54 protein-coding genes and 1 other RNA gene (2 of these 55 only partly in view) are annotated in these 54,865 nt (G+C 67.4%); 34 read left to right on the forward strand and 21 right to left on the reverse strand.

The features are described 5' to 3' along the window. On the forward strand, positions 1-1,151 hold the 3' portion of the coding sequence (locus tag N5K27_RS00260) for an AMP-binding protein (protein ID WP_279813582.1). It extends 487 nt beyond the left edge of the window; the window shows 1,151 of its 1,638 coding nt (coding positions 488-1,638); its start codon lies beyond the left edge, outside the window; it ends in the stop codon at positions 1,149-1,151. Positions 1,152-1,184: 33 nt separating this feature from the next. Here the strand turns inward: N5K27_RS00260 and N5K27_RS00265 are convergent, their stop codons facing one another. After that, the gene (locus N5K27_RS00265) at positions 1,185-3,044 is read right to left on the reverse strand and encodes a hypothetical protein (RefSeq protein WP_279813584.1); all 1,860 of its coding nucleotides are present in this window, start codon (positions 3,042-3,044) and stop codon (positions 1,185-1,187) included. A 72-nt stretch (positions 3,045-3,116) separates the two neighbouring features. Here N5K27_RS00265 and ubiA point away from each other — a divergent pair, with 72 nt between their 5' ends. The 5 genes from ubiA to edd all read left to right on the forward strand — a co-directional run bounded on the left by ubiA (position 3,117) and on the right by edd (position 8,755). Continuing rightward, the gene (gene ubiA, locus N5K27_RS00270) at positions 3,117-4,001 is read left to right on the forward strand and encodes a 4-hydroxybenzoate octaprenyltransferase (protein ID WP_279813587.1); all 885 of its coding nucleotides are present in this window, start codon (positions 3,117-3,119) and stop codon (positions 3,999-4,001) included. A gap of 59 nt (positions 4,002-4,060) precedes the next feature. Then, positions 4,061-4,759 carry a YggS family pyridoxal phosphate-dependent enzyme gene (locus N5K27_RS00275; RefSeq protein WP_279813590.1) on the forward strand — a complete coding sequence of 233 codons (699 nt, stop codon included), beginning with the start codon at positions 4,061-4,063 and terminating at the stop codon, positions 4,757-4,759. Between the two features lie 34 nt (positions 4,760-4,793). After that, positions 4,794-5,624 (forward strand): pyrroline-5-carboxylate reductase, encoded by an 831-nt coding sequence (proC, locus tag N5K27_RS00280; RefSeq protein ID WP_279813593.1) that lies wholly within the window; start codon positions 4,794-4,796, stop codon positions 5,622-5,624. Continuing rightward, a complete protein-coding gene (locus tag N5K27_RS00285; RefSeq protein ID WP_087838218.1) occupies positions 5,608-6,837 on the forward strand; it encodes an MFS transporter in 1,230 nt (409 codons plus the stop codon). Before proC ends, N5K27_RS00285 begins: the two co-directional genes overlap by 17 nt. 97 nt (positions 6,838-6,934) lie before the next feature. Next, positions 6,935-8,755 (forward strand): phosphogluconate dehydratase, encoded by a 1,821-nt coding sequence (gene edd, locus N5K27_RS00290; protein WP_279813597.1) that lies wholly within the window; start codon positions 6,935-6,937, stop codon positions 8,753-8,755. Between the two features lie 16 nt (positions 8,756-8,771). Here edd and N5K27_RS00295 read toward each other — a convergent pair whose 3' ends face one another. Both N5K27_RS00295 and N5K27_RS00300 read right to left on the reverse strand, forming a co-directional pair. Beyond that, positions 8,772-10,061 carry an NCS2 family permease gene (locus N5K27_RS00295; protein ID WP_279813599.1) on the reverse strand — a complete coding sequence of 430 codons (1,290 nt, stop codon included), beginning with the start codon at positions 10,059-10,061 and terminating at the stop codon, positions 8,772-8,774. A 229-nt stretch (positions 10,062-10,290) separates the two neighbouring features. Beyond that, positions 10,291-10,629, reverse strand: coding sequence for a BON domain-containing protein (locus N5K27_RS00300; RefSeq protein ID WP_165963278.1), 339 nt, complete (start codon positions 10,627-10,629; stop codon positions 10,291-10,293). 245 nt (positions 10,630-10,874) lie between these two features. On the opposite strand from N5K27_RS00300, the gene rlmJ reads away from it, so the two are divergent. The 3 genes from rlmJ to N5K27_RS00315 all read left to right on the forward strand — a co-directional run bounded on the left by rlmJ (position 10,875) and on the right by N5K27_RS00315 (position 13,906). Further along, positions 10,875-11,732 (forward strand): 23S rRNA (adenine(2030)-N(6))-methyltransferase RlmJ, encoded by an 858-nt coding sequence (gene rlmJ / locus N5K27_RS00305; protein WP_279813604.1) that lies wholly within the window; start codon positions 10,875-10,877, stop codon positions 11,730-11,732. A gap of 197 nt (positions 11,733-11,929) precedes the next feature. Next, on the forward strand, positions 11,930-12,877 hold the full coding sequence (locus N5K27_RS00310) for a fumarylacetoacetate hydrolase family protein (RefSeq protein WP_279813607.1): 948 nt from the start codon (positions 11,930-11,932) through the stop codon (positions 12,875-12,877). A 60-nt stretch (positions 12,878-12,937) separates the two neighbouring features. Further along, positions 12,938-13,906, forward strand: a complete 969-nt coding sequence (locus N5K27_RS00315) for a tripartite tricarboxylate transporter substrate binding protein (RefSeq protein WP_279813610.1) — start codon at positions 12,938-12,940, stop codon at positions 13,904-13,906. A gap of 21 nt (positions 13,907-13,927) precedes the next feature. Here the strand turns inward: N5K27_RS00315 and N5K27_RS00320 are convergent, their stop codons facing one another. From N5K27_RS00320 to N5K27_RS00330, 3 genes are all read right to left on the reverse strand, one after another. After that, on the reverse strand, positions 13,928-14,593 hold the full coding sequence (locus N5K27_RS00320) for a GntR family transcriptional regulator (protein WP_087838225.1): 666 nt from the start codon (positions 14,591-14,593) through the stop codon (positions 13,928-13,930). 124 nt (positions 14,594-14,717) lie between these two features. Then, complete coding sequence (locus N5K27_RS00325) at positions 14,718-15,713, reverse strand: tripartite tricarboxylate transporter substrate binding protein (protein ID WP_279813615.1); 996 nt, start codon at positions 15,711-15,713, stop codon at positions 14,718-14,720. Positions 15,714-15,779: 66 nt separating this feature from the next. Continuing rightward, positions 15,780-16,229 carry a carboxymuconolactone decarboxylase gene (locus tag N5K27_RS00330; RefSeq protein WP_087838227.1) on the reverse strand — a complete coding sequence of 150 codons (450 nt, stop codon included), beginning with the start codon at positions 16,227-16,229 and terminating at the stop codon, positions 15,780-15,782. 88 nt (positions 16,230-16,317) lie between these two features. On the opposite strand from N5K27_RS00330, the gene N5K27_RS00335 reads away from it, so the two are divergent. After that, a complete protein-coding gene (locus tag N5K27_RS00335; protein ID WP_279813619.1) occupies positions 16,318-17,001 on the forward strand; it encodes a GntR family transcriptional regulator in 684 nt (227 codons plus the stop codon). A gap of 43 nt (positions 17,002-17,044) precedes the next feature. Next, positions 17,045-17,584: a shikimate kinase gene (locus tag N5K27_RS00340; RefSeq protein ID WP_279813622.1), complete on the forward strand. Its 540-nt coding sequence runs from the start codon at positions 17,045-17,047 to the stop codon at positions 17,582-17,584. A gap of 55 nt (positions 17,585-17,639) precedes the next feature. Here N5K27_RS00340 and ahpF read toward each other — a convergent pair whose 3' ends face one another. From ahpF to N5K27_RS00355, 3 genes are all read right to left on the reverse strand, one after another. Beyond that, a complete protein-coding gene (gene ahpF / locus N5K27_RS00345; protein WP_087838230.1) occupies positions 17,640-19,229 on the reverse strand; it encodes an alkyl hydroperoxide reductase subunit F in 1,590 nt (529 codons plus the stop codon). A 155-nt stretch (positions 19,230-19,384) separates the two neighbouring features. Beyond that, on the reverse strand, positions 19,385-19,948 hold the full coding sequence (gene ahpC, locus N5K27_RS00350) for an alkyl hydroperoxide reductase subunit C (RefSeq protein ID WP_087838231.1): 564 nt from the start codon (positions 19,946-19,948) through the stop codon (positions 19,385-19,387). 243 nt (positions 19,949-20,191) lie between these two features. Continuing rightward, the gene (locus N5K27_RS00355) at positions 20,192-20,887 is read right to left on the reverse strand and encodes a glutathione S-transferase family protein (protein WP_087838232.1); all 696 of its coding nucleotides are present in this window, start codon (positions 20,885-20,887) and stop codon (positions 20,192-20,194) included. Between the two features lie 105 nt (positions 20,888-20,992). On the opposite strand from N5K27_RS00355, the gene N5K27_RS00360 reads away from it, so the two are divergent. Both N5K27_RS00360 and N5K27_RS00365 read left to right on the forward strand, forming a co-directional pair. Further along, on the forward strand, positions 20,993-21,238 hold the full coding sequence (locus N5K27_RS00360) for a hypothetical protein (protein WP_132980378.1): 246 nt from the start codon (positions 20,993-20,995) through the stop codon (positions 21,236-21,238). A 79-nt stretch (positions 21,239-21,317) separates the two neighbouring features. After that, positions 21,318-21,857 (forward strand): DUF4142 domain-containing protein, encoded by a 540-nt coding sequence (locus N5K27_RS00365; RefSeq protein WP_087838234.1) that lies wholly within the window; start codon positions 21,318-21,320, stop codon positions 21,855-21,857. A 34-nt stretch (positions 21,858-21,891) separates the two neighbouring features. Here N5K27_RS00365 and ogt read toward each other — a convergent pair whose 3' ends face one another. Genes ogt through N5K27_RS00380 form a run of 3 tightly spaced genes read right to left on the reverse strand, consistent with a single transcriptional unit; the run spans position 21,892 to position 23,707 of the window. Next, complete coding sequence (gene ogt / locus N5K27_RS00370) at positions 21,892-22,446, reverse strand: methylated-DNA--[protein]-cysteine S-methyltransferase (protein ID WP_176400689.1); 555 nt, start codon at positions 22,444-22,446, stop codon at positions 21,892-21,894. Beyond that, a complete protein-coding gene (locus N5K27_RS00375) occupies positions 22,443-22,820 on the reverse strand; it encodes a DUF488 family protein (RefSeq protein ID WP_087838235.1) in 378 nt (125 codons plus the stop codon). The genes ogt and N5K27_RS00375 overlap by 4 nt, the downstream gene beginning before the upstream one ends. A gap of 11 nt (positions 22,821-22,831) precedes the next feature. Next, entirely contained in the window at positions 22,832-23,707 is an 876-nt protein-coding gene (locus tag N5K27_RS00380) for a pirin family protein (RefSeq protein WP_279813633.1), read from the reverse strand. Between the two features lie 182 nt (positions 23,708-23,889). Between N5K27_RS00380 and N5K27_RS00385 the strand changes: the two genes are divergently transcribed. Further along, on the forward strand, positions 23,890-25,662 hold the full coding sequence (locus tag N5K27_RS00385) for an alpha/beta hydrolase (RefSeq protein ID WP_087838236.1): 1,773 nt from the start codon (positions 23,890-23,892) through the stop codon (positions 25,660-25,662). 66 nt (positions 25,663-25,728) lie between these two features. On the opposite strand, the gene N5K27_RS00390 is transcribed toward N5K27_RS00385, so the two are convergent. Together N5K27_RS00390 and N5K27_RS00395 are read right to left on the reverse strand one after the other, a co-directional pair. Continuing rightward, positions 25,729-26,076 (reverse strand): Rap1a/Tai family immunity protein, encoded by a 348-nt coding sequence (locus tag N5K27_RS00390; protein ID WP_087838237.1) that lies wholly within the window; start codon positions 26,074-26,076, stop codon positions 25,729-25,731. A gap of 68 nt (positions 26,077-26,144) precedes the next feature. Then, the gene (locus N5K27_RS00395; RefSeq protein ID WP_087838238.1) at positions 26,145-26,468 is read right to left on the reverse strand and encodes a hypothetical protein; all 324 of its coding nucleotides are present in this window, start codon (positions 26,466-26,468) and stop codon (positions 26,145-26,147) included. A gap of 125 nt (positions 26,469-26,593) precedes the next feature. Here N5K27_RS00395 and N5K27_RS00400 point away from each other — a divergent pair, with 125 nt between their 5' ends. Further along, entirely contained in the window at positions 26,594-27,013 is a 420-nt protein-coding gene (locus N5K27_RS00400; protein WP_087838239.1) for a GNAT family acetyltransferase, read from the forward strand. Between the two features lie 358 nt (positions 27,014-27,371). After that, positions 27,372-29,609 carry a phospholipase C, phosphocholine-specific gene (locus N5K27_RS00405; protein ID WP_279813642.1) on the forward strand — a complete coding sequence of 746 codons (2,238 nt, stop codon included), beginning with the start codon at positions 27,372-27,374 and terminating at the stop codon, positions 29,607-29,609. Between the two features lie 77 nt (positions 29,610-29,686). Here the strand turns inward: N5K27_RS00405 and ssrA are convergent. The 5 genes from ssrA to N5K27_RS00430 form a co-directional block, all read right to left on the reverse strand. Then, positions 29,687-30,109: a transfer-messenger RNA gene (gene ssrA, locus N5K27_RS00410) on the reverse strand. Positions 30,110-30,177: 68 nt separating this feature from the next. Further along, a complete protein-coding gene (gene gph, locus N5K27_RS00415; protein ID WP_087836635.1) occupies positions 30,178-30,843 on the reverse strand; it encodes a phosphoglycolate phosphatase in 666 nt (221 codons plus the stop codon). Next, on the reverse strand, positions 30,840-31,565 hold the full coding sequence (gene ubiG, locus N5K27_RS00420) for a bifunctional 2-polyprenyl-6-hydroxyphenol methylase/3-demethylubiquinol 3-O-methyltransferase UbiG (protein ID WP_087836636.1): 726 nt from the start codon (positions 31,563-31,565) through the stop codon (positions 30,840-30,842). Before ubiG ends, gph begins: the two co-directional genes overlap by 4 nt. 102 nt (positions 31,566-31,667) lie before the next feature. Then, entirely contained in the window at positions 31,668-32,309 is a 642-nt protein-coding gene (gene ompA, locus N5K27_RS00425) for an outer membrane protein OmpA (RefSeq protein WP_087836637.1), read from the reverse strand. Between the two features lie 98 nt (positions 32,310-32,407). Next, positions 32,408-33,760, reverse strand: coding sequence for a TRZ/ATZ family hydrolase (locus N5K27_RS00430; protein WP_279813652.1), 1,353 nt, complete (start codon positions 33,758-33,760; stop codon positions 32,408-32,410). Positions 33,761-33,912: 152 nt separating this feature from the next. On the opposite strand from N5K27_RS00430, the gene gyrA reads away from it, so the two are divergent. The 5 genes from gyrA to aroA are packed head-to-tail and all read left to right on the forward strand — an operon-like array spanning position 33,913 to position 41,037. Then, complete coding sequence (gene gyrA / locus N5K27_RS00435; RefSeq protein ID WP_087836639.1) at positions 33,913-36,546, forward strand: DNA gyrase subunit A; 2,634 nt, start codon at positions 33,913-33,915, stop codon at positions 36,544-36,546. A 10-nt stretch (positions 36,547-36,556) separates the two neighbouring features. After that, positions 36,557-37,687, forward strand: a complete 1,131-nt coding sequence (gene serC / locus N5K27_RS00440) for a 3-phosphoserine/phosphohydroxythreonine transaminase (protein WP_087836640.1) — start codon at positions 36,557-36,559, stop codon at positions 37,685-37,687. After that, the gene (gene pheA, locus N5K27_RS00445) at positions 37,680-38,762 is read left to right on the forward strand and encodes a prephenate dehydratase (RefSeq protein ID WP_087836641.1); all 1,083 of its coding nucleotides are present in this window, start codon (positions 37,680-37,682) and stop codon (positions 38,760-38,762) included. Before serC ends, pheA begins: the two co-directional genes overlap by 8 nt. A gap of 14 nt (positions 38,763-38,776) precedes the next feature. Next, the gene (locus tag N5K27_RS00450; RefSeq protein WP_279813661.1) at positions 38,777-39,703 is read left to right on the forward strand and encodes a prephenate dehydrogenase/arogenate dehydrogenase family protein; all 927 of its coding nucleotides are present in this window, start codon (positions 38,777-38,779) and stop codon (positions 39,701-39,703) included. Positions 39,704-39,708: 5 nt separating this feature from the next. Next, positions 39,709-41,037 carry a 3-phosphoshikimate 1-carboxyvinyltransferase gene (gene aroA, locus N5K27_RS00455; protein WP_087836652.1) on the forward strand — a complete coding sequence of 443 codons (1,329 nt, stop codon included), beginning with the start codon at positions 39,709-39,711 and terminating at the stop codon, positions 41,035-41,037. On the opposite strand, the gene N5K27_RS00460 is transcribed toward aroA, so the two are convergent. Beyond that, positions 41,013-41,228 (reverse strand): DUF2061 domain-containing protein, encoded by a 216-nt coding sequence (locus N5K27_RS00460; RefSeq protein ID WP_087836643.1) that lies wholly within the window; start codon positions 41,226-41,228, stop codon positions 41,013-41,015. The genes aroA and N5K27_RS00460 overlap by 25 nt on opposite strands. A 102-nt stretch (positions 41,229-41,330) precedes the next feature. Between N5K27_RS00460 and cmk the strand changes: the two genes are divergently transcribed. From cmk to cysM, 9 genes are all read left to right on the forward strand, one after another. Then, positions 41,331-42,011, forward strand: a complete 681-nt coding sequence (gene cmk / locus N5K27_RS00465) for a (d)CMP kinase (RefSeq protein ID WP_279813665.1) — start codon at positions 41,331-41,333, stop codon at positions 42,009-42,011. Positions 42,012-42,148: 137 nt separating this feature from the next. Beyond that, positions 42,149-43,855 (forward strand): 30S ribosomal protein S1, encoded by a 1,707-nt coding sequence (rpsA, locus tag N5K27_RS00470; protein ID WP_087836645.1) that lies wholly within the window; start codon positions 42,149-42,151, stop codon positions 43,853-43,855. A 179-nt stretch (positions 43,856-44,034) separates the two neighbouring features. Continuing rightward, positions 44,035-44,337, forward strand: coding sequence for an integration host factor subunit beta (locus N5K27_RS00475; RefSeq protein ID WP_087778781.1), 303 nt, complete (start codon positions 44,035-44,037; stop codon positions 44,335-44,337). Positions 44,338-44,506: 169 nt separating this feature from the next. Continuing rightward, positions 44,507-44,830, forward strand: a complete 324-nt coding sequence (locus tag N5K27_RS00480) for a LapA family protein (protein ID WP_087836646.1) — start codon at positions 44,507-44,509, stop codon at positions 44,828-44,830. A 9-nt stretch (positions 44,831-44,839) separates the two neighbouring features. Next, positions 44,840-46,117: a lipopolysaccharide assembly protein LapB gene (gene lapB / locus N5K27_RS00485; RefSeq protein ID WP_087836647.1), complete on the forward strand. Its 1,278-nt coding sequence runs from the start codon at positions 44,840-44,842 to the stop codon at positions 46,115-46,117. 243 nt (positions 46,118-46,360) lie between these two features. Further along, a complete protein-coding gene (gene rfaE1 / locus N5K27_RS00490) occupies positions 46,361-47,308 on the forward strand; it encodes a D-glycero-beta-D-manno-heptose-7-phosphate kinase (RefSeq protein ID WP_087836653.1) in 948 nt (315 codons plus the stop codon). 15 nt (positions 47,309-47,323) lie between these two features. Next, complete coding sequence (rfaD, locus tag N5K27_RS00495; RefSeq protein ID WP_087836649.1) at positions 47,324-48,313, forward strand: ADP-glyceromanno-heptose 6-epimerase; 990 nt, start codon at positions 47,324-47,326, stop codon at positions 48,311-48,313. Between the two features lie 152 nt (positions 48,314-48,465). Next, positions 48,466-48,867, forward strand: coding sequence for a helix-hairpin-helix domain-containing protein (locus N5K27_RS00500; RefSeq protein ID WP_087836650.1), 402 nt, complete (start codon positions 48,466-48,468; stop codon positions 48,865-48,867). A 29-nt stretch (positions 48,868-48,896) separates the two neighbouring features. Then, complete coding sequence (gene cysM, locus N5K27_RS00505) at positions 48,897-49,802, forward strand: cysteine synthase CysM (protein ID WP_087836651.1); 906 nt, start codon at positions 48,897-48,899, stop codon at positions 49,800-49,802. Here the strand turns inward: cysM and mltB are convergent. Continuing rightward, on the reverse strand, positions 49,775-51,004 hold the full coding sequence (gene mltB, locus N5K27_RS00510; protein ID WP_279813674.1) for a lytic murein transglycosylase B: 1,230 nt from the start codon (positions 51,002-51,004) through the stop codon (positions 49,775-49,777). The genes cysM and mltB overlap by 28 nt on opposite strands. 86 nt (positions 51,005-51,090) lie before the next feature. Here mltB and N5K27_RS00515 point away from each other — a divergent pair, with 86 nt between their 5' ends. The 4 genes from N5K27_RS00515 to N5K27_RS00530 form a co-directional block, all read left to right on the forward strand. After that, on the forward strand, positions 51,091-52,011 hold the full coding sequence (locus N5K27_RS00515; protein ID WP_087841048.1) for a histone deacetylase family protein: 921 nt from the start codon (positions 51,091-51,093) through the stop codon (positions 52,009-52,011). 164 nt (positions 52,012-52,175) lie between these two features. Beyond that, the gene (locus N5K27_RS00520; protein WP_087840980.1) at positions 52,176-52,925 is read left to right on the forward strand and encodes an electron transfer flavoprotein subunit beta/FixA family protein; all 750 of its coding nucleotides are present in this window, start codon (positions 52,176-52,178) and stop codon (positions 52,923-52,925) included. Positions 52,926-52,927: 2 nt separating this feature from the next. Beyond that, on the forward strand, positions 52,928-53,857 hold the full coding sequence (locus N5K27_RS00525) for an FAD-binding protein (RefSeq protein WP_087840981.1): 930 nt from the start codon (positions 52,928-52,930) through the stop codon (positions 53,855-53,857). Positions 53,858-53,964: 107 nt separating this feature from the next. Then, positions 53,965-54,865 carry the 5' portion of an acyl-CoA dehydrogenase gene (locus N5K27_RS00530; RefSeq protein ID WP_087840982.1) on the forward strand. Its footprint extends 896 nt past the window's final position, so the window shows 901 of its 1,797 coding nt (coding positions 1-901); its start codon is at positions 53,965-53,967; its stop codon lies off the right edge, out of view.

Consider the following 54,865-nt stretch of genomic DNA (forward strand, 5'->3'; position numbering starts at 1 on the left):
CCACCCATTGCCCCACGCTGGCTCAGGCCCGCTACTTCAACGACGACGGCCCCGAATCGCTGGAAACCCTGGCGCGCGCCAAGCCCGCATCCTTTCCGGCGTGCGATACGGCAGGCGACGACGTCTGCCTGATCGCCTTCACCAGCGGCACCACGGGCAGTCCCAAGGGCTGCATCCATTTCCACCGCGACGTGCTGGCGATGTGCGACCTGTTCCCGCGCTCGATATTGCAGGCCACGCCCGACGACATCTTCTGCGGCACGCCGCCCCTGGCGTTCACCTTCGGCCTGGGCGGCATGCTGTGCTTCCCGCTGCGCGCCGGCGCCTCCACCGTGCTGTCCGAGAAGCTGACCCCGGCCTCGCTGCTGGAAACCATCCAGGCCACCCGCGCCACCGTCGTCTTTACCGCGCCCACCTTCTACCGCCAGATGGCGGCCCTGGCCCCGGGCTACGACATCTCCAGCCTGCGCCATTGCGTCTCGGCCGGCGAGGCCCTGCCCGACGCCACGCGCCAGAGCTGGAAGCAGGCGACCGGCGTGGAGATGACCGATGGGATCGGCAGCACCGAGATGATCCACATCTTCATCTCCAGCGCCGGCCAGGACGTGCGCCGCGGCGCCATCGGCAAGGTGGTGCCCGGCTACCAGGCCTGCATCGTCGACGAATCCATGCAGCCGTTGCCGCCCCGCACCGTCGGCCGCCTGGCCGTGCGCGGCCCCACCGGCTGCAAATACCTGGCCGACGACCGCCAGGCCAACGCCGTGCGCCAGGGTTGGAACCTGACCGGCGATTCCTTCATGATGGACGAGGACGGCTACCTGTACTACCAGGCCCGCACCGACGACATGATCATCTCGGCCGGCTACAACATCGCCGGCCCCGAGGTCGAAAGCGCCTTGCTCCAGCACGAGGCCGTGGCCGAATGCGGCGTGATCGGCGCCCCCGACGAGGAACGCGGCCAGGTCGTCACCGCCTTCGTCGTGCTGCGACCCGGGTTCGCGCCTGGAGACGATCTGGCCAAGGCCCTGCAGGAGCACGTCAAGCGCACCATCGCTCCCTACAAGTACCCGCGCGTCATCCGCTTCGTCGACGCCTTGCCCCGTACCGAAACGGGCAAGCTCAAGCGCTTCGCGCTGCGCGGGCTGAACTAGCGGTGTCCGGGGCCCGGCAGGGCCCCGCCGCTGTTATTGGCAGGTGGTCACGTTCGTGACCTCGACCACGGCTTCCCGCACGTCGCAGGCCAGCTTGCGCGGCAGGTCGCCGGTTTCGGTGCAATTGCCCATGCCGTTGTAGGCCCAGATCGACCCGGTCATTCCCGTGCCGGGACGGTCGGCGGGGCAGCGGGCTTCGAAATGCACCGTGATGCAGTTGGCGACCTTGGGCTGCACGGCGGGCCGGATGCCGATGACCGAGGGTAGCCCCCCCTTGGCGGGGCATTGGGCCGCCTGCAGGCGTATGGCGCGCCGCTCGGCGGCGAGATGATCCAGCAGCGCCTGGGTCCGGCGTTCCTGTTCCTGGCGGGCGAGTTCCGCCTTCCTGCGGGTTTCTTCCTCGCGCTGTTTTTCCTTGGCCAGCCTGGCCTGTTCCGCGGCGCGGGCTTCCTCGGCCTTGCGCTGTTCTTCCTGCTTGCGCTGGGCTTCCTGCGCGCTCGCTGATGCCGCCGGTGCCGCGGCCGCGGTTCGTTGCGGCGGGGAAGAGGCCGTGGATGTCGGCGCGGACGCCGCGCGGGTCTGCGCAGCCGCGGCGTTGGCCGCCATGATCCGGTCGGCATGCGCGGCGGCTTCGCGGTCGCGCTGCTGTTTCTGCTGTTCGATCTGCCGCAGCTTCTGGTTCAGGTCGCGTTCGAAGTCGCGGGACTGCTGCGCCATGCGCATGTTGCTCTGGTTGGCCTGCTGGAAGCCGCTGGCCAGGCCGCTCAGGATGGCGTTCGTCGTGGCCTGGGATTCCGCCGCCCGCTCGGCGGCGCGGCGCTGGGCATATATGCGGTCCCGTTCGCGCTCGACTTGCTGGCGCTCGCGGTTTTCCATCGCCGCGGCCAGGCGCTCGCGGGTCACGGGAAGATAGATATGGTTCCCTGTCGACGGCGAGTCATCGTCCGGTCCCTGCGCCCGGTGCATGATCCGGATGGAGTCGCCGCGGTTGATGTAGATGTTGAGGTAGTCGCCGTTGTAGCTGAAGATGTTTTCAGTTCCCGTGAATTGGTGGACCAGGCGGTCATCCGCCGACAGCGTCAATTGCTTGCTTGCGAAGGATCCCGTGGGCTGGTTCGGCATGCTCAGTACGCGGAATGCCTTGGGATCCGTCCTGGAAGGGGCCTGAAAGACTTCTCGGCCGGGGTTCGATCCGTCGGGTTGGCTGTACTGGAAAACCAGATTGCCCGCGTCGTCCTTGTCGATTTTCAACACGACGATGCGGCTGACGAAGGTCTGCCCCACGCTTTGCTCCCAGATGCCGAACGGCGAGGCGGCGCGCAGTTGCTGATAGGGGGACGCGGGATCCATGCTGACGGGGATCGTGCTGCCGTCGGGCAGGGTGTAGACGTCGCGGCGCAGCGGCTTGGGCGTCATGCGGAACGAGGAACCCGATGCGCGATAGGAAAAGTGTGCGGCAGCCTCGGCCAGGGACAGTTGCAGATCGTTCAGCGAGCCGTTCAGGACCTTCATGCGTCCGCTTTCGTCGAAGCGGACGGTCGCCTGGTCGTCGCTGAGCATGCCGGAGTTCTCGATCAGCATGTGGTAGGTGTCCGGCTGGGCCGTGGGGCGCACGAGTAGCCGGATCGCGCTGGAGTCCCGCAGGTTGTTGGCCGTGTAGAGCCTGATGGCGAGCGCGCCCTGGGCCGGGTCCGCCATCACCTGCAGCCAGTCGCCATCGTCGTTGACGTACAGATGGCCGATATAGGGCTGTAGAAAACCCCACTGAATCTGCTGGAAGGCAGCTTGAGCCGCTGCCAGGGATTGGGATGACCGGGCGGTGTCGGCGGGCTCCACCGCGGCGCAGCCGGCGAGCGCCGCGCACAGCGCGGAGGCGAGCAGGACTTTTCTCATGCGCGCATTCTAGGCAATTCAGGGCGGGCGCGCATCATCCGATCCAGTGAGAGGCGCTGGTACCATAACGGCATGGACCCTACGTTTCCCGACTCCCTTTCCCATCGCCTCGGCCTGTACATGCGCCTTGTGCGCCTGGACAAGCCGATCGGCATCCTGCTGCTGGTCTGGCCCACGCTGTGGGCCCTGTGGGCCGCCAGCAACGGAGAGCCGTCGTTGTACCTGGTATTCGCCTTCGTGATAGGCACGGTGCTGATGCGCTCGGCCGGCTGCGGCATCAACGATTATTTCGACCGCGACGTCGATCTGCACGTCGAGCGCACGCGCGACCGGGTGCTGACGTCGGGCCTGATCTCGGGCCGCGAGGCGCTGGGCGTGACGCTGGTGCTGACGCTGCTGGCGCTGCTGCTGATCCTGCCCATGAACCACCTGGTCTGGGTCCTGTCCGTGGTGGCCGTGTTCCTGTCCGTCACCTATCCCAAGTTCAAGCGTTTCTTCGCCATCCCCCAGGCCTACCTGGGCATCGCCTTCGGCTTCGGCATTCCCATGGCCTACGCGGCCGTGCTCGAGACCGTGCCGCTGGAAGGCTGGATCATGCTGGCCGCCAACATCTTCTGGGCGATCGCCTACGACACCGAATACGCCATGGTGGACCGGCCCGACGATCTCAAGCTCGGCCTGCGCACCTCCGCCGTCACTTTCGGCAAGTGGGACGTGGCCGCCGTGGGCGTATGCTATGCGGCGACCCTGGCGCTGCTGGGCGTGGTCGGCGCCATGCTGGACTACGGATGGGCCTACGCGGCGGGCCTGGGGGGCGCCGCCGCCATCGCCGTTCGCCACCTGTGGTGGATCCGCCATCGCGACCGCGCGGCGTGCTTCCGCGCCTTCCTGCACAACACCTGGTTCGGTTTCTCGGTGTTCGCCGGCATCTTCGTGCAGACCACGCTGCTGGGCTAGGGCGAGGCGGATCGGCGGGGTGGGCCGCCCTATATAATCGTCGCTTTTCCCCCGAAGCCATGTCGCCCATCGCCGACAACCTGCGCGCCGTCCGCCGGCGCATCGACCATGCCGCCCAGGCCTGCGGCCGCGCGCCGGGCGAGGTGGCGCTGCTGGCGGTGTCCAAGACCTTTCCCGCCCAGGCGGTGCGCGAGGCCCACGGGGCCGGGCAGCGGGCCTTCGGCGAAAGCTACGTCCAGGAGGCCGTCGACAAGCTGGCCGCGCTGGAAGATCTGCGGGCCGGCACCGAATGGCATTTCATCGGCCCCCTGCAAAGCAACAAGGCGCGCCAGGTCGCCGCCCATTTCGATTGGATCCACAGCATCGATCGCCTCAAGATCGCCCAGCGGCTGTCCGACCTGCGGCCGCCCGGCATGGCCGACCTCCAGCTGTGCATGCAGGTCAACATCGACGACCAACCCACCAAGAGCGGCGTGGCGCCCGCCGAGGCACTCGGGCTGGCGCGGGAAATCGCCGCGCTGCCGCGCGTGCGCCTGCGCGGCCTGATGTGCATTCCCGCTCCCCAGCAGGACCCCGTCCGCCAGCAGGCCGTCTTCGCCAGCCTGGCGGCGCTCATGCGCGACCTGAACAGGGAAGGCTTCGCGCTCGATACCCTGTCCATGGGCATGTCGGACGACCTGGAGGCCGCGGTGGCGGCCGGGGCGTCCATCGTCCGGGTGGGCACCGCCATCTTCGGCGCCCGGGATTATTCGTCCTGACCGCGCGACCGCAATCCCATTCAAGGAAACCTTAATGACCCAAGCGCTTTCCATCGCATTCATCGGCGGCGGCAACATGGCCGCCGCGCTGATCTCCGGCCTGGCCGGCAAGTTCTGCCCCATGGGGAACATCCACGTCGTGGATCCGAACGAGTCCACCCGGCAGGCCTGGGCGGCGCGCGGCGCCTCGGTCGCGGCCGGGCCGGACGAGGCCTTGTCCCGCTGCGACATCTGGGTGTATGCGGTCAAGCCGCAGGTGATGAAAGAGGTTGCCGCGGCGAGCCGGCCCTGGCTCAAGGACAGCCTGGTGATCAGCATCGCCGCCGGCATCCGGGCCGCCGACCTGGCGCGCTGGCTGGGATCCGACACGCAGCCGTGGCCGCGCGTCGTGCGCTGCATGCCCAATACGCCCGCGCTGATCGGGCAGGGCGTGACCGGCCTGGCCGCGCTCGATGGCGTGGGCGAAGCCGACCGGGCGCAGGCCCAGGCCGTGCTGGAAGCCGTAGGCAGCACCGTCTGGGTCTCGCGCGAGGCCGACCTGGACGGCGTGACCGCGTTGTCGGGCAGCGGGCCGGCCTATGTGTTCCTGTTCATCGAGGCCCTGATCGAAGGCGGCAAGGCCGTGGGGCTGGACGACGAGCAGTCGCGCGCGCTGGCGCTGGCCACGCTGTCCGGCGCCGCCAGCCTGGCGGCCGCGTCCTCCGAACCGCCGTCGGTGCTGCGCGAGCGCGTGACCTCCAAGGGCGGCACCACGGCCGCGGCCCTGGACGTCCTGGCCCAGGCGAATTTCCGCCAGGCCGTGGTCCGAGCCATGCAGGCCGCCGCCCATCGCGCGCAAGAGATGGGTGATGAGTTCGGACGATAATCCCGCCGGCATCCGGTCGGTCGCGCGCCATCCTCCCTTCATCCTGTTCTGGTTCAGCCGGGTCATGTCGACCCTGTCGTTCCAGATGCTGTCGGTGGCCGTGGGCTGGCAGGTCTACGAGATCACCGGCAGCGCCTTTGACCTGGGCCTGGTCGGGCTGGCGCAGTTCCTGCCCATGGTGGTGCTGACCTTCGTCGTGGGACAGGTGGCCGACCGCTACGACCGGCGGGTCATCGCCAGCGTCTGCATGGTGGTGGAGTCGATCGCGGCGGGCCTGCTGGCTTTCGGTACATGGGAAGGCTGGCTCACGCGCGACGCCATCCTGGGGCTGGTTGCGCTGGGCGGCGCCGCCCGCGCCTTCGAGTCGCCCACCATGGCCGCGCTGGTGCAGGGCGTGGTGCCGCGCAGCCTCATCCCCCAGGCAGCGGCCTGGTCCACCTCCGCCACCCAGACCGCGCAGATCCTCGGCCCCGCGATGGGCGGGCTGCTGTACGGGTTCGGGTCCATGGTGGCCTACGTGGTGGCCTGCGTGTTCTTCTTCGTCGGTGGCGGACTGGTGGCGATGATCCGGGCGGAACGCACCGCATCCACCCGCGAGCCGGTCACGCTCAAGTCCGTTTTCTCGGGCATTGCCTTCATCCGCAGCCGTCCGGTCATCCTGGGGACGCTGTCGCTGGACTTGTTCGCGGTGCTGCTGGGCGGCGCGACCGCGCTGCTGCCCATCTACGCGCGCGACATCCTGCATACCGGCCCGTGGGGGCTGGGCTTGCTGCGCACGGCGCCCGCCCTGGGGGCGCTGGCCATGTCGGTCTTCCTGGCCCACCACCCCATCCATCGCAACGTCGGCCGCATCCTGTTCTCGTCGCTGGCCGTATTCGGCCTGGCCACGGTCGTGTTCGGCCTGTCTTCGCACCTGGCCGTTTCCATGGCGGCGCTGTTCGTGCTCGGGGCCTCGGACGTGGTCAGCGTCGTGATCCGCTTCACGCTGGTCCAGCTGCAGACGCCGCCGGAAATGCTGGGCCGCGTCAGCGCGGTGAACTCCCTGTTCGTCGGTACCTCCAATCAACTGGGCGAATTCGAGTCGGGCGTGACGGCCGCGCTGTTCGGCGTCGTGCCGGCGGTGCTGATCGGCGGCGCGGGCACGATCGCGGTGGCCCTGCTGTGGATGGTATTGTTTCCCCAGTTGCGCCGCTTGAAGTCGCTGGAAGGCTAGCCCGCCAGCCAGCTGGCGGGCCCGATACTTGCGTACGCGCCCACCGCCGGCGCCGCGGCGTCCGCCGCGCGCGCGAGCATCCCGGAGGTCGATCGCCATGTCCTTGCATCCCGTCCTACAGGAAGTCACCGACCGCATCATCGCGCGAGGCGGGGACCGCCGCGCGCAGTGGCTGGAGGAAACCCGCGCGCGGGCCGGCACGAAGGTCGAGCGCAGCCACCTGTCGTGTACCAACCTGGCGCACGGCTTCGCGGCCATGCCCGACCGGGCGAAGCTGATGCTCAAGGTGCAGGAGCAGCCCAACGTGGCCATTGTGTCGGCCTACAACGACATGCTGTCGGCTCACCAGCCCCTGGCCGATTTCCCCGCCTGGATCAAGGAGGCCGCGCTGGCGGCCGGCGCCACGGCGCAGTTCGCCGGCGGCGTGCCGGCCATGTGCGACGGCGTCACCCAGGGGCAGGCGGGCATGGAGCTGTCGCTGTTCTCGCGCGACGTCATCGCGATGGCCACGGCCGTGGCCCTGTCGCACCAGATGTTCGACGCGGCGGTCTACCTGGGCGTATGCGACAAGATCGTCCCCGGCCTGGTCATCGGCGCGTTGTCCTTCGGCCATCTGCCTGCCGTGTTCGTCCCCGGCGGACCCATGACCACCGGCGTGGGCAACGACGAGAAGGCCAGGATCCGCCAGCTGTATGCCGAAGGCAAGGTCGGCCGCGCGGAATTGCTGGAAGCCGAGAGTCAGGCCTATCACGGGCCGGGCACCTGTACCTTCTACGGCACCGCCAATTCGAACCAGATGCTGATGGAGTTCATGGGCCTGCACCTGCCCGGAACGTCCTTCGTCAATCCCCATACCCCGCTGCGCGAGGCCCTGACCCGCGAGGCGGCCAGGCAGGCTGTATCGCTCTGGCACGGCGGCGGGCGGTATACGCCGCTGTGCGACGTCCTGGACGAGAAGGCCTTCGTCAACGGCATCGTCGGCCTGATGGCCACCGGAGGGTCGACCAACCATACCTTGCACCTGGTGGCCATGGCGCGGGCAGCCGGCATAGAACTGAACTGGGACGATTTCCACGCCTTGTCCGAGGTGGTGCCGCTGCTGGCTCGCGTCTATCCGAACGGCAAGGCCGACGTGAACGGTTTCCAGGCCGCGGGCGGCCTGCAGTTCGTCATCCGCCAGTTACGCAGGGGAGGGCTGCTGCACGAGGACGTCACCACCATCGTGGGCAAGGGGCTCGAAGCCTATTGCCGCGAGCCCTATCTTAAGGACGGCCGGCTGGCCTGGCGGGACGGCGCCGAGACCCCGGGGGACGACTCCATCGTGCGTCCGCTGGACCGTCCGTTCTCGCCCGACGGCGGGCTGCGCGTGCTGGAAGGCAACCTGGGCCGCTCCATCATCAAGATCTCGGCGGTGGCGCCCGAACATCAGGTGGTGGAGGCGCCCGCCATCGTGTTCGACGACCAGGACGACGTACTGGCCGCTTTCCAGCGGGGCGAGCTGGAGCGCGATTTCGTCGCGGTCGTGCGCTGGCAGGGGCCGGCCGCCAACGGCATGCCCGAACTGCACAAGCTCACGCCCACGCTGTCGGTGTTGCAGGGGAGGGGATTCCACGTCGCGCTGGTGACCGACGGCCGCATGTCGGGGGCCTCGGGTAAGGTGCCCGCAGCCATTCACGTCACGCCCGAGGCCTTGAAGGGGGGCCTCATCGGCCGGGTGCGAACCGGGGATCGGGTGCGGCTGGACGCGCGGCGCGGCGTGCTGGAGGTGCTGGCCGACCTGGGCGCCCGTCCGGCCCAGGCCGTGCCCGACCTGCGGCCGCATCGCCGCGGCGTCGGGCGCGATCTGTTCGGCCACATGCGCCGGGCGGTCAGCGCGGCCGAGGAGGGGGCCTGCACCTTGTTCGTCGACGAGGATTAGACCCCTCGCTCCTGGTTCAGGCCGCGAAGAAGGCGAAGCGGACCAGGAACAGGATGGCGATCAGCCAGGCCGCGGGATGGATTTCGCGGATGCGGCCCGTGCATGCCTTGAGCACGACGTAGCTGATGAAGCCGAACGCCAGGCCGGTGGCGATCGAGTACGTGAAGGGCATGGCCAGCGCGGTCAGCGCGGCGGGGATGGCTTCGGTGATGTCGTCCCACTTGACGTCGATCAGCTCCCGCATCATCAGGCCGGCCACGTACAGCAGCGCGGGCGCGGTGGCGTATGCGGGCACCGAGCCCGCCAGCGGCGAGATGAACAGCGCGGCCAGGAACAGCGCGCCGACCACCAGCGCCGTCAGGCCGGTACGGCCCCCGGCCTGGACCCCCGAGGCGCTTTCGACGTAGGCCGTGGTGCTGCTGGTGCCCAGCAGCGAGCCGGCGGTGATGGCGGTGCTGTCGGCCAGCAGGGCGCGGCCGATGCGGTTCTTGCCCTCGGCCAGCAGGCCGGCGCGCTTGGCCACGCCCATCAGCGTGCCGGTGGCGTCGAACACCTCGACCAGCACGAACACCAGCACCACGTGCACGAAGCCCATGTGCAGCGCGCCCAGGATGTCCAGTTGCAGGAAGGTGGGCGCCAGGCTGGGCGGCGTGGAGAAGACGCCGTGGAATTCGTTGATGCCCAGCACCATGCTGAGCACGGTGATGATCAGGATGCCCAGCAGGATGGCGCCGCGGACCTTCAGCGCATCCAGGACGGCGATGATGAAGAAGCCGAGTATCGCCAGCAGCGGGGCGGGTTTGTGCAGGTCGCCCATGGTGATCAGCGTGGCGGGACTGGCGACCACGATGCCCGAGCTGCTGAGCGCGATGATGGCCAGGAACAGGCCGATACCGGCAGCGATCGCGCTGCGCAGGGATGGCGCGATGCCGGCGATCAGCCAGCTGCGCACGCCCGTGACCGTCAGCACGATGAAGATGACGCCCGAGATGAAGACCGCGCCCAGTGCCTGTTGCCAGGTGAAGCCCAGGGTGGCCACGACGGTGAACGCGAAGAACGCGTTCAGTCCCATGCCGGGCGCCATGCCGATGGGGTAGTTGGCGACGAAGGCCATCATCAGGGAGCCGATCGCCGCCGCGATGCAGGTGGCGGCGAAGACGGCGCCCTTGTCCATGCCCGTGGTGGACAGGATCTGCGGGTTGACGAAGATGATGTAGGACATGGTCAGGAACGTGGTGATTCCCGCCAGCAGCTCGGTGCGAGCATTGGTGCCGTGTTCGTGGAGTTTGAATAGGCGCTCTAGCATGGTGGCTTCCAGGTACGTGGACGAAGTGGGAAGCCATGCGCAGCGCCTGGTGCGGCGCGTCGCCATTGCTTGGCGCGTGCCGGTCTCGGCCCCGTCGACGGCCTGCCCCCCAGGCGCATATTAGGGGCGGTTCATCAAAATGAAAAGCCAGGTCTGGCGGGACTTCTGGCGGGATGCCGGGGCATCCCGCCCGAGGGCGGCGGCCGGCGGCGCGCCGCCCGCGGCGGGGTCAGCGCTCGCCTTGTTTCTTGAGCTGGATGTCGTTCCTGACGTCCTGGACGCCGTCTATGCCGCGTGCCACTCTCACGGCGGAATCGATCTGAGCGGAGTCGTCGGCCGAACCGGACAACTGCACCACGCCATTGACCGTCTTGACCTTGATGCTCAGCGATTGCGTGGCTTGTTCCTTGAGCAGCGCGGCCTTGACCTTGGTGGTGATCACCGTGTCGCTGGCGAACTTGCCCGCCGACTCCTTGGTGGCCTGGCCGTCGCCCTGGGCCATGGCCAGGGGCGCGGCGGCCGAGAAGGCTGCAATCATGGCGGCGATCATCAGGTTGCGTGTCCTCATCGATCTCTCCTTGAAAGCGGCCGTTCCGGCAAGGCGGATGTGGCCGGTGCTTTCAACATACGGGGCCGGTCCGCCGGGTGTCAAAGCAGCCTGTGTGCATTTGTAAGCCGTGGCGCCGGCATGGCCCGCCTCACGCGGGCGGTCCGTGCAAGCCGTCACGATTGCAAGGGATGCGTGGCACATGTAACGCGGTCGAGCGGCCACGCCGCCGGGGCGCCTACAATGAGCGCTCTTCTGGAAATCCCATGTTCAGCTATCGCCATGCCTTCCACGCCGGCAACCATGCCGACGTGCTCAAACACCTCGTGCTCGTGCAATTGCTGCGCTATTTCGCGCAGAAGGACGCGCCGTACTGGTACGTCGACACCCACGCGGGCGCCGGGATCTATGCGCTGGAAGGGGACTGGGCGGGCAAGAACGCCGAGTTCGAGACCGGCATCGCGCGCCTGTGGACGCGCGACGACCTGCCCGGCATCGTGGCCGAATACGTGGACGAGGTCGCCGCCTTCAACGAGGACGACCTGCTGCGCCATTATCCCGGGTCGCCCTTCATCGCCGCCCAGGCGCTGCGCGAGCGGGACCGCCTGCGCCTGTTCGAGCTGCACCCCACCGAGATCGACGTCCTGCGGCGCAACTGCCGGCAACTGGGCCGGGAGATCGAGCGCCACACCATGATCTACGCCGCTGACGGCTTCGAGGGCGTGAAGGCCTTGTTGCCGCCCCCCACCCGCCGCGGCATCGTGCTGATCGACCCGTCGTACGAGGACAAGCGCGACTACGCCCGTGTCCTCCAGTGCCTGGAAGAGGGCTTGAAGCGTTTCGCCACCGGCTGTTTCGCGATCTGGTATCCGCAGGTGCAGCGGCTCGAATCGCAGCAACTGGCCGGAAGGCTGGCGCGCGTGCCGGGCCGGTCCTGGCTGCATGTCAGCCTGACCGTGCGCAAGCCTTCGGGCGACGGGCTGGGGCTGTACGGCAGCGGCATGTTCATCGTCAACCCGCCGTGGGTGCTGGAGTCGGCCCTGAAGGAAATCATGCCCTGGCTGACCGGCGTCCTGGCCCAGGACGCCGGCGCCACGTTCACGCTGGAAAGCCGCGAAGGCTAGGGGCCGCCCCCTTCAAAAGTCCACCCCTCAAAAGAAAGGCGCCGCGGGCAGATACTCCCCGTCCGCCGGTCACGCCGGGCCCTCTCGATTCGAGAGGGCCCGGTTTTTTTATGCATGAATTCAATTGAATTCAGTTGAATTTAATTGAATTCAGGCATAGCATCGCCCCTTCGATACGATGATTGAGGCCCCGCCGCATGAGACTTGCCACTTTTACCGTTCCCGCCGAATCTTCCGCTGCCCGCGTCGGCGTGCTGTGCAAGGACCGCATGCTCGACCTGGCGCGCTGCGCGGCCGCCGTGGAGCCGGGGGAGACCGCTTTCCCGTATTCCATGCGGGCGCTGCTGGAGGAGGGCGACGCCGGACTGGCGCGCGCGCGCCGGTTGCTGGATGCGGCGTCGAGCGACGCCGCGCTGCGCGAGCGCCATGCCTATGCGCTTGACGATGTCCGGCTGCTGCCGCCCGTGCCCGATGCCGAGAAGTTCCTGTGCGTGGGCAAGAACTACCGCACCCATCTCGAAGAACTCAAGCGCACCGATCTGATCAAGGAATTGCCGGAGGAGCCGACGGGCTTCATCAAGCTCAACGCCTGCCTGGTCGGCCAGGACGCCGAGGTGAAGCGGCCGGTGGACGTGGCGCACCTGGACTACGAGCCCGAACTGGTGTTCGTGATCGGCAAGCCCGCCTATCGCGCGCGCCGCGAGGACGCCTTCGGCTACGTGGCCGGGATCACCATCCTGAACGACCTGACCTGCCGCGATACCCAGAAGCGCGAAGTCGCATCGGGGTCGCGGTTCTGGACCGCCAAGAACGCCCCGGGTTTCGGTCCGCTGGGGCCGTACATCATCACCATGGACGAAGTGCGCGACGCCTACGACATCTGGGTGACTTGCCGCGTCAACGGCGAAGAGCGCATGCGCGTCAATACTTCCGACCAGATCTGGAAGCTGCCGGACATCGTCGAGCATTTCTCCAGACTGCTGCCGCTCAAGCCCGGCGACATGTTCTCCACCGGCGCGCCCGGTGGCGTGGCGGTGGGCAAGCCCAATGCCGACGAATTGTTCCTGAAGCCGGGGGACGTCGTGGAATGTGCGTTCGAGGAGCCCGCCATGGCCCTGCGCACCCGCATCGTGGCGGCGCGTTGAACCTCGCCGGGAAGATCAAGAACGACGCCCGGCGGTTGTTTTCATTGGAGGAGGTGGATCATGAAATGTGCTATCGATACGGCACGCCGCGCGGCAGCCTGCGCGGCGGCCTTGCTTGCGTGGGCCGTGGTGCTGCCCACGCAGGCCCAGGCGCAAGCCTTTCCGTCGCGGCCGGTCACCATCGTGGTGCCGTTCCCGCCCGGAGGCGGGGCGGATACGTTGGCACGCATACTGGGCGCCCATCTGACCAAGGTCTGGAAGACCCAGGTAATCGTGGACAACCGGCCCGGCGCCAGCGGGCATATCGGTGCCAATTTCGTGGCGCGGGCGCCAGCGGACGGCTACACGCTCATGATGAGTTCGACCGCCTCGCTCGACAAGAAGAACGTCGGGCAGTTCGCGCCCATCTCGCTGGTGTCGGCGTCCGCCTATGTGGTGGTGGTCAATCCCCGCCTGGGCATCAACAGTATCAAGGAACTGGTGGCCAGGGCCAAGGCCGAGCCCGGCAAGCTGAACTTCGGCTCGTCGGGCGTGGGCGCGGCCTCGCACCTGTCCGTTGAGCTGTTCAAGGAAGTGGCGGGCATCGAGATGATGCACGTGCCCTACAAGGGCACGGGCCAGGCCGTGACCGATCTCCTGGGCGGGACGCTGAGCCTGATGTTCGCGCCGGCGCAGACGGTGATGGGCTATGTCGATACGGGCCGCCTGAAAGCGCTTGCCGTGACGAGCGCCGAACGCTCGAAGGCCTTGCCCGGCCTGCCCACGGTGGCCGAGGCGGGAGTGCCTGGCTATGCGGCGGTGGGCTGGTTCGGCCTGCTCGCGCCGGCTGGCACGCCCGCCGCGGTAATCGACAAGCTCAACAAGGACGTGAACGCCGCGCTGCGCGAGCCCGAGATCGTCAAGCAGATGATGGAGCACGGCGCCGAGCCTTCCCTGACGACGCCGGCCGAGTTCGGGACCTTCATCCGTGCGGAACTGGAGCAGTGGACCCGCCTGATCGACAAGCTGGGCATCGTCGTGGGCGGATGAGCGGGCCCAGGTGGGCAGGCCCTAGTCGGACTGCCGATTGAGCAGATAGCTGACGCGGGCACGCTGTCCGCCGGTCAGGTGGCGCACCATGGCGGCGCGTGCGCCCTCGACGTCGTGCGCGGCGATGCATTCGACCAGTTCGGCATGTTCGGCGTACGCGTCCTGCAGGCGCTTGGGGTTGGTGGCCGTGGCTGGTCCCAGCAGGATCATGGGCGTCTGCAGGGCGCGCAGCGTGCTGATCACATAGCGGTTGTGCGCCGTGCGGTACAGCGCGTTATGGAAGCGCCGGTTGTGGCGTTCGCGCTCGATGGGGTCGTTCAGGACGGAGCGCTCGAACTCGAGCATCTCGCGCAAGACGTCGATCTCGGCGTCGGTGGCGTTCTTGGCCGCCATGCCGACCGCCGCCGGCTCGATCACGAAGCGCAGCGCATAGAGCTCGTTCACCATCTGATGATCGAGTTCGGCGATGACGCGGCCAAGATAGGGCTGGTGCACGATCAGGCCATCGGTCTCGAGCCACGCGATGGCTTCGCGGACCGGCGTGCGGCTGATGGCCAGCCGGTCGGCCAGGGCGTTCACGCTGACGCGGTCGCCCGGCTTGAGGACGCCGGTCTCGATGGCTTCCTGCAATTGCCGATAGGCGGCCTGGCCTAGCGATTCAGGCTTTTTTTCTGGGGTGTGTGGCATGGATCTACCGCTCGACGAGGAGGTACGGGCTGGGCGGTCGTAATGGTGCCACGTTTCGTGCTTGCGGTGGTTCGAGGGGCCGTTCCCGGGGGCAGGCCCCTTGCGGGGCCTGCATGCGCCAGCGTCAGTCCGCCCGGATGTTGTTGCTCCGGATGATGTTGCCCCACAGCGCGATCTCGCTCGCCACGTAGGTGGCGAAGTCGCGGCTGCCGCGGAACTCCACCTGGACACCGGTCTTGCGCATGACCTCGGCCACCGCCGGATCTTCCAGCGCGCGGCGATTGGCGTCCTCGAGCTTCTGCACGACGGCCGCGGGCGTACCCGCGGGCGCGAACACGCCGGCCCAGGTGGCCGACACCACCGAGGGGTAGCCCTTCTCGGCGAAGGTCGGCACGTCGGGCAGGGCGAAGTGGCGCGCGGGCGCGGCCACCGCCAGCGCGCGCGTCTTGCCCGCGCGCAGGTTGGGCAGCGACACCGCCACCGTGTCGAACATCATGGTGATGTTGCCGGCCAGCAGGTCGAGCGAGGCCGGGGCGCCGCCCCGGTAGGGGACGTGCACGAGATCGACCTTCGCGGCCTGCTTGAACAGTTCTCCCGCCAGGTGCAGCGAGGTGCCGTTGCCGGCGGAACCGTAGGTCAGCTTGCCTGGCTCGCGCTTGGCCTGGGCGACCAGGTCCTCGACCGACCGTATGCTGGAGGCGGCGTTGACCGCCAGCACGTTGGGCACCGAGCCCCAGTGGGCCACGGGAACGAAGTCCTTGACCGCGTCATAGGGCAGCTTGGCGTAGAGCGAGGGATTGACGCCGTGCGTGGCCGAGGTGCCGACCAGCAGCACATAGCCGGTGGGGGCCGCCCGCGCAACCTGCTCGGCGCCGATGTTGCCGCCGGCGCCGGGCTTGTTCTCGATCACGATGGGCTGGCCGAGTTCGCGGCTGAGCGCCGCGCCCATGGCGCGGGCCATCTGGTCGATGGCGCCGCCGGGCGCGAACGGGACGATGAGCTGGACCGGCCGGGACGGGTAGTCCTGCGCGGCGGCGGTCAGCGGATGGCCGGCGAAGGCGCAAGCGAGGGCCAGCGCGAGCATGCCGGCCCGCCGCCCGGAACGGAGGGGCGAAGTCATGGTGTGTCTCCTGAGATCGTTCTAGGTCGTTGTAGTCGAGCCGGGCCGCAGCACCCGGCGAGGGGGTCAGCCCTGGGATTCCTTTTTGGCTTCGTGTTCGGCGATGTTGGCCAGCAGTTCGGCGCCGCGGTTGGCGGCCGAGAGCCCGCGGAACAGGAAGCACAGGCTGACGACGGCCTGCATTTCCTCCCAGGTCGCGCCGGCGCGGCGCGCGGCGATGCCATGCAGGACGGCGGCGTCGCTCAGGTCCATCAGCAGCATGCCGAACAGCATCAGCTGCGCCGTCTTCACGTCGAAGCACTTGGGATACATCGCGTGCTCGCGCATTTTTTCCTGCAGGTCCACCAGCTTGGGATCGAGCGCGCCGGTAACGGCCAGGCGAGCCTCGATACGCGGCGGGACGAAGCCGATCAGTTCCTGGTAGATGGCGGCGCGCTCATCCAGCGTTTGTGCGGTGTCGGCGTAGGACCCGATACGGGCGTCGACGGCGGCGCGATCGATGCGTTTGGGAAGCATGGGAAAATTCTCCTGGTTGTCGATTTTCGTTTATATTTATTTAAATCGATTTTATAGTCAATATCGATTTTATGGCTGACGCCGGTCCATGAGCACATCCCTGACCTCCCAATTGACCCAGTCGCTGCGCGACGAATTGTTGAACGGCACCTTCCGGCCGGGACAGCAACTGCGCTTGAACCAGCTCAGCCAACAATTCAACGTCAGCCTCAGCCCGCTGCGCGAGGCGCTGTCCCGGCTGGCGGCCGAGGGGCTGGTCATCGCGCAGGACCAGCGCGGCTACCAGGCTGCGCCCGTGTCCGTGCGCAACCACCAGGAGATCACCGAACTGCGCACCATGCTGGAGCCGCACGCGCTGCGGATTTCCATGCAGCAGGGCGGCGAGGACTGGGAGGTCGCGGTGCTGGCGGCCCATCACCGCCTGCAACAGGTCGAGAAGCGGGCCGCTTCCGACCCCGGCGCGCTCGCCGAATGGGAGATCCGCCATCGCGAGTTCCACCTGATGCTGATCGGCGGCGGCCAGATGCCCGTGCTGGCCCAGTTCTGCGAGAAGCTGCTGGCGTTCTCCGACCGCTACCGCCGCATCTTCCTGCGCGAGCGCCCGCTGGACCGCGACATTCCCGACGAACACGAGGCCATCCTGCGCGCCACCCTGGACCGCGACGAGGCGCGCGCCAGCGAACTGCTGGCCCAGCACATCGGCCGCACGGCGGCCAATATCGCCATCCTGCTCGAACAGTGGGAGTCCGGCGCCGGGGATGCCGCCGCCTAGGTTTGAGCGGGGTTGTGCCGATGCCATAATGCCTGGCATGGAAATGGTTTTCATCTATGGACCCGTCGCATCCGGCAAGTTGACCGTTGCACGGGAACTCGGTCGCCTGACCGGTTTTTCCGTCTTCCACAATCACCTGATTGTCGATGCCGTGGCGTCCGTGTTCCCCTTCGGTACCGAACAGTTTGTCAGGCTGCGGGAACGCATGTGGCTTGACATGATGCACGAGGCCGCGGTGGCCGCGCGCTCCCTTGTCTTTACGTTCGCGCCGGAGCCGTCGGTTGCCGAGGGCTTTGCCCTGCGTGCGCGGGACGTCGTGGAAGCCGCCGGTGGCAGGACACGGTTTGTCCGATTGAGCGTTCCCGCGGCCGAGCAGGAAAAACGTCTGGTCGCGCCGAGTCGTGCCGAGTTCGGGAAGCTGCGGTCGCTCGATCTTCTGCGGGAGTTGCGCGAGCAGTTTGCAGCGTCCGAGCGGGCCATGCCGGAGCCGCAAGTAGCCATCGATACCTGCGCGCTGGCTCCCGCGGACGCGGCTCGCGCGATCGTCAAGGCACTGGCTTTGCCCTTGGCATCCACCAAATAAGAAAGGCCCGCGGGGCGAACCCCGCGGGCCTTGGACCGCCAACCCAGCAACGGAATCAGGCGGGCACTGCAGCCGTTTCCGGCGCATCGGCTTCCACCGACGAGCGGATCAGGTGATCGAAGGCGCTGAGCGCGGCCTTCGCGCCTTCGCCCGCGGCGATGATGATCTGCTTGTACGGCACGGTCGTCACGTCGCCCGCGGCGAACACGCCGGGCACCGAGGTCTGGCCCCTGGCATCGACCTCGATTTCCCCGTGCTTGCTCAGCGCCACGGTGCCCTTGAGCCATTCGGTATTGGGCACCAGCCCGATCTGCACGAAGACACCCTCGAGTTCGATGTGGTGCTCTTCGCCCGATTGCCGGTCCTTGTACGTCAGGCCGTTCACCTTCTTGCCGTCACCGGTGATCTCGGTGGTCTGCGCCTGGGTGATGACCGTGACGTTGGACAGGCTGTTGAGCTTGCGCTGCAGCACGGCATCGGCACGCAGCTCGGGGGCGAATTCCAGCAGGGTCACGTGCTCGACCAGGCCGGCCAGGTCGATCGCCGCTTCCACGCCCGAGTTGCCGCCGCCGATCACGGAGACGCGCTTGCCCTTGAACAGCGGGCCGTCGCAGTGCGGGCAGTACGCCACGCCGTGGTTGCGGTACTCGCGTTCGCCCGGCACGTTCACCTCGCGCCAGCGCGCGCCGGTGGACAGGATGACCGTGCGGCCCTTGAGCACGCCGCCGTTGGCCAGCCTGACCTCGATCATCTTGGCGCCCGGCACCAGGGCCTCGGCGCGCTGCACGTTCATGATCTCGACGTCGTAGGCCTTGACGTGTTCTTCCAGCGCGGTGGCGAACTTGGGCCCTTCGGTCTCCTTGACGGAGATGAAGTTCTCGATCGCCAGCGTGTCCAGGACCTGGCCGCCGAAGCGCTCGGCCACGACGCCGGTGCGGATGCCCTTGCGCGCCGCGTAGACGGCAGCAGCCGCGCCCGCGGGGCCGCCGCCGACGATCAGCACGTCGTACGGCTCGCGCGCGCTGAGCTTCTCGGCGTCGCGCTGGCCGGCGTTGCTGTCGAGCTTGGCAAGGAATTCCTCTACGCTCATGCGGCCCTGGCCGAACACTTCGCCGTTCAGGTAGACCGTGGGCACGGCCATGACCTGGCGCTTCTCGACTTCGTCCTCGAACAGCGCGCCGTCGATCGTGACCTGGCGGATGCGCGGGTTCAGCAGCGACATCACGTTCAGGGCCTGGACGACCTCGGGGCAGTTCTGGCAGGACAGCGACACATAGGTCTCGAACGAGAAGTCGCCGTCCAGGTTCTTGATCTGCTCGATCACGTCGGCATCGAGCTTGATCGGGTGGCCGCCGACCTGGAGCAGGGCCAGGACCAGCGACGTGAATTCATGGCCCAGGGGAATGGCGGCAAAGCGGATGCCGATGTCCTCGCCGGGGCGATTGATGGTGAAGGAAGGCTTGCGCTCGTCGTCGTCGCGTCGCTCGATCAGCGTGATGCGTTCCGACAGGCCGGCGATTTCCTTCAGGAGTTCAGCGAGCTCGCGAGACTTGTCGCCGTCGTCGAGGGACGCGACGATCTCGATCGGCTGCGTGATTTTTTCCAGGTAGGCCTGCAACTGGGTCTTGAGATTGGCGTCCAACATATTCGCTCCCTTCGCTCCGTATCTTGTGTTCTCGGATGGCGCCCGGCTCGCTTGTGGCGTGCCGGGCGGTACTGCCTTTCTACTGCTTGACTGCTACGTTCCGTGCCGGATGGCGGCCCCGCGGCGCGGCGCCGCCATCGAACGGCGGGCGGGACTTAGATCTTGCCGACCAGGTCCAGCGAAGGAGCCAGCGTCTTCTCGCCTTCCTTCCACTTGGCGGGGCAGACTTCGCCCGGGTGGTTGGCCACGTAGATGGCGGCCTTGACCTTGCGCAGCAGTTCCTTGGCGTCGCGGCCGATGCCTTCGGCGGTCACTTCCACGGCCTGGATCACGCCTTGCGGGTCGATGATGAAGGTACCGCGGTCGGCCAGGCCCTGGCCTTCACGCAGGACTTCGAAGTTCTGGGTGACTTCCCAGGTGGGGTCGCCGATCATCGCGTACTTGATCTTGCCGATGGCGGGCGAGGTGTCGTGCCAGGCCTTGTGCGAGAAATGGGTGTCGGTCGAGACCGAGTACACCTCGACGCCCAGCTTCTGGAATTCGGCGTAGTTGTCGGCCAGGTCTTCCAGCTCGGTCGGGCACACGAAGGTGAAGTCGGCCGGATAGAACACCACCACGGCCCACTTGCCCTTCAGGGTCTGGTCGGTGACTTCAATGAACTTGCCTTCCTTGAAGGCGGTCGCTTTGAACGGCTTGACCTGAGTATTGACTAGAGACATTGCGGTTTCCTCTCTTGCTGGGTTGAAAAGACGTATATGAATGGTATACGTCACTGGATAATTGATCAAATTGATTGATTCAATATAGCTGATCGTAAAATGCTATCGATCATCGTAGGCGACGGATGCTTCAGGAACGTGTCAGGGCAAGGCGCGGGCACCGTCCTGCGCCGCGCCGGATGGCAAAGGATATGAGGGCGAACCGCCCGTGTACAAGCGATGTTGCAGTTGGACGTGCCGGGCTCAGGACCGCAGGGAAGGCATGCGGCGTGCCGCCGGACCGGCGGCCTCGAGCATGCGTTCCAGCCATTGCGCGACGACGTCGCCTTCCGCAAGAACGGGAAAGTCGCTGACGCAGCGCGCCCACTGGAAGCCGCCGAAGACGATGTGGTCGGCATAGGCGGGAGCCTCGCCGCACAGGAAGGGCTGGGTCTTGAGCACCAGCCGCAGCGGCGTCAGGCTGGCCCGGAATTCCTCGACGCGGGTGTCGCGGTCGGCGCAGACGGCGGCCACGGGCATGCCCATGCGCTGCTCGCGGCTGCTGTGGAAGTAGGGCACGTCGTTTTCGTGCAGCGTGGCGGGGATGTCGACCAGCACCAGCCGCGTGAGCCCGGGCAGTTGCACGGAATCGGCCCAACTGTTGACGAACCTGGCGATGGCCTGGGCCTGCGGCCCGCCGAACAGCGACGGGGCGTCGGGATAGGTCGCTTCAAGGTACAGCGCGATCTGCCAGGAGTCGGGCACGACCCGGTCGCCGTCGACCAGCACCGGCACGCGGCCCTGCCCCGAGAACGCGAGCTTGTCCTTTTCGGTGAAGCGCCACGGCACGGTTTCCACCTCCAGGCCCTTGTGCGCCAGCGCCAGCCGCGCGCGCCAGCAATAGGGGCTGAAGCGGAAGTCGGGATTGGCGCCGGCAAGGTCGTACAGGAGTCTGGCCATGGGTGCGGGTCTCGGGTGAAGGCGGGGACCGACAACTATACCGCCGTGTGCGAGGAACGGGGCTTGCTGGCAGGAGCGGCCAACCGCACATCGAGTGAGCACATCATGGAATCGAAGAAAGAGGACGAGAAACTGCGCCCGTCGAACGAGCAGGGCGTGGGGCAGCTCGCGTCGCTGCCCGAAAGCACCGGTGCCGAGGACGGTGCGCCGCCATCCAGGCGGGCCGAGCACAAGCCGGCCACCAGCTACGACGGGTCGCCGCAGCCGGACCCGCGGCAGGACCGGCCCGGCCTGAGCGCGCCGCAGGACGATACCCCCGCCGTTCTGGAGAAGCGGGAAGGGCCCAAATAGGGAACCGCGATCCGATGGCCGGGCTGCCCGGGTATGCGGATTGCTGAGCCTCCAGGGTCTTCATCACAGGAGAATTGCCATGCATCGATTGCAGACCGCCGTATTGGCCGTTGCCCTGGCGTTCGGCGCCGGCTCGGCCGCCGCCGCCGATCTTGCCCGCAAGGACGCGCGCTTTCTACAAGATGCCGCGGAAAGCGGACAACTGGAGATCGGCGCCAGCCAGATCGCCGAGCGCAACGGCTCCCACCCCGATGTGAAGAGTTTCGCCAAGATGATGGTGGACGACCACACGAAGGTGGACGGCGAGCTGAAGACGCTCGCTTCCAGCAAGGGCGTGCAGCTGCCGGCCGAGCCTACCCGCAAGGTGCGTTCGGCGCTGAGCGACCTGCAGAAGAAGAGCGGCCCTGACTTCGACAAGGAGTACGCCGACGACATCGCGGTGGACGCGCACGAGGACGCGGTCAAGCTGTTCGAAAAGGCCGCCAAGGACGCCGAGGACGCGGATGTGAAGGCGTTCGCCGCCAAGACGCTGCCCAACCTTCAGCAGCATCTGGCCAAGGGCAAGGAACTGCAAAGCCTGATCAAGTCCACGCACGACAACGCCAAGATGAAACGGTAGACATCGTCCGGGCGGCGCCCCGGGTAAAGGGGCGTCAGAACAGGCCCGGCTGGCGGCGGCTCTCGCGCGGCGCCAGCCGGACCCCTTCGTGTTCCAGCAGCCAGACCTTGCGGTGCAACCCGCCGCCGTAACCGGTAAGGCTGGCGTTGGCGCCGATGACGCGGTGGCAGGGGACGACGATGCTGACCGGGTTGGCGCCGTTGGCCAGCCCCACCGCACGTACCGCCTTGGGCCGCCCGATGCGGCAGGCGAGTTCGGAGTAGCTGATGGTTTGTCCGACCGGGATGCGCCGGAGTTCGCGCCAGACGTCGCGCTGGAAGTCCGTTCCGGCGGTGGCCACCTCGAGGTCGTCGATGGCCGGCAATTCGCCCGCCATGTAGGCCTCCAGGCGCCGGCTGGCCTCGCTGGGGGTGTCTCTGTCGCGCAGCGCGTAACCCTGCTTGCCGTAGTGATGGCCGAGCAGTTCATGCATGCGCGGCTGGTAGTCTTCCCAATCGACCGCCCGCAGGCGGCCGTCGCCATCGGTCAGGATGAGCATCTGCCCCACGGGAGTGGGACGGTACTCCACGAACAGCGTCAGCATGGTCATGAGGAATGGCGGGCCGCGCGCAGCAGCGCGTCGCGCAGCACGAGCGCATGGTTGTGGTCCGGGTCCTTCGCGCCGTACAGCAAGGTGATCGGGCGGCCACCGGCATCGCGCAGCAGCGCGGACAATTCCTGCCGCTGCGCATCGCCGCCGAGCTCGGACGCATAGCGCTGGTGGAACTCGGCCCACCGGTCGGGACGATGGCCGAACCAGCGGCGCAGTTCGGGACTGGGCGCGAGGTCCTTGGGCCAGGCGTCGTAGACCAGGTCCTCGCGGCGGACGCCGCGGGGCCACAACCGGTCCACCAGGACACGGTAGCGGCCCGGCGCGACGTCCGCGTGGTCGTAGACCCGGTGCAATTCGATGTCGGGTTTCATCTCGGTGTTTCTCAAGCCAGGCGGCCGTCGCGAAAGTCGCTCAGCGCCTGGAAGATTTCCTGCTGGTCATTCATGACGAACGGTCCGTACTGCGCGATGGGCTCGCGCAGCGGGTGTCCCGCGATCAACAGCGCGCGTGCCGGTCCGCCATGCGCGGCCAGGACGACGCCGTCGGCCTCGGGCGTGTTGGCCAGGATGGCCATGCGGCCGGACTCGATCCGGGTGGCGCCGATGGCGACACTGCCTCGATACACGTAGACGAAGGCATTGTGGCCGGGAGGCAGGGGCTGCCGGAATTGCGTGTCTGCCGGCAGGTGCACGTCAAGGTAATACGGGTCGGTGGCGGGACGGGACACGGCGCCTTCGACACCGTGGCTGCGGCCCGCGATGACGGTTGCCTCGACGCCCGAGGCGGTTCTGGCGCGGGGCAGGTCCGCGGCCTGGAAATCGCGATACCAGGGCGTCGACATCTTGTCGCGCGCGGGCAGGTTCAGCCAGAGCTGGAAACCTTCCATCACGCCTTCTTCCTGCTGCGGGAGCTCGGAGTGGATCACCCCCCGGCCCGCGGTCATCCATTGCACGCCGCCGTTCTCCAGCAGGCCCTCGTGCCCGGCGCTGTCCCGGTGGCGCATGCGGCCCGCGATCATGTAGGTGATGGTCTCGAAGCCGCGGTGCGGATGGTCGGGGAAGCCCGCGATGTAGTCCTCGGGATTGTCGGTGCCGAACGCGTCCAGCATCAGGAACGGATCCAGGCGGCGTTGCAGGTGCTGGTCGATGACCCGGGTGAGCTTGACGCCGGCGCCGTCCGACGTGGCGCGCCCGGCCACGATGCGTTCGACGTCGCGGGGGTGGCCGACCGTTTCGGAAGCGGCGAGGGGGGTGGGCATGATGGACTCCTTCATAGCCATCCAGCATAGATCCAAGTTGGCGAGGGGGGCAAAACACTCGCGCTTGCTCTTGAAAAGGCGTCCCCCGATAATAGGGTTAAATGAAACAAATTGATAAATAAGCAACCGGGGGTATCGAATTGGGACGACTTTGTGAATTCTCGAATTTGCGGGCACGCGCCATGGCCGCCGGGTTGGCGGCGGCAGTGCTGGCCGCGCTGGGTGCCTGCGGCGGCGACGGGGCGGTTCCGCCCCCGGTCGATCCCTTGCAACCGTACCGCGACCAGGTCGTCAACTGGCAGGCCTGCGATCCCGAAACCCTGGGTGGCGAATCCCCCGCCTATATCACCCTGAGGGACCGCTTGAGCTGCGCGACCATACGCGTGCCGCTCGACTACTCGAATCCCACGAAGGGCGATGCCGTCGTGGCCGTGTCCCGCGTGGCGGCGGGCGAGCCCACGCAGCGGCTGGGCGCCATCCTGGTCAATCCGGGCGGCCCCGGCGGCGACGGCCTGGGCTGGTCGCTGAACCTGGCCGCGCTGTGGGGCAACGCCAGCGCGTCCACGACCACGGGACAACAGCTTCGCACGATCGTCCAGCGCTACGACATGATCGGCTTTTCGCCGCGCGGCGTAGGGGCCAGCAGCCGCATGTACTGCGGCACGAGCGGCATGCTCAGGCCGGAGCATCATAGTTCGGACCGCAGCGAGGCCAACGTCGCGGCCATGCTGTTCAATGCCAATGCGCTGGGCGATGCCTGCCTGCGCAATCCGCTGGTCAAGTACATCAATACCGACGCCACGGTCCGCGACATGGACCTGATCCGCGAACTGCTGGGCGACGCCAAGTTCAACTACGTCGGCATTTCCTACGGCACCTGGCTGGGTGCCTGGTATGCGTCGCTGTTCCCCGAGCGGGTCGGGCGCATGGTGCTGGACAGTTCCATGGACGTCACCGGCAACATCGACGTCAACGTCGTGATGCAGCCCATGGCCATGCAGCGGGTGCTGGACGAATTCATCGCGCCCTTCGCGGCCCGCCATCCCGACCGCTTCGGGATAGGCACCAACGCAGCCGAGATCGCGAACGTCTATCGCACCCTGCCCGAACCCATGCGGGTGGCGTTCGGCCAGCAGGCAAGCCTGCACGCGATCCTCAGCAAGACCCATCGCGTGGCCAAGGGCGCGCAGCTCATCGCTGCCGCGCGCGGCATGAACCAGATCCTGACCGACAACCCGGACGACATCCGTAACTTCACGGTGCTGGACGCGAAATTGATGGATTACGAGTTCGTGCCGGATTCCTTCGGCGACGATGCCGAGGTCCGGGGGCTGGCCCAGGCCATGCTGCAGCCGTATCTTCTGGCCTACGAACCGACGGCCTCGCCCGTGGAGCTCAGTACCTTCAACTCCGTGTTCAACACCGTGGTGTGCAACGACACGGTGGCCACGAGCACCGATCCGCAATACTGGGTGAAGCTGGGCAACGAGATGGCGGCCCGCTATCCCTACGAGGGCGGCTCGGTCACGCGCAGCCTGTGCGCGACCTGGGGCGGGCCTTCGGTCGCCAAGCCGCCGCTGTCGCGCGCCGGCTCGTCGGCTCCCATCCTGATGCTGCAAAGCGAGTTCGACGCCCAGACCGCGACAGAAGGCGCCCGGCGTTCTTTCGACCAACTGCCGCAGGCGCACCTGGTCCTGGTTACCGGCGCCTACTCGCATGGCGTGGTGCCGGAAAGCAATGCCTGCGTCGACGCGACGATCGGCACCTATTTCGCCAACGGCGTGGTGCCGGGGCGCAGCAGCACCTGCGCGGAGCCGCCGCTGCCCTACGAGGGAACGGCGGATGCCACCCGCATGGCCAAGACCAGTGCCGGCGAGACCGACGCGGCCGCCCAGGCGCGCGAGGCCCTGCGGCAGAGCCTGGACGCGATTGCCCACTCAGGCGCGCGGTTCTAGGCGGCCAGGCAGGGGCATTCCACCGCCCGGCTTCAGGCCGGGCGTTTTTTTTCGTCCCCGCGGTGCCTATTGCTTGCAGGGATAGGCGTCGCCCAGCGCGTTCACCAATATCACCACGGCGGGCAGGCCGTGATCCTGCGGCCGGCTGGCCAGCCGCTGCCGGAAGAGCTCGACCGTGCGTCCGGTGGACACATTGCCGGGCGCGCAGAACGGCAGCGGCGTCCTGGTGGCCATGGACTGGACGCGCATGCCGTCGATCGCGCCCATCACGAATGCCGAACAGCCCAGCGAGGCGTCTCCACTGGCGCCCGCGGCGCATTGTTCGTTCCAGAACGCGCCTGTCCAGGGTTCGGCGGCATGGGCCGGCCGGATCGCCAGCGCGGCGAACAATATCAGGGGGGCGGCGATTTTCATGGCAGTCATCGGTCGGGCGCAGGCTTCGCGAAGCCGGGCGCGGTTGAGTCGGGAAGGGGGAATGGTTCCTATTTGGCGCAGTTTGCCCGAGCTCGGTCGACATCGATCTTCCGCGCCTCCATGACCCGCACGAGTTGCAAGGTGGCGGTCAGGCAGGCATTGGCGGCGGGCGCGACGGTGCGCGGTCCGGCGTTCGGCCCGCCTGGCAACGAGGGCAGGGACGGTACCGCGGGAGCCGCACGCCCCGCCGACTGCGCACGCGCCTCGCAATAGGCGGCCTTCAGGTCGGCATCGCTCATGGCTTTCAATTCGTCGTCGGTGCGCGGCATGCACGAGGCCATGGCATTGTGCGCGGCCAGCGCGCAGGCGGCGAGGAGGGCGAGTCTCAGCATGGCGGTCCTGTATGGAGGGGGTACGCGATCCTGGACGGTCCGGCACGAGCGCGGACTGCCGTGGCAATGGCCATAGTATAAAAGTCATCCGCCCACCAACCGTACTCTTGCAAGTGCCGGAAAACATGCTTATTCGTTCGTACCGACCCGCCGACGAAGCGGCCATTATCGCCCTGTGGCAGGCCTGTGGGCTGACGCGGCCCTGGAATGATCCCAGAAAGGACATCGAGCGCAAGCTGACCGCGCAGCCCGAGTTGTTCCTCGTCGGGGAGTCCGACGGGGCGCCCATCGCGTCGGCCATGGTGGGTTTCGACGGACACCGCGGCTGGGTGTATTACCTCGCGGTGCATCCCGGCCACCAGCGATGCGGCCACGGCCGTCGCTTGATGGCGCATGCGGAACAGCTCCTGATCGAACGCGGGTGCCCGAAGATCAACCTGTTGGTGCGCACGGCCAACGGCCAGGTCATCGATTTCTACCGGGCACTGGGGTACGCGCAGGACGACGCGGTGAGCCTGGGCAAGCGGCTGATCCCCGATATCTGAGTCGGCGTTGCCTGGCGCGGCGGTCCGCGCGCTCGCATTTCGTTGCGAATCCGGCGTCCGATTTTCACCCCGTTGTCACCTGGGCTTTCTAGGCTTGCACCGCCGCACATTTCTCGTGCCTGGCCTGTCGCATCCCTTTTACTCTGCCCACCCATGCCCATACCGATCTTTGCGCGAGCCTTCGCCGTGGCGCTTGCCGTCGCCACATTCCTGACCGCCTGTGGCAGCGATGACGATTCATCGCCGCCTTCCTCCGGCCCGGGGACAGAGCAGCCGCCCACCACGCCATCGAAACCCGACCTGCGCTGCGCGCCGTAACGGCTGCACGACGTTTCCCACGACCCACGCACGGACATCCATGACTTCCCGCCGCCGATTTCTGCAAGCCACTTCGGGCGCCGGCCTCGCCGCCGGCGTACTCGCCACCTTTCCGCCCAGCATCCGCAAGGCGCTGGCCATCCCCGCCAACAACAAGACCGGCACCATCCGGGACGTCGAGCACGTCGTGATCCTGATGCAGGAGAATCGGTCGTTCGATCATTACTTCGGCACGCTCAAGGGCGTGCGCGGCTTCGGCGATCGCTTCACCATTCCCATGATCAACGGCCGCAAGGTCTGGCAGCAGGAGCGCAGCAACGGCGCGCTGCTCACGCCTTATCACCTGGACGGGACGGCCAACAACGCGCAGCGCGTCAGCGGCACCCCGCACGACTGGGGCGACAGCCAGCTTGCCTGGGACAACGGCCGCATGAGCCAATGGGCGCGCCACAAGACCAATACGTCCATGGGCTATTTCAAGGAACAGGAAATCCCCTTCCAGTTTGCCCTGACCAATGCATTCACCCTCTGTGACGCCTATCATTGCTCGATGCACACGGGCACCGACGCCAACCGGTCGTTCCATCTCACCGGCACCAACGGGCCCACCGCGCAGAACGTGGCTTACGTCACGAACGAGTGGGACGCCATTCCCGGCACGCCGGGCTCGGACGCGATCGGCTATACCTGGAAGACCTATGCCGAACGCCTGGAGGATGCCGGCATCAGCTGGATCTGCTACCAGAACATGCCCGACGAGTGGGGCGACAACATGCTGGGCGCCTTCCGCCAGTTCCGTGCCGCCAACCTGGCGTCGGGCTTCCCCGTGTCGAGCGGCGGCGCGCCCAATGCCCCGTATTCCAACACGGGCCAGGGCCTGCCCTACCACGCCTACGATCCCGCCACGGACAATGCCCGCAACCCGTTGTACAAGGGCATCGCCAATACCCTGCCGGGCACCACGCCGGATTCCTACCTGGACGCCTTCCGCCGCGACATCCGCGAAGGCCGCCTGCCGCAGGTTTCCTGGATCAATGCGCCGTCCATCTATTGCGAACACCCCGGGCCGTCCAGTCCCGTGCAGGGCGCCTGGTTCCTCCAGGAGGTGCTGGATGCGCTGACCGCGGTGCCGGAGGTCTGGAGCAAGACGGTGCTGCTGGTCAACTTCGACGAGAACGACGGCTACTTCGACCACGTGCCGTCGCCGTCGCCGCCGTCGCGCAATGCCGACCTCTCCCTGGCGGGCAAGACCACGCTGCCGGAGGCGAGCCTGGCCTCCGAGTACTACACGCAGGCCGCGCCGGCCGGCAGCACCCGCCAGCCCGCTCCGGACGGCCGCGTCTTCGGCCCCGGGCCGCGCGTGCCGATGTACGTGATCTCGCCGTGGAGCCGTGGCGGCTGGGTCAATTCGCAAGTGTTCGACCACACTTCGGTGCTGCGCTTCCTGGAAGCGCGCTTCGGCGTGGAAGAGCCCCACATCAGCCCGTTCCGCCGCGCGGTCTGCGGCGACCTGACCAGCGCCTTCAACTTCGCCACGCCCAACGACGAAGCATTGCCTACGCTGGGCGGCCGCAACACGCGCGCGGCCGCGGACCAGCTGCGTTCCAGCCAGCAGGCGCTGCCCGCCATGCCCTTGCCCGCCGACCTGCAGATGCCGATCCAGGCGAGCGGCACGCGCCCGTCGCGGGCCTTGCCGTACGAGCTGCATACCAGCGCGCGCTGCGGACCGGACGGCCAGGTGAAGCTGCTGTTCTCGAATACCGGCAAGCAGGGAGCGGTGTTCCACGTCTATGACCGCCATCACCTGGACCGGATCCCGCGCCGGTATACGGTGGAAGCGGGCAAGACGCTGGACGACACCTGGAACGCGGGACTGGACAATCTGGGCCGCTACGACCTGTGGGTACTGGGCCCCAACGGCTACCATCGTCACTTCATCGGCGACACCGCGCGTATCGCTGATACCGGCGTGCAGCCCGAAATCCGCGTCTGCTACGACATCGCCAACGGGAACGTCTACACGGAACTGATGAACGGCGGCACCCAGGCCTGCACCTTCACGGTCGCGGCCAGGGCCTACCGCGAGGATGGCCCCTGGACCGTTACGGTGGCGCCCGGCGCCCAGGAGTCCCTGCACTGGGAGTTGGCCGGCAGCGGTCGCTGGTATGACTTCGAAGTCAGCTGCAGCGCCGACGCGGCCTTCCGCAGGCGCTTTGCCGGCCGCGTCGAAACGGGCGAGCATGCGGTGAGCGACCCGGCGATGGGCGAGCAGGACTGAGCCGTCCACGGACGAAAAAAATCCCCAGGACGGCCGAGGCTTTCCTGGGGATTCTGGCGCCAGATGCTGGCGGTATATGGTGGAGCCGGCGGGAATTGAACCCGCGTCCGGAAGCCCTCTACAGACAGTTCTACATGTGTAGTCGATTTATTTGGATTTAACCGTGTGCTTAGCCAACCGACAGGCCGGCACACAGCGATTCACGTAGTTTAAGCATGAACCGTGTGACCCCAGTCCATACCGATTCCTTGAGAATGACACTGCTGCGGTTCAGGATCAGGCTGCTTCGGGGGTTTATGGCCCTAGACAGGGATCCTTAGGAAAGTTGCCCTTCCTCCGCCCGACCCAAGGACAGATCGGTGCAGCGGCTCACCGCTTAAGCGGCGAGAGCGAAACGCTCGTCGTTGGCGTTTATTTGCGTTCCAGTGGTTTAACGAGCTTACTGGTGCTCGACATGCCCTGTGCTGCTTCGCGACCCCCGTCGAAACCGGTACGGCCCCTTGAGGAGGATTGTATCCCATATGGAGCCATGGGGCGGGTTTTCAAGAGGCGGCTCCGGCCGGGGGGATCATGTCGGCAGCAGGCGCCGTATCGCCGGCAGCAAGTCCGGGACCGAGGCGACGACCGCGTCCGCGCCCCAGGCCTCGACAGGCACGCCATCGCCGCAATAGCCGTAGGCGGTGGCGATGGTCTTCATGCCCGCGGCCTTGCCGGCAACGATGTCGCGCTGGTCGTCGCCCACGTACAGGCAATGCCGCGGCGCGACGCCGACTTCCCGCGCGGCGTGCAGCAGCGGTTCAGGATGCGGTTTCGAGTAGGCGGTGGTGTCGCCGCAGACCACGACGGCGCTGTGCTGCTCGAGCGCCAGGTGGCGCACCAGCGGCGTGGTGAAGCGGGTGACCTTGTTGGTGACGATGCCCCATGCCCAGCCCTCCTGGACGAGGCTGGACAGCAATGTTTCCACCCCGGGGAAGAGGGAGGTATGCACGGCGATGTTGGCGGCGTAGTCGTCCAGGAACTGCTGCTTGCACGCTTCGTAGCCGGGCGACTCGGGGGTCAGCCCGAGCGCCACGCGCAGCAATCCCCGCGCGCCGTGCGAGGCCATGGGACGCAGTTGCTCGTAGGGCAGGGCGGGCAGGCCCCGGCGCAGGCGCTGCTGATTGGCGGCGGCGGCAAGGTCGGGGGCGGTATCGGCCAATGTGCCGTCGAAATCGAAAAGAACCAGCGGTTTCATGAGCGTATCGTCGCCACCATGTAATTGACGCTGCTGTCGCTGCTCAGTTTGTAGATTTTCGTCAGGGGGTTGTATTCCAATCCCTTGATCGCGACTGCCTCCAGGCCGGCGCCGCGGGCGGCGCCCAACAGTTCGCTGGGGCGGATGAAATGGTCGTAGCTGTGCGTGCCTCGCGGTACCAGGCCCAATATGTATTCGGCGCCCAGTATGGCAAAGGTAAACGATTTTAAATTGCGGTTCAGCGTCGAGAAAAAAACGTGTCCGCCGGGTTTGGCCAGCCTGGCGCAGGCCCGGATGACGGATTCCGGATCCGGTACGTGCTCCAGTAACTCCATGCACGTCACGATATCGAAAGAGCCGGGTTGGTCATCGGCCAACTGCTCCACGCTGATATTGCGGTATTCCACTTTCACGCCGCTTTCCAGGCTATGGAGTTTCGCGACCTTCAGCGATTTTTCGGCCAGGTCGATACCGGTGACCATGGCGCCGCGAGCCGCCATGCTTTCGGCCAATATGCCGCCGCCGCAACCGACGTCCAGCACGGTCTTGTTTCCCAGCCCGTGCGCCATCTGGCTGATCCATTCCAGGCGCAGCGGATTGATGGCATGCAGCGGTTTGAATTCGCTTTCCGGGTCCCACCAGCGCGAGGCCAGGGCGCTGAACTTGGCCAACTCGGCCGCATCGGCGTTGACGGGCCGGGATTCCTGGGCGGTGGTGGTCATGGCGGACTCCAGTTTGGCGGCAAAAAAATAAACCCCGCAGAGCGGGGTTCCAGCCGGCGGTACCCGAAGGATACCGCCGGGATCCAACTGTCAGGCAGTGGATTACTTGTTGCGCGTACCCACGACTTCGACTTCCACGCGGCGGTTCTTGGCACGGCCGGCGGCGGTCTTGTTGTCGGCGATGGGCTGCTTCTCGCCCTTGCCTTCGGTGTAGACGCGGTTGGCTTCGATGCCCTTGCTGACCAGGTAGGCCTTGACAGCTTCGGCACGACGGACCGACAGGCGCTGGTTGTAGGCGTCGGTACCGATCGAGTCGGTGTGGCCGACGGCGATCACGACTTCCAGGTTGATGCCGCGGATCTGGTTGACCAGCTCGTCCAGCTTGGCCTTGGCTTCGGGCTTGACGACGGACTTGTCGAAGTCGAAGAAGGCGTCGGCGGAGTAGGTGACCTTCTGGCTGACCGGAACGGGCACGGGAGCCGGAGCCGGGGCGGGAGCGGGGGCAGGAGCCGGGGCAGCGGCGGGCGCAGCGACCTTCAGCGCGCCATCGCAGGACGGGTCGGCGGTGGCGGGGGTCCAGAACCCATTGCGCCAGCACAGGCCGTCAGCGCTCTTGACTTGCACGCCGAACGCCGATTGCCAGTTGTCGTTGACCTTACCGGCTTGAGCAGAGGCCACGCCCGAGGCCGTCACGGCAGCGAAGGCGAGCGCCAGAGAGATTCCAATTTTGGAGCGTTTGTTCATGTTTCTCCTCTTAGCTTGAAATGAAACTCGCAGCGAACCCCCGCCGCAACATGGATATACATGCCCAGTATAGCATTGCGGTTGTTCTCTCATGCCACTCACTCCTGGGATAAGTAAGTGTTTGTGCCAGAAATCACACCGGCTGCACGCAAGCGCCACTGCGATATCCGGGACATTATCCTTTCGAGATCGCTTTTTGATGGTGAATTGGTGAGTTGTAGTTTTTTTGCAACTGTCCGGCCGTCGATCCATACCTCTTCCACGTCCTCTCTTCCGGCCGCGTAGACCACGTGGGACACCGGGTCGAATACCGGCGCGAGCCGGGCGGAATCGAGCCGTATCGCCACCAGGTCGGCATATTTGCCCACCGCGACCGAGCCGATCCGGTCGTCCCACCCCAGCGCCTTCGCGCCGCCCAGCGTGGCCGCGTGCAGCGCCCGGTGGGCAGGCAGCGCCCGCGCATCGCCGCTGGCGCCCTTGGCCAGCAGGGCCGCCAGCCGTAGTTCCGACAGCATGTCCAGGCGGTTGTTGCTGGCCGCGCCGTCGGTGCCTATGCCCAGATTGACGCCGGCCTCGAGCAGGCGGGCAACCGGCGCGAGGCCGCTGGCGAGCTTGAGGTTGGAAGCGGGGCAGTGGGCCAGGCTGACCCCGTGGGACGCCAGCAGCGCGATGTCGTCGGCGTCCAGGTGGACGCCGTGCACGGCCACCAGCCGGGGCGACAGCAGGCCGAGATGGGCCAGGCGCTCGGCGGGGCGCATGCCGTGCATGGCCACCGCTTCCTCGACTTCCTGGCGGGTTTCGTGCAGGTGGATGGCGATGGTCAGGTCGGCCTCCTCGGCCACGGCGGCCAGGTGGCGCAGCATGTCGTCGCCCACCGTGTAGGGCGCGTGGGGAGCCAGCATGAAGCGCAGTCCCGGTTCGCCGCGGTACTTTTCGTGGGCCGCCAGGGCCTGCGCCAGCATCTGCTCGGCCGGCGGCGCGCCGGGTATCTCGAACACCGTGCCGCCCACCGCCGCGCGGATTCCCATCGACAGCGCGGCGCGGGCCACCTCTTCGGGGTGGAAATACATGTCGGCGCAGCAGGTGGTGCCTCCGGCCAGCATCTCGGCGAAGGCGAGGACGCTGCCGTCGTAGACGAAGTCGGCCGACATCAGCTTGCGCTCCAGAGGCCAGATGCGCTCTTGCAGCCAGGCCATGAGCGGCAGGTCGTCGCCGGCGCCGCGCAACAGGCTCATGGCTGCGTGCGTGTGCAGGTTGACGAAGCCGGGCAGCAAGGCACAGCCGGCCAGGGGGCGTTCGGCGGCGCCGGGGTGGCGGTCCCGCAGCACGCCGTGCGGTGCGATGTCGGCGATCCGGCCATCGCGCATGGCGATGCCATGGCCGGCCAGGACGGCCTGGTCGGGTTCGACGGGGATCAGCCAGTCGGGAAGCAGCAGGGTGGTCGGGGCCATGGACGCGTCGGGTGGCGGGCGGGCCCTAAGCATAACGCCAGGCCGGGGTGATAAACTCTTAAGCTTCGCCCGCCGTTCGTTCGCAAGCTGTTTTGCCCTCGCGAAATGCCTTGCGAGCGGGATGCGACAACACCTCTTGAAGCAGCTTGCCCATGGATTCCTTCGCCAAGGAAACACTACCGATCTCTCTTGAAGAGGAAATGCGCCGCAGCTACCTGGATTACGCGATGAGCGTGATCGTGGGCCGCGCGCTTCCCGACGTGAGGGACGGTCTCAAGCCCGTGCACCGGCGCGTGCTGTACGCGATGCACGAACTGAACAACGACTGGAACCGGGCCTACAAGAAGTCGGCCCGTATCGTCGGCGATGTCATCGGTAAGTACCACCCGCACGGCGACCAGGCGGTCTACGACACGATCGTGCGCATGGCACAGCCGTTCTCGCTGCGCTACATGCTGGTGGACGGCCAGGGCAACTTCGGCTCGGTCGACGGCGACGGCGCGGCGGCCATGCGGTACACCGAAATCCGCCTGGCCAAGATCGCGCACGAACTGCTGGCCGACATCGACCAGGAAACGGTTGACTTCGGGCCCAACTACGACGGCAGCGAGAAAGAGCCGCTGCTGCTGCCGGCCCGCCTGCCCAACCTGCTGGTCAACGGCAGTTCCGGCATCGCCGTGGGCATGGCCACCAACATCCCGCCGCACAACCTGGCCGAGGTGGTCGACGGCTGCCTGTACTGCCTGCGCAATCCGGAGTGCACGGTGGACGAGCTGATCGAGATCATTCCCGCTCCCGACTTCCCCACGGGCGGCATCATCTATGGCATGTCCGGCGTGCGCGAGGGTTATCGCACCGGCCGCGGCCGGGTGGTGATGCGGGCCAAGACCCATTTCGAGGACGTCGAGAAGGGCGGCCGCCAGGCCATCGTGGTCGACGAGATCCCGTACCAGGTCAACAAGCGTTCGCTGCTCGAGCGCATCGCCGAGCTGGTCAACGAGAAGAAGATCGAAGGCATCTCCGATATCCGCGACGAGTCCGACAAGGACGGCATGCGTGTCGTGATCGAGCTCAAGCGCGGCGAAGTACCCGAGGTCGTGCTCAACAACCTCTACAAGAACACCCAGCTGCAGGATACCTTCGGGATGAACCTGGTGGCGCTGGTGGAAGGCCAGCCGCGCCTGTTGAACCTGAAGCAGATGGTGGAGTATTTCCTGGCGCACCGGCGCGAGGTCGTGACCCGCCGCACGGTGTTCCAGCTGCGCAAGGCGCGCGAGCGCGGCCACGTGCTCGAAGGCCTGGCCGTGGCGCTGGCCAACATCGACGATTTCATCGCCATCATCAAGGCTGCCCCCACGCCGCCCATCGCGCGCCAGGAACTCATGGCCCGCACCTGGGATTCGTCGCTGGTGCGCGAGATGCTGACGCGCGCCGAGGCCGACACGGTCGGCGGCCGCGGGGCCTACCGTCCCGAAGGCCTGGGCGAGGAGTTCGGCATGCAGGACGATGGCCTGTACCGCCTGAGCGATACGCAGGCCCAGGAAATCCTGAACATGCGCCTGCAGCGCCTGACCGGCCTGGAGCAGGACAAGATCGTGGGCGAGTACAAGGACGTGATGGCCAACATCGCCGACCTGCTCGACATCCTGGCCAAGCCCGAGCGCGTGACCGTCATCATCGGCGACGAACTGTCGGCTATCAAGGCCGAGTTCGGCACCGACGTGAAGGACATCCGCCGTTCGCAGATCGAGCTGAACGCGACCGAGCTCGACACCGAGGACCTCATCACGCCGACCGACATGGTGGTGACGCTGTCCCACTCCGGCTACATCAAGAGCCAGCCGCTGTCCGAGTATCGCGCCCAGAAGCGCGGCGGTCGCGGCAAGCAGGCCACGGCCACGAAGGAAGACGACTGGATCGACCAGCTCTTCATCGCCAACACGCACGATTCCATCCTGTGCTTCAGCAACCGCGGCCGGGTCTACTGGCTGAAGGTCTGGGAAGTGCCGCAGGGCACGCGCAACTCGCGCGGCCGGCCCATCGTCAACATGTTCCCGCTGTCGGAGGGCGAGAAGGTCACCGTGGTGCTGACCGTCAAGGCGTACAGCGAGGACCACTACGTCTTCATGGCCACCGCCAAGGGCACGGTCAAGAAGACGCCGCTGTCCGAGTTCTCCAACCCGCGCAAGGCCGGCATCATCGCGGTCGACCTGGACGAGGGCGACTACCTCATCGGCGCCTCGCTGACCGACGGCAAGCATGACGTGATGCTGTTCTCGGACGCCGGCAAGGCCGTGCGCTTCGACGAGAACGACGTGCGTCCCATGGGACGCACGGCCCGGGGCGTGCGCGGCATGATGCTGGAGGAGTCGCACACCGTGATCGCGCTGCTGGTGGCCGAGAACGAGACCCAGAGCGTGCTGACCGCGACCGAGAACGGCTACGGCAAGCGCACGCCCATCGGTGAATACACGCGCCATGGCCGGGGCACCAAGGGCATGATCGCCATCCAGACGTCCGAGCGCAACGGCAAGGTCGTGGGCGCCGTGCTGGTGGATCCGGCCGACGAGATCATGCTGATCACCACCGGCGGCGTGCTGGTGCGTACGCGCGTCAGCGAGATCCGCGAAATGGGCCGGGCCACGCAGGGCGTCACGCTGATCAACGTCGACGAGGGCACGCACCTGTCGGGCGTGCAGCGCGTGGTCGAGTCCGACACCGAGGAGCCCGAAGGCAACGGTACCGACGCCGGGCCGGAAGCTCCGTCTTCCAGCGAGGCCGAATAAGGCGGCTGCCATGAATCGACCCTACAACTTCTCGGCCGGGCCGGCCGTACTTCCCGAGGCCGTGCTGCAGCAGGCGGCGGCCGAAATGCTGGACTGGCACGGCAGCGGCATGTCCGTGATGGAAATGAGCCATCGCGGCAAGCACTTCGAGCAGATCTGCGACGAGGCCGAGGCCGACCTGCGCGAGTTGCTCTCGGTGCCGGACGACTATGCCGTGCTGTTCCTGCAGGGGGGCGGGCTGGGCGAGAACGCCATCGCGCCGATGAACCTGATCGGCCGCCGCGAGGCGCATGCGGCCGACTACGTGGTAAGCGGTTCGTGGTCGGCCAAGTCCTTCGCGGAAGCCCGGCGCTACGGCGACGTGGCCGTGGCGGCCACGTCCGAGCAGGCCGCCGTCGTGGACGGCGCGCAGCAAGGTCCGTGGACCTACATGCCGGACCCCGCTTCCTGGCGCGTGCGCCCGCAGGCGAGCTATGTCCACCTGTGCAGCAACGAGACCATAGGCGGCGTCGAATTCATGGATTGGCCCGACCTGGCGGCGCTGGGCGCGCCCGGCGCCGCGCTGACCGTGGACGCATCCTCGCACATCCTGTCCCGGCCCATGGACGTGCGCCGCGCCGGGCTGATCTACGCCGGCGCGCAGAAGAACATCGGGCCGGCGGGGCTGACCATCGTCATCGTGCGCAAGGATCTGCTGGGCCACGCCTTGCCCATCTGCCCGTCGGCGTTCGACTACGGCATCGTGGCCAAGGAGCGCTCGCGCTTCAACACGCCGCCCACGTATGCGATCTACGTCGCCGGGCTGGTGTTCAAGTGGCTCAAGCAGCGGGGCGGCGTGGTGGCCATGGAAGCCGCCAACGTGGAGAAGGCCCGGCTGCTGTACGACTATCTCGACAGCACCTCGTTCTATCGCAATCCGGTGCACCGGCCCGTCCGGTCGCGCATGAACGTGCCGTTCATGCTGCGCGACGATGCGCTGAATGCGCCGTTCCTGCAGGCGGCCGAAGCCGCGCGCCTGCTGCAGCTCAAGGGGCACAAGAGCGTGGGCGGCATGCGCGCGTCCATCTACAACGCGATGTCCATCGAGGGCGTGCGCGCCCTGGTCGACTTCATGAAGGAATTCGAGCGCAGCCATGGATGACGATCTGCAAAAGAAGCTGGCGCCGCTGCGCGAGCGCATCGATGCCATCGACGCCCAGGTGCTCGAGCTCCTGTCCGAGCGCGCGCGTACCGCACAGGCGGTGGGAATGGCGAAGGAGCACCACGCCGGAGCCGTGTTCCGGCCCGAGCGCGAGGCCCAGGTCATCCGCCGGCTGCAGGAGCTCAATGCCGGCCCGTTGCCCGGCCAGGCGCTGTCCGCCATCTGGATGGAGATCATGTCGGCGTGCCGCGCGCTGGAGCAGCCCGCCCGCGTCGCCTATCTCGGTCCGCAGGGCACCTATTCCGAACAGGCCGTGCTGGCGCATTTCGGCCATGCGGTCGACGCGATCTCGTGCGGCACGATCGACGAGGTCTTCCGTTCGGTGGAGACCCGCCGCGCGGACTTCGGCATCGTTCCGCTCGAGAATTCCAACGAAGGCGCCGTCAACCGCACGCTGGACCTGCTGCTGTCCTCGCCGGTGAAGGTGCTGGGCGAGCGTTCGGTGGCCGTGGTGCAATGCCTGATGACCCAGAGCGGCACGCTGGACGGCGTGAGCGTCATCCGCTCGCATCCGCAATCGCTGGCGCAGTGCCAGGGCTGGCTGTCCGATCATCATCCCGAACTGGCCCGCGCGTCGGCGGCCAGCAATGCCGAGGCGGCCCGCCTGGCTTCCGAGGATCCCACCGTCGCGGCCATCGCCAGCGAGCAGGCGGCACAGCGCTGGGGCCTGAAGGTCGTGGCCGCGGGCATCCAGGACGATCCGCACAATCGCACCCGCTTCCTGGCCATCGGCCATCTCGAGACCACGCCCTCGGGCCGCGACAAGACCAGCCTGATCCTGGCCGTGCCCAACGAGGCCGGTGCGGTCTACCGGATGCTTGCTCCGCTGGCCGAGAACGACGTGTCCATGACGCGCTTCGAATCCCGCCCGGCCCGCACCGGCCAGTGGGAATACTATTTCTACGTGGACATCGAAGGCCATCGCCAGGATCCCAAGGTCGCCAAGGCCCTGGCCGCGCTCCAGGCGCGCGTGGCGTTCTTCAAGGTGCTGGGGTCGTACCCGGTATCTGCGTGAGCGGAGACCTACCCATGTCGCATCCGGATTCGGCCGGGGGGGCCTCCGGTTCCTCGCGGCCATTGGTACCGGTGCTCGCGGTCGTGGGCGTGGGGCTGATCGGCGGCTCGTTCGCCGCCGCGCTGCGGCGGGCCGGACAGGTCGGCGAGGTCTGGGGCGTCGGCCGCCAGGTCGCGACGCTCGAGCAGGCGCGCAAGCTGGGCCTGATCGACCGTCCTGCCACGCTGCAGGAAGCGGCGCGGGCCGACCTGATCCTGATGGCCGTGCCGGTGGGCGCGACGCGTGCGACCCTGGATGGCCTGGCTCCGCACCTGGGGCCCGATACCGTCGTCACCGACGCCGGCAGTACGAAGATGGACGTCGTGCGCGCCGCGCGCGAGGCGCTGGGCGGCCGCATCGGCCAGTTCGTGCCGGGCCATCCGATCGCCGGCAGCGAACAGAGCGGCCCGGGCGCCGCCTTTGCCGACTTGTACCAGGACCGCACGGTGATCCTGACCCCGCTGGACGAGAATCCGCCCGGGGCCGTCGGATTGGTCGAGCAGGCATGGGCCACCTGCGGCGCCCGGATCAGGACGATGCGTCCGGGCGAACACGACACCGTGCTCGCGTCGGTCAGCCACGTGCCGCACCTGCTGGCATTCGCCTACATGGCCCAGGTGCTGGAGGCCGCCGATGCGCCCCTGCGGCTGGACCTGGCCGGCAGCGGGTTCCGCGATTTCACCCGCATCGCCGGCGGGTCGCCCGACATGTGGCGTGACATCTTCCTGGCAAACCGCGAAGCCATGATGCAAGAGACCGCCGCGGTGCGGCGGGCCCTGGACGCCTTCGAGCAGGCCATGCGCCAGGGCGACGCGGCGGGCCTGCAAGCCATGCTGGAGACCGTGTCGAAATCCCGGCGCGCCTGGCGGGCCGGGCAGCCATCTCCCGATACGAACGAATGACCGCCATGACCGATTCCCGCCATCCGCCGTATCTCGACCTGGCGCCGGCGCGCCACGCGCGGGGTACCGTCGACCTGCCCGGTTCCAAGAGCATCTCCAATCGCGTGCTGCTGTTGTCCGCGCTGGCCGAGGGGACGACCCGCCTGACCGGCTTGCTGGATTCGGACGACACCCAGGTCATGCTGGCGGCATTGCGCAAGCTGGGCATAACGATTTCTTCGGGCCAGCGTCCGGACGAAGTGCTGGTCGAGGGGGCGCGGCGCTTCCCGGTGGGCCAGGCCGACCTGTTCATGGGCAACGCGGGCACGGCCATCCGGCCGCTGACCGCCGCGCTGGCGATGATGGGCGGGCATTACCTGTTGCACGGCGTGCCACGCATGCACGAGCGCCCGATCGGCGACCTGGTGGACGCGCTGCGCATGCTGGGCGCGCGCGTGGCCTACCAGGGGCGCGAGGGCTATCCGCCGCTGTCGCTGGGCTGGGGCGAACCGGACCTGTCCCGGCCGGTCAAGGTCAACGGCTCGGTTTCCAGCCAGTTCCTGACCGCGCTGCTGCTGGCGGCTCCGCTGGCTACCCAGGCCGCTGGCCGGGACTTCGTGATCGAGGTCGAGGGCGAGCTGATTTCCAAGCCCTACGTCGAGATGACGCTGAACCTGATGCGCCGCTTCGGTGTGACGGTCGAGCGCGAGGGCTGGCTGCGCTTCACCGTTCCCGCCCAGGCTGCCTACCGGTCGCCGGGCCAGATGCTGGTCGAGGGGGACGCCTCGTCGGCCTCCTATTTCCTGGCGCTGGGCGCGATAGGCGGTGGTCCGGTGCGCGTGGCCGGCGTCGGCCGCGACAGCATCCAGGGCGACGTGGCGTTCGCCGACACCCTGGCGGCGATGGGCGCCGAGGTCGAGATGGGGCCGGACTGGATAGAGACCCGCGGCGTCAAGGTGGCCGAAGGCGCTCGCCTGAAGGCCTTCGACGCCGATTTCAACCTGATCCCGGATGCCGCGATGACCGCCGCGGTCCTGGCCTTGTATGCGGACGGCCCGTGCCGCCTGCGCAACATCGCGAGCTGGCGGGTCAAGGAAACCGATCGCATCCACGCGATGCAGACCGAGCTGGCCAAGCTGGGGGCGACGGTGACCGCCACCCCGGACAGCCTGACCGTGACCCCTCCCGCCACCTGGACGCCTGCCGAGATCGGCACCTGGGACGATCACCGCATGGCCATGTGCTTCTCGCTGGCGGCGTTCGGTCCCGTGGGGGTGCGCATTCTCGATCCCGGCTGCGTGAGCAAGACCTTTCCCACGTATTTCGATGTCTATGCGGGGCTGGTGGGGGCCTGAGCCGCGGCGGCCGGGTTCCCGGCGCGCCGGTCCCGTTCCCAGAATTTGTCGAAGAAATAGTGCACGACGGTGTTGACGGCCGGCTCGATGAAGGTGACCGCGCCGCTCAGCGCCACGCTGCCGGTAATAATGTAGGTGACGCTGAACGAGGTCACGATATGCAGGCCGCCGAAGGCAAGGGTCTTGGCCATCGTCGTCTTCCTTGATTGGTAATGAGAATCGTTATCGAATTGTGCGCCGACTCGCGAGGCGACGCCAATTGATCGATACGATAAAAATGATAGGTTTCTTAAATGAATGGTTCCACCGTTCCCATGATCGCCATCGACGGGCCGACCGCCTCGGGCAAGGGCACCATCGCGGCGCGCGTGGCGGCCCGGTTGGGCTGGCATCTGCTGGACAGCGGGGCGCTGTACCGCCTGACCGCGCTGGCCTGCCTGGAGCAGGGTATCGCGGCCGGTGACGAGCAAGGCGCGGCCGCCGCCGCGGCCGCCCTGGACGTGCGCTTCGTCGCCGACGGGGTCTTCATGGGCGGGCGCGACGTCAGCGCCGACATCCGGCGCGAGGAAGTCGGCAACATGGCCTCGCAGGTGGCGGTCCTGGCGCCGGTGCGGGCGGCGTTGCTCGACCGCCAGCGCGCTTTCCGGTGCCCGCCCGGGCTGGTGGCCGACGGCCGGGACATGGGGACGGTTGTTTTTCCGGATGCCGACCTCAAGATATTCCTGGTGGCCAGCGCCGAGGCGAGGGCCCAGCGACGCTATAAACAGTTGATCGAAAAGGGTTTTTCGGCTAACCTCTTAACCCTTTTGCGCGATCTGGAAGCGCGCGATGCGCGCGATACGCAACGGGCGAACGCGCCTTTGGCCGCCGCCCACGATGCCCTGGTGCTCGATTCCTCCCACCTCACCATCGACCAGACGGTCGAGCAGGTGATGAGCTGGTGGGGCGAGCGCTCGGGCGCATCGCGTAGCTGATGGCGCAGCGGCAATCATAGTCAGCACGTAGTACAGGCCCTCAGCAATGAGGTATTGCAACTCCACCGATTGGTGCGGTGTCAGGTCGAATGTCTCGGCCGCCCCCATGAAGTGCGTAACCCGGTAATACATCAACAATGTCTTCGGTTTCCCAAGCCCCTGCCGGCGAAGAAAGCTTTGCCGCCCTGTTCGAAGAAAGCATCAAGCGCCAGGAAATGAAATCCGGCGAAGTCATCACCGCCGAGGTGGTGCGCATCGACCATAACTTCGTCGTGGTCAATGCCGGCCTGAAGTCCGAGGCCTTGATCCCGCTCGAGGAATTCCTCGACGACAAGGGCGAGCTCGAAGTCTCCGAAGGCGATTTCGTCTCGGTGGCCATCGACGCGCTCGAAAACGGCTACGGCGACACCGTGCTGTCGCGCGACCGCGCCAAGCGCCTGGCTGCCTGGCTGCAGCTCGAGAAGGCCCTGGAGTCCGGCGATCTCGTCACCGGCACCATCACCGGCAAGGTCAAGGGCGGCCTGACCGTCATGACCAACGCGATCCGTGCCTTCCTGCCGGGTTCGCTGGTCGACCTGCGTCCCGTCAAGGACACCACTCCGTACGAAGGCAAGACCCTCGAATTCAAGGTCATCAAGCTCGATCGCAAGCGCAACAACGTCGTGCTGTCGCGCCGCGCCGTGCTCGAGGCCAACATGGGCGAAGAGCGCCAGAAGCTGCTCGAGACCCTGCACGAAGGCGCGATCGTCAACGGCGTCGTCAAGAACATCACCGACTACGGTGCGTTCGTCGACCTGGGCGGCATCGACGGCCTGCTGCACATCACCGACCTGGCATGGCGCCGTGTGCGTCATCCCTCGGAAGTCCTGTCCGTCGGCCAGGAAATCCAGGCCAAGGTCCTCAAGTTCGACCAGGAAAAGAACCGCGTCTCGCTGGGCGTCAAGCAACTGGGCGAAGATCCGTGGGTGGGCCTGGCTCGCCGCTACCCGCAGGGCACCCGCCTGTTCGGCAAGGTCACCAACCTGACCGACTACGGCGCGTTCGTCGAGGTCGAGGCCGGCATCGAGGGCCTGGTCCACGTGTCCGAAATGGACTGGACCAACAAGAACGTCGATCCCAAGAAGGTCGTCACCCTGGGTGACGAAGTGGAAGTCATGGTCCTCGAGATCGACGAAGACCGTCGCCGCATCTCGCTGGGCATGAAGCAGTGCCGTCCCAACCCGTGGGAAGAGTTCTCGATCAACCACAAGCGTGGCGACAAGGTCCGCGGCGCCATCAAGTCGATCACCGACTTCGGCGTGTTCGTCGGCCTGCCCGGCGGCATCGATGGCCTGGTGCACCTGTCCGACCTGTCCTGGAGCGAGTCCGGCGAAGAAGCCGTGCGCAACTTCAAGAAGGGCGACGAGGTCGAGGCCGTGGTGCTGGGCATCGACACCGAGAAGGAACGCATCTCGCTGGGCATCAAGCAGCTGGAAGGCGATCCGTTCAACAACTTCGTGGCCACCCATGACAAGGGCGCCGTCGTCCAGGGCACCGTGAAGTCGGTCGAGGCCAAGGGTGCAGTCGTGACCCTGTCGGTCGACGTCGAAGGCTACCTGCGCGCTTCCGAGATCTCTTCGGGCCGCGTGGAAGATGCCACCACGGTGCTGAAGGCCGGCGACAACATCGACGCCATGATCCTGAACATCGACCGCAAGACGCGTTCGATCCAGCTCTCGATCAAGGCCAAGGACAGCGCCGAGACGGCCGAGGCCATCCAGCGCATGTCGGATGCCAGCGCTTCGTCGGGTACCACCAACCTGGGCGCCCTGTTGAAGGCCAAGCTCGACCAGCAGAACGGCTGATAGGCCCACCCCCTGGGCGCTGATGCGCGCCCGGTATGGTGAGCCCCCAGCCGCTACGCGGCAGCCCCCCGAGGGGGGCCGGGGCCCGCCTTGGGGCGGGGCGGAGCCGGATCCGCCGTGCCCATGGGGAGGGTTGCCAGGTTGCCCGGTACGGCGTTCCAAGAGGTTTCATGAACTCAATGACGAAGTCCGAGTTGATCGCCCGATTGGCCGCCCGGTATCCGCAACTGGTCGCCAAGGACGCCGACTACGCCGTCAAGACCATCCTCGATGCGATGGCCCAGTCCCTGTCGGAGGGGCAGCGCATCGAGATCCGTGGTTTCGGCAGTTTTTCGTTGTCCAGGCGTCCGCCGCGTATCGGGCGCAATCCCAAGTCCGGTGAAAAGGTGCTGGTTCCCGAAAAGCGGGTGCCGCACTTCAAGGCCGGCAAGGAGTTGCGCGAGCGGGTCGACGCCCCCGTGCAAGAGCCTTCCGGGAACTGACCGGGCCTCGCAGGCCGCAGGCAAGCCCGAACAAAACCCCGCCAGCTCTCCAGCTGGCGGGGTTTTCTATTACCGCCCCGTCCCGGCCTCCCTTGGGGGCTCGCCATACCGGGCGCGCGAAGCGCGTAGGGGGGGATACAATCCTTTTTTTCCTCACCTGGAGCAAACCATGCGATATCTCGTCTGGGCGCTGAGACTGGTCATATTCGTGGTGGTCCTGCTGTTCGCGCTCAAGAATACCGACCGGGTGAACGTCTATTTCTTCGCCGATCACCTGATCAGCGAAGTGCCGCTGATCGTGGTCATGCTGGCCAGCTTCGTGGTCGGTGCGGTATTCGGCTTGTTGCTGACGGTGCCGGGCGTGATGCGCCGCCGGCGCGAGATCGCCTCGCTGCGGCGCGAGCTGGATCAGGCCCGGGCCGTGGCCAAGGGTGGCTCGGCCGCGGATGCGCCGCCGTCCCCCGACGCCATCCTGCCCGTGACCCCCTTGTAAGGGACCGATGTGGATTTCGAACCCTGGTGGCTGATCGCCATTCCCTTGTTGTTCGGGTTGGGCTGGGTGGCCGCGCGCGTGGACATCCGGCAGATGTTGTCCGAGCATCGCAGCGTGCCCGATTCCTATTTCCGCGGGCTCAACTTCCTGTTGAACGAGCAGCACGACCGTGCCATCGACGCTTTTATCGAGGTGGCCAAGCTCGACCCCGAGACGATCGAGCTGCACTTCGCCCTGGGCAGTCTGTTCCGGCGCCGCGGTGAGATCGAGCGTGCCATACGCGTGCACCAGAATCTGCTGCAGCGAGCCGACCTGCCGGACAACCAGCGTGAGCAGGCCTTGCACGAACTGGCGCAGGACTATCTGCGCGCCGGCATGCTGGACCGGGCCGAAGCGGCATTCGACCAGTTGAAGGGAACGCGATTCGCCCCCGACGCCCTGCGTGCGCTGATCCGGATCCACGAGACCGAACGGGATTGGCCGCATGCCATCCAGGCCGTGCAGGCCTTGCAGGGACTGATCGACGAACCCGTGTCCCAGGCCGTTCATTTCCATTGCGAGGAAGCCGCGGCGGCGCTGGCCGCCGGCAACATGGACGCCGCCCATGCTGCGCTGGACGCGGCCACGCATGCCTCGGTCCAGGCCCAGCGGGGCAGCGGCACGGCTCCGCATGTGCGCATCGCCATGATGCGGGCCGATCTGGCCCGGCGCGAAGGCGACCTGCGGGCGCAGCGCCTGCACCTGGAGTCCGTGCTGTCCGCGCATCCCGAGTACGCGGGCCTGGTGGCCGAGCAGTTCCTTGCCAACCACGAGGCGCGCGGTACGGCCAGCGAGGGGCTGGAGAAGCTCGAGGCGCACTATGCGCGCCACCCGTCGCTGGATCTGTTCGATGCGATCTTCCAGGCGCTGCGCCGGCAGCGCGGCCTGGCGCAGGCCTGGAACTTCGCCCGCGGCGCCTTGCAGCGCAATCCGTCGCTGCTGGGGCTGGACCGGCTGCTCGAGGCACAGGTGGCGGGCGACAAGGCCGCGCAGGTCGAACCCGGGCAGCAGGCGGCCGCGAACGTGGTGACGCTGAACAACCCGCAGGCTGATACCGCCTCGCCGTGGACGCCCGCGGACGATGCCGTGCTGATGCGCAGCCTGATACACAAGCATACGCAACGCCTGGATCGCTACGCCTGCCAGGCGTGCGGTTTCAAGGCCAAGCGGTTCCATTGGCAATGTCCGGGCTGCAACGCCTGGGAGACCTATGCACCCAAACGATTGGAAGAACTCGATGCAGGCTGAGGCCCCCCCCTACGCGCTGACGCGCGCCCAGTATGGTGAGCCCCCAGCCGCTACGCGGCAGCCTCACAAGGGGGCCGGGACCCGCCTTGGGGCGGCCCGGCGCCTGATCCCGGGGGCGATGCGGGTGGACCGGCGGAGCCGGATCCGCGGCGCCCTGGATCTGTGTGACGTTTTCTTGGTGTGTGGCATTGGCTGGCTGGCTGCCGGTTTTTCATTGGGGAGCAACGCATGAGCGCGTCGGCGTTGGGGGTGTTTCCCTCGGATGAGCAGCGCGCGGCGGCGCGGGTGTTGGTGGTGGGGGACGTGATGCTGGACCGTTATTGGTTCGGCGAGGTGCATCGCATTTCTCCCGAGGCGCCGGTGCCGGTGGTGCATGTGTCGCGCAGCGAGGACCGGCTGGGCGGGGCGGCGAACGTGGCGCGCAACGCGGCGACGCTGGGGGCGCATGTGACGCTGGTCGGCGTGGTGGGCGATGACGATTCCGGGCGTGCCATTGCGCGGTTGTGCGAGGACGAGGGGGTGCGCGCGGATCTGGTTGCGGATCCGTCGGTGCCGACCACGATGAAGATGCGCGTGCTGGGACGCCAGCAGCAGTTGCTGCGGGTGGATTTCGAGCAGCCGCCCTCGCCGGGCGTGCTGGCCGAGCTGGCGGCGCGGGTGGCGGTGCATATCGCCGACCACGACGTGGTGGTGCTGTCCGATTACGCCAAGGGCGTGCTGGACCAGGTGCAGGACCTGATCGCCCTGGCCCGCGCGCGCGGCTGCGTCGTGCTGGTGGATCCCAAGGGCGACGACTATGGACGCTATCGCGGCGCCTCGCTGGTCACGCCCAACCAGTCGGAAATGCGCGAGGCCGTGGGCCGCTGGCGCGACGAGGCGCAACTGGCCGAGCGGGCCCAGCATCTGCGCCAGGCGCTGGACCTGGAGGCCTTGCTGGTGACGCGCTCCGAGCTGGGCATGACGCTTTTCACGGCCGAGGGGCGCGACCACGTCGAGGCGCTGGCGCGCGAGGTGTTCGACGTCTCGGGTGCCGGCGATACCGTGATCGCCACGCTGGCCGTCATGCGCGCCGCGGGACTGGATCTGCATGTGGCCATGAGATGGGCCAACCTGGCGGGCGGCATCGTCGTCGGCAAGCTGGGAACGTCGATCGTGACGCCGGACGAGTTGCGCGCCGGCCTGGCGATCTAGATTGAGGAAATTGCCATGATCATCGTAACGGGAGCCGCCGGCTTCATCGGCAGCAATCTGGTCAAGGGCCTGAACGCCCGCGGCGAGCGCGACATCATCGCGGTCGACGATCTGCTCGAAGGCGACAAGTTCGTCAACCTGGTCGACTGCGAGATCGCGGACTACCTGGACAAGAATGATTTCCGCCGGCGCGTGGCGGATGGGTCGCTGCCCAAGGTGGATGCGATCCTGCACCAGGGCGCGTGTTCGGACACCACCGAGCGCAACGGCCAGTACATGATGGACAACAACTATCGCGTCACGCTGGAGCTCTTCGAGTATGCCCAGCGCGAGCGGATTCCCTTCCTGTATGCGTCGTCGGCCGCCGTTTATGGCGCGGGCCCGGTCTATGCCGAGGACTTGCGCAACGAGAAGCCGCTGAACGTCTACGGCTATTCGAAGTTCCTGTTCGACCAGGTGCTGCGCCGCCGCCTGGCCTCGCTGACCGCGCCGGTGGTGGGGCTGCGCTATTTCAACGTCTATGGCCCGCGCGAGCAGCACAAGGGCAGGATGGCCTCGGTGGCCTTCCACAACATGAACCAGTTCCTGAAGGAAGGCCACGTGCGTCTGTTCGGCGGCTGGGACGGCTACGGCGATGGACAGCAGCAGCGGGATTTCATCTCGGTCCACGACGTGGTCGAAGTGAACCTGCATTTCCTGGGCCGTCCGGTGTCCGGTGTCTACAACTGCGGCACCGGCCGGGCCCAGCCTTTCAACGACGTGGCGGCCGCGGTGGTCAACACGCTGCGCGAGGAGCGCGGCGAGGCGCCGCTGCCGCTGGCCGACCTGGCGGCGCAGGGGCTGCTGCGCTACATCGAGTTCCCCGAGGATCTCAAGGGTCGCTACCAGAGCTACACCCAGGCCGACACCACGCAATTGCGCGCGGCAGGCTTCACCGCGCCGATGCGGGACGTGCAGACGGGCGTTTCCGAGTACATCCGCGAGTTGCGCGGCATCTCGAAGTAGGGGGCGGCCGGAGGCCTCCCTACGCATTTCCCCCCTTGGACAGCGGGCCGTTCGCGCCCGCTTGCAGGGCGGTTCCTGGAGCAAGCTTGCGATGACGCCGGACGGTGTCGCGGCGGCCGGCCGGTCGCCGGCAACTCTCAAGGAGCCTAGCCATGAATCCTTTCCTCGATCCCACCCGCGCCGAACCCGATCCCAGGCCCTATCGCATGCGCGGCGCCCGGCTACGCGCGGGAAGGCTGGCCGCCACCGCCAGCCTCGGGCTGGCCATGCTGGGCGGAGCCCATGCCGCCAGCGTGGACGTGAATACCGCGACGCCGTCCCAGCTCGAGGCCGTACGGGGCATCGGCGCCAAGACCGCCGCCAGCATCGTCCAGGAACGCCGCCGAGGGGGGCCGTTCTCGTCGTTCGAGGACCTGGCCGGACGCGTGCGCGGGCTGGGCACGAAGCGGCTCCAGGGGTTGCGGGCGGCCGGATTGGCTATCGGCCCGGCCGGCCGCGAGGGGCCGGCCATCATGGTCAATATGCCTCCGGGCAGTAAGGGGAAAGGGAACTAAACCGGGCCGGCTGGATTATGATGGGGCGCATGAGAAGCTACCCCACCATCGAACAGACCATCGGCAACACGCCCCTGGTCCGGCTCCAGCGCATCCCGGGAGAAGGCAACGCCGCGCGCGGCAACGTCATTCTCGCGAAGCTGGAAGGCACCAATCCGGCCGGTTCCGTCAAGGACCGCCCGGCCTTGTCCATGATCGCCCGGGCCGAGGCCAGGGGCGAGATCAAGCCGGGCGACACCCTGATCGAGGCGACCAGCGGAAACACCGGCATCGCCCTGGCCCTGGTGGCGGCCATACGTGGCTACCGCATGATCCTGATCATGCCCGACAACCTGTCGCTCGAGCGCCGCGCGGCCATGACGGCCTATGGGGCCGAACTGATCCTGACGCCGGCTTCGCAAGGGGGCATGGAATACGCCCGCGACCTGGCCTTGCAGATGCAGGCCGAGGGCAAAGGCAAGGTGCTGGACCAGTTCGCCAATCCCGACAACCCGCTGGCCCACGTCGAGACCACCGGGCCGGAAATCTGGCGCGATACCGACGGGCAGGTCACCCACTTCGTCAGCGCCATGGGTACCACGGGAACCATCGTGGGCGTCTCGCGCTATTTGAAGAGCCGCAATCCGGCGGTCCGGGTGGTGGGCGCGCAGCCGGCCGAAGGTTCGCAGATTCCCGGCATCCGCAAATGGCCCGAGGCCTATCTGCCCAAGATCTACGACCCGTCGGCGGTCGACAGCCAGGAGTCCGTCACCCAGGCCGAAGCCGAGGAGATGGCCCGCCGGCTGGCAGCGGAAGAAGGCATCTTCGGCGGCATCTCGTCCGCCGGCGCGCTGGTGGCGGCGCTGCGCGTGGCCGAAACCGTCAGCAACGCCACCATCGTCTTCATCGTTTGCGACCGTGGCGACCGCTATTTGTCCACCGGCGTATTCAACTGACTGACCCGGCTCGCCACGCGGCCGCGCCGTTCGAGCTCCACGGCCAGGTCGGTGACCGAGGTGGCGTAGAAGTAGCTGCGGTTGTATTCGGTCAGGGCGAAGAAGTTGGGCGCGGCGACGCGGTATTCGGTCGTGCCCGTCGCGCCGTCGTACAGATCGATCACGGCCAGCGGCCATTGCATCCACGCGTCCGACATTCCCGCCACCTTGGGCGCCCGCGCGCCCGCCGCCTGCAGCCGGGTCCAGTCGAGCGTGGGCTTGAGCCCGCCGTCGACCAGCGCGGCCGGGTCGCCCGGTAGCCGCACCGGCAGGAACACCGGCTGGTCGCGCTGCCATCCATGTTCGACCAGGAAGTTGGCCACCGAGGCGATGGCGTCGGCGGGGCTGGCGAGCAGATCGATGCGGCCATCGCCATCGCCGTCGACCGCGAACTGGCGCAGGCTGCCGGGCATGAACTGCGGCAGGCCGATGGCGCCCGCGTACGAACCCTTTACCGCCAGCGGGTCGGCGCCGGTTTCCTTGCACCAGATCAGGAACTGCGCCAGTTGCTCGCGGAAGAAGGCGCTGCGGTCGCTGCGCGCCTGGGCCGGGTAGTTGAAGGCCAGCGTCGCCAGCGCGTCGATGACGCGGAAATTACCGGTGACCCGGCCGTAGAACGTTTCCACGCCGATGACGCTGACGATGATGGAGGCGGGCACGCCGTACCTGGCCTCGGCGCGCGCCAGGTCCTGTGCATGTTCCTCCTGGAACGCGATGCCTTCCTTGATGCGGCGGCTTTCGATGAAGCGCGCGCGGTACCGGGGCCAACTGCGCACCGTGGGCGAGGAGGGCGGCAGCACGAGCCGCGCGACGGTTTCCGAATACTTGGCCTGGTCGAGCAGGACGCCGACCCGGGCGGCGTCCAGGCCCCGGCCGGCCATGTCGGCGACGAAAGCGCGCCGGGCCTCGGCGGCCGGCATGGGGCCGGAGGGCGCGGGCACCGGTACCGGGACGGCCACCGGCGCGGCGGGCGCCGGCGCCACGGGCTGCGCGGCCGGGCCGGAGCCCGGAGCGGCCTGCATGCCAGGGGAGGGCGGCACGCCCTGCATGGGGGCGGCGGCGGGGGGCGGGGGCGAGGCGCAGCCCCACAGGGCCAGCGCGGCAAGACCGGCGACGATCGGGCCGCTGCGCGACCCGGTCGGAAAGCGGGGTGTCGAATTCACGCGTAAGATTTCCGGAAAAGCGATATCGATAGCGTGATGCTGCCGGCTGTTCGGCCGCGATGCAAGTCGGGCGCATAATGGAGGCCATGGCTACGCTTTACTTCACGCATCCGGCGTGCCGGCAGCACGAGATGGGCGAAGGGCACCCCGAGTGCCCGGCGCGGCTGGACGCGATCTCCGACCAGTTGCTTGCCTCGGGCGTGGCGGTCCACCTGGTCGAGCGCGAGGCGCCGCAGGCCACGCAGGACGCGCTGCTGCGCGTGCATACCTCCGAGTACCTGGAATCACTGGTCGAGCGCTCGCCCGTGCACGGCTACGTCGAGCTCGACCCCGACACCTGCATGAACCCCCACACCTACGCGGCGGCGCTGCACGCGGCCGGCGCCGCGATCGCGGCCGTCGATGCCGTGCTGGCGGGAGAGGGCGAGTCGGCGTTCTGCGCGGTGCGGCCGCCCGGCCACCATGCGTGCCCCGACCAGGCCATGGGATTCTGCTTCCTGAGCAATGTGGCGATCGCCGCGCGCCATGCCATCGCGCGCCACGGTTTGACGCGCGTGGCGGTCGTGGATTTCGACGTGCATCACGGCAACGGCACCGAGGCGGCGCTGGCCGGCGACGAACGCGTGCTGATGTGCGGTTTCTTCCAGCATCCGTTCTATCCGTTCAGCGGTACCGCGCCCTGGGCCGACAACATGCTGAACGAACCCGTGCCCGCCTATACCGAAGGCGCGGCGATACGCGAACTGGTCGCGGCCCGGTGGCTGCCCAGGCTGGAGCGGTTCCGGCCCCAGCTCGTGCTGGTGTCGGCGGGCTTCGATGCGCACCGCGAGGACGATCTGGGCAGCATGGGGCTGGTCGAGTCGGATTTCGCCTGGATCACCGAGCAGTTGGTGGCGCTGGCCCAGCGCCACGGCGCGCGGGTCGTCAGTTGCCTGGAAGGCGGCTACAACCTGTCGGCGCTGGGGCGCAGCGCCACCGCCCACATACGCGCGCTGGCGGGGATCTGAGCCCCCATGCGCGCTCGTCGTCCGTATTTACCCGTATTCCAGGCCCGCGAGAGGGGCATGTCGATTACCTATAATCGACGGGTTTCCCTGTGGCGCGGCGACCGTGCCGTGTGCGTGCCCGTTACCCAGGCGTAGCCGGCTTATCTACAACGAGGTTGCAAACGATGAAGGTGTTAGTGCCAGTCAAGCGAGTGGTGGACTACAACGTGAAGGTCCGGGTGAAGTCGGACCAGACCGGCGTGGACATCGCGAACGTGAAGATGTCGATGAACCCGTTCGACGAAATCGCCGTGGAAGAGGCGACGCGCCTGAAGGAAAAGGGCGTGGCCAGCGAGATCCTGGCCGTGTCTTGCGGCGTCGCGCAGTGCCAGGAGACGCTGCGCACGGCGATGGCCATCGGCGCCGACCGCGCCATCCTGGTCGAGACGCAGCAGGAGCTGCAGCCGCTGGCCGTGGCCAAGCTGCTGAAGGCGCTGGTCGACAAGGAGCAGCCGCAGCTGGTCATCCTGGGCAAGCAGGCGATCGACGACGATGCGAACCAGACGGGCCAGATGCTGGCCGCGCTGCTGGATTGGCCGCAGGCGACCTTCGCGAGCAAGGTCGAGGTGGCCGACGGCAAGGCGACGGTGACGCGCGAAGTGGACGGCGGCCTGGAGACGGTGGCGCTGTCGCTGCCGGCCATCGTGACCACGGACCTGCGGTTGAACGAGCCGCGCTACGTGACGCTGCCCAACATCATGAAGGCCAAGAAGAAGCCGCTGGAGACCGTCAAGCCGGAAGACCTGGGCGTGGACGTGACGCCGCGCCTCAAGACGCTGAAGGTGGCCGAGCCGCCGGCGCGCAAGGCCGGGGTGAAGGTGGCGGACGTGGCCGAGCTGGTGGGCAAACTCAAGAATGAAGCGAAGGTGGTGTGAAGATGGCGATACTGGTCGTAGCGGAACATGACAATGCGCATCTGCGCGCGGCGACGCTGAACACGATCACGGCGGCGCAGCGCCTGGGTGGCGACGTGCACGTGCTGGTCGCGGGCGCGGGTGTGGGCGGAGCGGCGCAGGCGGCCTCGCAGGTGGCGGGCGTGGCCAAGGTGCTGTCGGCCGACGGCCCCGCGCTGGCCGATGGCCTGGCCGAGAACGTGGCGGCGCAGGTGCTGGCGGTGGCCCAGGGCTACAGCCACATCCTGTTCCCGGCCACGGCGTACGGCAAGAACGTGGCGCCGCGCGTGGCGGCCAAGCTGGACGTGGCGCAGATCTCCGACATCATCGGCATCGATTCGGCCGATACGTTCGAGCGTCCGATCTACGCGGGCAACGCGATCGCCACGGTGCAGTCGGCCGACGCCGTCAAGGTGATCACCGTGCGCACGACGGCCTTCGACGCGGCCGCGGCCACGGGCGGTTCGGCGCCGGTGGAAAGCCTGTCCGCGGTGGGCGACGGTGGCAAGTCCTCGTTCGTGGGGCGCGAGGTTGCCAAGAGCGACCGTCCCGAACTGACGGCGGCCAAGGCCGTGGTCTCGGGCGGACGCGGGATGGGCAGCGCCGAGAACTTCAAGCTGCTCGAGCCGCTGGCGGACAAGCTGGGCGCGGCCATGGGCGCGTCGCGCGCCGCGGTCGACGCGGGCTATGCCCCCAACGACTGGCAGGTAGGCCAGACCGGCAAGATCGTCGCGCCGCAGTTGTACGTGGCGGTGGGCATCTCCGGCGCGATCCAGCACCTGGCCGGCATGAAGGATTCGAAGGTGATCGTGGCGATCAACAAGGACGCCGAGGCGCCGATCTTCGGCGTGGCCGACTACGGGCTGGTGGCGGATCTGTTCACCGCCGTGCCCGAGCTCACGAAAGCGCTGTAGGCGCGAACGCCGCCGCGCCCTTGGGCTGCGGCGGCGCACCCGAACAGGGCCGGGCCGCCGGTCTTGCCGCCGCGCGGCCCTCGGTGCCCAACTGACCGGAGGTTTGCATGGCTTACGTGGCTCCATTGCGGGATATCCGATTCGTGCTGAACGAATTGGCCGGCCTGGACAAGGTTCATCAATTACCCGGTGGCGAGGAAGCCGGCCAGGAAGTCGTCGATGCGATCCTGGACGAGAACGCGCGCCTGCTCCAGGACGCGATCGCGCCGCTCAACCGCGACGGCGATCTGCAGCCGCCCACCTGGCGCGACGGCGCCGTCACCGCATCGCCGGGGTTCGCCCAGGCATTCCGCAGTTTCGTCGAAGGGGGCTGGCAGGGCTTGCAGCATCCGGTGGACTTCGGCGGGCAAGGCCTGCCCAAGGTCGTCGCCACCCCCTGCATGGAAAACCTGAACGCCGCCTGCCTGTCCTTCGCGCTGTGCCCCTTGCTGACCGATGGCGCCATCGAGGTGCTGCTGACGGCCGGGACCGAGGAGCAGAAGCGGCGCTTCATTCCTTCGATGATCGACGGTTCCTGGACCGGAACCATGAACCTGACCGAGCCGCAGGCCGGATCGGACCTGTCGCTGGTGCGCACGCGCGCCGTCGCGCAGCCCGACGGCAGCTATCGGCTGCACGGGCAGAAGATCTTCATCACCTACGGCGAGCACGACATGGCACGCAACATCGTGCACATGGTGCTGGCCCGGCTGGCGGACGCGCCCGAGGGCGTCAAGGGCCTGTCGCTGTTCATCGTGCCCAAGTTCCTGGTGAACGATGACGGGTCGCTGGGCAAGCGCAACGACGTGTGGTGCGCCTCGATCGAACACAAGCTGGGCATCAAGGCCAGCCCCACGGCCGTGCTGCTGTATGGCGAGGACAAGGGCGAGGTCGGCCCGGGCGCCATCGGCTATCTGGTGGGCGAGCCCAACCGCGGCCTGGAAACCATGTTCATCATGATGAACGCCG

Source organism: Pigmentiphaga sp. GD03639, from assembly GCF_029845405.1.
Taxonomy (GTDB): domain Bacteria; phylum Pseudomonadota; class Gammaproteobacteria; order Burkholderiales; family Burkholderiaceae_B; genus Pigmentiphaga; species Pigmentiphaga daeguensis.

Excerpts from the sequence above, each read along its gene's own strand:
- N5K27_RS00265 (WP_279813584.1), bottom strand. The coding sequence starts at position 3,044 with ATGAGAAAAGTCCTGCTCGCCTCCGCGCTGTGCGCGGCGCTCGCCGGC.
- ubiA (WP_279813587.1), top strand. The coding sequence starts at position 3,117 with ATGGACCCTACGTTTCCCGACTCCCTTTCCCATCGCCTCGGCCTGTAC.
- N5K27_RS00275 (WP_279813590.1), top strand. The coding sequence starts at position 4,061 with ATGTCGCCCATCGCCGACAACCTGCGCGCCGTCCGCCGGCGCATCGAC.
- proC (WP_279813593.1), top strand. The coding sequence starts at position 4,794 with ATGACCCAAGCGCTTTCCATCGCATTCATCGGCGGCGGCAACATGGCC.
- N5K27_RS00285 (WP_087838218.1), top strand. The coding sequence starts at position 5,608 with ATGAGTTCGGACGATAATCCCGCCGGCATCCGGTCGGTCGCGCGCCAT.
- edd (WP_279813597.1), top strand. The coding sequence starts at position 6,935 with ATGTCCTTGCATCCCGTCCTACAGGAAGTCACCGACCGCATCATCGCG.
- N5K27_RS00295 (WP_279813599.1), bottom strand. The coding sequence starts at position 10,061 with ATGCTAGAGCGCCTATTCAAACTCCACGAACACGGCACCAATGCTCGC.
- N5K27_RS00300 (WP_165963278.1), bottom strand. The coding sequence starts at position 10,629 with ATGAGGACACGCAACCTGATGATCGCCGCCATGATTGCAGCCTTCTCG.
- rlmJ (WP_279813604.1), top strand. The coding sequence starts at position 10,875 with ATGTTCAGCTATCGCCATGCCTTCCACGCCGGCAACCATGCCGACGTG.
- N5K27_RS00310 (WP_279813607.1), top strand. The coding sequence starts at position 11,930 with ATGAGACTTGCCACTTTTACCGTTCCCGCCGAATCTTCCGCTGCCCGC.
- N5K27_RS00315 (WP_279813610.1), top strand. The coding sequence starts at position 12,938 with ATGAAATGTGCTATCGATACGGCACGCCGCGCGGCAGCCTGCGCGGCG.
- N5K27_RS00320 (WP_087838225.1), bottom strand. The coding sequence starts at position 14,593 with ATGCCACACACCCCAGAAAAAAAGCCTGAATCGCTAGGCCAGGCCGCC.
- N5K27_RS00325 (WP_279813615.1), bottom strand. The coding sequence starts at position 15,713 with ATGACTTCGCCCCTCCGTTCCGGGCGGCGGGCCGGCATGCTCGCGCTG.
- N5K27_RS00330 (WP_087838227.1), bottom strand. The coding sequence starts at position 16,229 with ATGCTTCCCAAACGCATCGATCGCGCCGCCGTCGACGCCCGTATCGGG.
- N5K27_RS00335 (WP_279813619.1), top strand. The coding sequence starts at position 16,318 with ATGAGCACATCCCTGACCTCCCAATTGACCCAGTCGCTGCGCGACGAA.
- N5K27_RS00340 (WP_279813622.1), top strand. The coding sequence starts at position 17,045 with ATGGTTTTCATCTATGGACCCGTCGCATCCGGCAAGTTGACCGTTGCA.
- ahpF (WP_087838230.1), bottom strand. The coding sequence starts at position 19,229 with ATGTTGGACGCCAATCTCAAGACCCAGTTGCAGGCCTACCTGGAAAAA.
- ahpC (WP_087838231.1), bottom strand. The coding sequence starts at position 19,948 with ATGTCTCTAGTCAATACTCAGGTCAAGCCGTTCAAAGCGACCGCCTTC.
- N5K27_RS00355 (WP_087838232.1), bottom strand. The coding sequence starts at position 20,887 with ATGGCCAGACTCCTGTACGACCTTGCCGGCGCCAATCCCGACTTCCGC.
- N5K27_RS00360 (WP_132980378.1), top strand. The coding sequence starts at position 20,993 with ATGGAATCGAAGAAAGAGGACGAGAAACTGCGCCCGTCGAACGAGCAG.
- N5K27_RS00365 (WP_087838234.1), top strand. The coding sequence starts at position 21,318 with ATGCATCGATTGCAGACCGCCGTATTGGCCGTTGCCCTGGCGTTCGGC.
- ogt (WP_176400689.1), bottom strand. The coding sequence starts at position 22,446 with ATGACCATGCTGACGCTGTTCGTGGAGTACCGTCCCACTCCCGTGGGG.
- N5K27_RS00375 (WP_087838235.1), bottom strand. The coding sequence starts at position 22,820 with ATGAAACCCGACATCGAATTGCACCGGGTCTACGACCACGCGGACGTC.
- N5K27_RS00380 (WP_279813633.1), bottom strand. The coding sequence starts at position 23,707 with ATGCCCACCCCCCTCGCCGCTTCCGAAACGGTCGGCCACCCCCGCGAC.
- N5K27_RS00385 (WP_087838236.1), top strand. The coding sequence starts at position 23,890 with ATGGCCGCCGGGTTGGCGGCGGCAGTGCTGGCCGCGCTGGGTGCCTGC.
- N5K27_RS00390 (WP_087838237.1), bottom strand. The coding sequence starts at position 26,076 with ATGAAAATCGCCGCCCCCCTGATATTGTTCGCCGCGCTGGCGATCCGG.
- N5K27_RS00395 (WP_087838238.1), bottom strand. The coding sequence starts at position 26,468 with ATGCTGAGACTCGCCCTCCTCGCCGCCTGCGCGCTGGCCGCGCACAAT.
- N5K27_RS00400 (WP_087838239.1), top strand. The coding sequence starts at position 26,594 with ATGCTTATTCGTTCGTACCGACCCGCCGACGAAGCGGCCATTATCGCC.
- N5K27_RS00405 (WP_279813642.1), top strand. The coding sequence starts at position 27,372 with ATGACTTCCCGCCGCCGATTTCTGCAAGCCACTTCGGGCGCCGGCCTC.
- gph (WP_087836635.1), bottom strand. The coding sequence starts at position 30,843 with ATGAAACCGCTGGTTCTTTTCGATTTCGACGGCACATTGGCCGATACC.
- ubiG (WP_087836636.1), bottom strand. The coding sequence starts at position 31,565 with ATGACCACCACCGCCCAGGAATCCCGGCCCGTCAACGCCGATGCGGCC.
- ompA (WP_087836637.1), bottom strand. The coding sequence starts at position 32,309 with ATGAACAAACGCTCCAAAATTGGAATCTCTCTGGCGCTCGCCTTCGCT.
- N5K27_RS00430 (WP_279813652.1), bottom strand. The coding sequence starts at position 33,760 with ATGGCCCCGACCACCCTGCTGCTTCCCGACTGGCTGATCCCCGTCGAA.
- gyrA (WP_087836639.1), top strand. The coding sequence starts at position 33,913 with ATGGATTCCTTCGCCAAGGAAACACTACCGATCTCTCTTGAAGAGGAA.
- serC (WP_087836640.1), top strand. The coding sequence starts at position 36,557 with ATGAATCGACCCTACAACTTCTCGGCCGGGCCGGCCGTACTTCCCGAG.
- pheA (WP_087836641.1), top strand. The coding sequence starts at position 37,680 with ATGGATGACGATCTGCAAAAGAAGCTGGCGCCGCTGCGCGAGCGCATC.
- N5K27_RS00450 (WP_279813661.1), top strand. The coding sequence starts at position 38,777 with ATGTCGCATCCGGATTCGGCCGGGGGGGCCTCCGGTTCCTCGCGGCCA.
- aroA (WP_087836652.1), top strand. The coding sequence starts at position 39,709 with ATGACCGATTCCCGCCATCCGCCGTATCTCGACCTGGCGCCGGCGCGC.
- N5K27_RS00460 (WP_087836643.1), bottom strand. The coding sequence starts at position 41,228 with ATGGCCAAGACCCTTGCCTTCGGCGGCCTGCATATCGTGACCTCGTTC.
- cmk (WP_279813665.1), top strand. The coding sequence starts at position 41,331 with ATGAATGGTTCCACCGTTCCCATGATCGCCATCGACGGGCCGACCGCC.
- rpsA (WP_087836645.1), top strand. The coding sequence starts at position 42,149 with ATGTCTTCGGTTTCCCAAGCCCCTGCCGGCGAAGAAAGCTTTGCCGCC.
- N5K27_RS00475 (WP_087778781.1), top strand. The coding sequence starts at position 44,035 with ATGACGAAGTCCGAGTTGATCGCCCGATTGGCCGCCCGGTATCCGCAA.
- N5K27_RS00480 (WP_087836646.1), top strand. The coding sequence starts at position 44,507 with ATGCGATATCTCGTCTGGGCGCTGAGACTGGTCATATTCGTGGTGGTC.
- rfaD (WP_087836649.1), top strand. The coding sequence starts at position 47,324 with ATGATCATCGTAACGGGAGCCGCCGGCTTCATCGGCAGCAATCTGGTC.
- N5K27_RS00500 (WP_087836650.1), top strand. The coding sequence starts at position 48,466 with ATGAATCCTTTCCTCGATCCCACCCGCGCCGAACCCGATCCCAGGCCC.
- cysM (WP_087836651.1), top strand. The coding sequence starts at position 48,897 with ATGAGAAGCTACCCCACCATCGAACAGACCATCGGCAACACGCCCCTG.
- N5K27_RS00515 (WP_087841048.1), top strand. The coding sequence starts at position 51,091 with ATGGCTACGCTTTACTTCACGCATCCGGCGTGCCGGCAGCACGAGATG.
- N5K27_RS00520 (WP_087840980.1), top strand. The coding sequence starts at position 52,176 with ATGAAGGTGTTAGTGCCAGTCAAGCGAGTGGTGGACTACAACGTGAAG.
- N5K27_RS00525 (WP_087840981.1), top strand. The coding sequence starts at position 52,928 with ATGGCGATACTGGTCGTAGCGGAACATGACAATGCGCATCTGCGCGCG.